The sequence below is a fragment of the Pseudomonas sp. GW821-FHT04D07 genome (assembly GCF_059420225.1).
This window is the reverse complement of record NZ_JBWKTH010000003.1, coordinates 287521-333657: the sequence shown is the minus strand read 5'-3', so window position 1 is coordinate 333657 and position 46137 is coordinate 287521. Positions and strand designations below refer to the sequence as shown.

Annotated in this window: 39 protein-coding genes and 3 pseudogenes (1 of these 42 only partly in view); 23 read left to right on the top strand and 19 right to left on the bottom strand. The window is 59.6% G+C overall.

Annotated features, from left to right (window positions below; genetic code table 11):
* The first annotated feature begins 65 nt into the window (after positions 1-65).
* A complete protein-coding gene (locus AC07T0_RS07460) occupies positions 66-2543 on the top strand; it encodes a TIM-barrel domain-containing protein (protein WP_495000546.1) in 2478 nt (825 codons plus the stop codon).
* Positions 2544-2719: 176 nt separating this feature from the next.
* Here the strand turns inward: AC07T0_RS07460 and AC07T0_RS07455 are convergent, their stop codons facing one another.
* Together AC07T0_RS07455 and AC07T0_RS07450 are read right to left on the bottom strand one after the other, a co-directional pair.
* Positions 2720-4924, bottom strand: coding sequence for an OsmC domain/YcaO domain-containing protein (locus AC07T0_RS07455; protein WP_495000545.1), 2205 nt, complete (start codon positions 4922-4924; stop codon positions 2720-2722).
* Positions 4925-4999: 75 nt separating this feature from the next.
* Positions 5000-5896: a LysR substrate-binding domain-containing protein gene (locus AC07T0_RS07450; protein WP_495000544.1), complete on the bottom strand. Its 897-nt coding sequence runs from the start codon at positions 5894-5896 to the stop codon at positions 5000-5002.
* 106 nt (positions 5897-6002) lie between these two features.
* Here AC07T0_RS07450 and AC07T0_RS07445 point away from each other — a divergent pair, with 106 nt between their 5' ends.
* Positions 6003-6791, top strand: a complete 789-nt coding sequence (locus tag AC07T0_RS07445) for a HalD/BesD family halogenase (protein WP_495000543.1) — start codon at positions 6003-6005, stop codon at positions 6789-6791.
* An 81-nt stretch (positions 6792-6872) separates the two neighbouring features.
* Positions 6873-7727, top strand: a complete 855-nt coding sequence (locus tag AC07T0_RS07440) for a transporter substrate-binding domain-containing protein (RefSeq protein WP_495000542.1) — start codon at positions 6873-6875, stop codon at positions 7725-7727.
* Here AC07T0_RS07440 and AC07T0_RS07435 read toward each other — a convergent pair.
* Entirely contained in the window at positions 7724-8617 is an 894-nt protein-coding gene (locus AC07T0_RS07435; RefSeq protein ID WP_495000541.1) for a LysR family transcriptional regulator, read from the bottom strand. The two genes, AC07T0_RS07440 and AC07T0_RS07435, sit on opposite strands and share 4 nt — an antisense overlap.
* A 100-nt stretch (positions 8618-8717) precedes the next feature.
* Between AC07T0_RS07435 and AC07T0_RS07430 the strand changes: the two genes are divergently transcribed.
* A complete protein-coding gene (locus tag AC07T0_RS07430) occupies positions 8718-9389 on the top strand; it encodes an NADPH-dependent F420 reductase (RefSeq protein ID WP_495000540.1) in 672 nt (223 codons plus the stop codon).
* Between the two features lie 39 nt (positions 9390-9428).
* Here AC07T0_RS07430 and AC07T0_RS07425 read toward each other — a convergent pair whose 3' ends face one another.
* Complete coding sequence (locus AC07T0_RS07425; RefSeq protein WP_495000539.1) at positions 9429-10469, bottom strand: SDR family oxidoreductase; 1041 nt, start codon at positions 10467-10469, stop codon at positions 9429-9431.
* A gap of 90 nt (positions 10470-10559) precedes the next feature.
* Here AC07T0_RS07425 and AC07T0_RS07420 point away from each other — a divergent pair, with 90 nt between their 5' ends.
* The 3 genes from AC07T0_RS07420 (at position 10560) to AC07T0_RS07410 (ending at position 12219) form a co-directional block, all read left to right on the top strand.
* Complete coding sequence (locus AC07T0_RS07420) at positions 10560-11201, top strand: TetR/AcrR family transcriptional regulator (RefSeq protein ID WP_495000538.1); 642 nt, start codon at positions 10560-10562, stop codon at positions 11199-11201.
* Positions 11202-11295: 94 nt separating this feature from the next.
* On the top strand, positions 11296-11775 hold the full coding sequence (locus AC07T0_RS07415; protein ID WP_495000537.1) for a VOC family protein: 480 nt from the start codon (positions 11296-11298) through the stop codon (positions 11773-11775).
* Between the two features lie 81 nt (positions 11776-11856).
* Complete coding sequence (locus AC07T0_RS07410) at positions 11857-12219, top strand: VOC family protein (protein WP_495000536.1); 363 nt, start codon at positions 11857-11859, stop codon at positions 12217-12219.
* Here AC07T0_RS07410 and AC07T0_RS07405 read toward each other — a convergent pair.
* Together AC07T0_RS07405 and AC07T0_RS07400 are read right to left on the bottom strand one after the other, a co-directional pair.
* On the bottom strand, positions 12214-12744 hold the full coding sequence (locus tag AC07T0_RS07405) for a cytochrome b (RefSeq protein WP_495000535.1): 531 nt from the start codon (positions 12742-12744) through the stop codon (positions 12214-12216). The genes AC07T0_RS07410 and AC07T0_RS07405 overlap by 6 nt on opposite strands.
* A gap of 438 nt (positions 12745-13182) precedes the next feature.
* Positions 13183-13524 carry a hypothetical protein gene (locus AC07T0_RS07400; RefSeq protein ID WP_495000534.1) on the bottom strand — a complete coding sequence of 114 codons (342 nt, stop codon included), beginning with the start codon at positions 13522-13524 and terminating at the stop codon, positions 13183-13185.
* Between the two features lie 174 nt (positions 13525-13698).
* Here AC07T0_RS07400 and AC07T0_RS07395 point away from each other — a divergent pair, with 174 nt between their 5' ends.
* Positions 13699-13935, top strand: a complete 237-nt coding sequence (locus AC07T0_RS07395; protein ID WP_495000533.1) for a hypothetical protein — start codon at positions 13699-13701, stop codon at positions 13933-13935.
* 85 nt (positions 13936-14020) lie between these two features.
* Here AC07T0_RS07395 and AC07T0_RS07390 read toward each other — a convergent pair whose 3' ends face one another.
* Entirely contained in the window at positions 14021-14953 is a 933-nt protein-coding gene (locus AC07T0_RS07390; protein ID WP_495000532.1) for a chemotaxis protein CheV, read from the bottom strand.
* Between the two features lie 356 nt (positions 14954-15309).
* Here AC07T0_RS07390 and AC07T0_RS07385 point away from each other — a divergent pair, with 356 nt between their 5' ends.
* A complete protein-coding gene (locus AC07T0_RS07385) occupies positions 15310-16983 on the top strand; it encodes a methyl-accepting chemotaxis protein (RefSeq protein WP_495000531.1) in 1674 nt (557 codons plus the stop codon).
* Positions 16984-17235: 252 nt separating this feature from the next.
* Here the strand turns inward: AC07T0_RS07385 and AC07T0_RS07380 are convergent, their stop codons facing one another.
* Together AC07T0_RS07380 and AC07T0_RS07375 are read right to left on the bottom strand one after the other, a co-directional pair.
* Complete coding sequence (locus AC07T0_RS07380; protein ID WP_495000530.1) at positions 17236-18159, bottom strand: alpha/beta fold hydrolase; 924 nt, start codon at positions 18157-18159, stop codon at positions 17236-17238.
* Between the two features lie 232 nt (positions 18160-18391).
* Complete coding sequence (locus tag AC07T0_RS07375; RefSeq protein ID WP_495000529.1) at positions 18392-19051, bottom strand: methyltransferase family protein; 660 nt, start codon at positions 19049-19051, stop codon at positions 18392-18394.
* A gap of 85 nt (positions 19052-19136) precedes the next feature.
* Between AC07T0_RS07375 and AC07T0_RS07370 the strand changes: the two genes are divergently transcribed.
* The 3 genes and pseudogenes from AC07T0_RS07370 to AC07T0_RS07360 all read left to right on the top strand — a co-directional run bounded on the left by AC07T0_RS07370 (position 19137) and on the right by AC07T0_RS07360 (position 21447).
* Positions 19137-19628 (top strand): ABC transporter permease subunit, encoded by a 492-nt coding sequence (locus AC07T0_RS07370; RefSeq protein WP_495000528.1) that lies wholly within the window; start codon positions 19137-19139, stop codon positions 19626-19628.
* A pseudogene (locus AC07T0_RS07365) lies at positions 19627-19716 on the top strand (AsnC family transcriptional regulator); the annotation flags it as partial. The gene AC07T0_RS07370 and the pseudogene AC07T0_RS07365, both read left to right, overlap by 2 nt.
* A 162-nt stretch (positions 19717-19878) precedes the next feature.
* Positions 19879-21447: a sensor domain-containing diguanylate cyclase gene (locus AC07T0_RS07360; protein ID WP_495000527.1), complete on the top strand. Its 1569-nt coding sequence runs from the start codon at positions 19879-19881 to the stop codon at positions 21445-21447.
* 61 nt (positions 21448-21508) lie between these two features.
* On the opposite strand, the gene AC07T0_RS07355 is transcribed toward AC07T0_RS07360, so the two are convergent.
* Positions 21509-22201, bottom strand: a complete 693-nt coding sequence (locus AC07T0_RS07355) for an ArsR/SmtB family transcription factor (RefSeq protein ID WP_495000526.1) — start codon at positions 22199-22201, stop codon at positions 21509-21511.
* 73 nt (positions 22202-22274) lie between these two features.
* Between AC07T0_RS07355 and AC07T0_RS07350 the strand changes: the two genes are divergently transcribed.
* Positions 22275-23531: an MFS transporter gene (locus tag AC07T0_RS07350; RefSeq protein WP_495000525.1), complete on the top strand. Its 1257-nt coding sequence runs from the start codon at positions 22275-22277 to the stop codon at positions 23529-23531.
* 91 nt (positions 23532-23622) lie between these two features.
* Here AC07T0_RS07350 and AC07T0_RS07345 read toward each other — a convergent pair.
* Positions 23623-23760 (bottom strand): annotated as a pseudogene (locus tag AC07T0_RS07345) (DUF1801 domain-containing protein); the annotation flags it as partial.
* Positions 23761-24071: 311 nt separating this feature from the next.
* On the opposite strand from AC07T0_RS07345, the gene AC07T0_RS07340 reads away from it, so the two are divergent.
* Positions 24072-25070, top strand: a complete 999-nt coding sequence (locus tag AC07T0_RS07340) for a bile acid:sodium symporter family protein (protein WP_495000524.1) — start codon at positions 24072-24074, stop codon at positions 25068-25070.
* Between the two features lie 133 nt (positions 25071-25203).
* On the opposite strand, the gene AC07T0_RS07335 is transcribed toward AC07T0_RS07340, so the two are convergent.
* Both AC07T0_RS07335 and AC07T0_RS07330 read right to left on the bottom strand, forming a co-directional pair.
* Complete coding sequence (locus tag AC07T0_RS07335; RefSeq protein WP_495000523.1) at positions 25204-25836, bottom strand: response regulator; 633 nt, start codon at positions 25834-25836, stop codon at positions 25204-25206.
* Positions 25837-25866: 30 nt separating this feature from the next.
* Positions 25867-27228, bottom strand: coding sequence for a cache domain-containing protein (locus AC07T0_RS07330; RefSeq protein ID WP_495000522.1), 1362 nt, complete (start codon positions 27226-27228; stop codon positions 25867-25869).
* A 288-nt stretch (positions 27229-27516) separates the two neighbouring features.
* Between AC07T0_RS07330 and AC07T0_RS07325 the strand changes: the two genes are divergently transcribed.
* The gene (locus AC07T0_RS07325; protein ID WP_495000521.1) at positions 27517-29574 is read left to right on the top strand and encodes a carbon starvation CstA family protein; all 2058 of its coding nucleotides are present in this window, start codon (positions 27517-27519) and stop codon (positions 29572-29574) included.
* Between the two features lie 157 nt (positions 29575-29731).
* Positions 29732-30541: a DeoR/GlpR family DNA-binding transcription regulator gene (locus AC07T0_RS07320; protein ID WP_495000520.1), complete on the top strand. Its 810-nt coding sequence runs from the start codon at positions 29732-29734 to the stop codon at positions 30539-30541.
* On the opposite strand, the gene otnI is transcribed toward AC07T0_RS07320, so the two are convergent.
* The 6 genes from otnI to AC07T0_RS07290 form a co-directional block, all read right to left on the bottom strand.
* On the bottom strand, positions 30538-31320 hold the full coding sequence (otnI, locus tag AC07T0_RS07315) for a 2-oxo-tetronate isomerase (protein WP_495000519.1): 783 nt from the start codon (positions 31318-31320) through the stop codon (positions 30538-30540). The genes AC07T0_RS07320 and otnI overlap by 4 nt on opposite strands.
* A gap of 21 nt (positions 31321-31341) precedes the next feature.
* Positions 31342-32802: a GntT/GntP/DsdX family permease gene (locus AC07T0_RS07310; protein WP_495000518.1), complete on the bottom strand. Its 1461-nt coding sequence runs from the start codon at positions 32800-32802 to the stop codon at positions 31342-31344.
* A gap of 195 nt (positions 32803-32997) precedes the next feature.
* Positions 32998-33636, bottom strand: coding sequence for a 3-oxo-tetronate 4-phosphate decarboxylase (gene otnC, locus AC07T0_RS07305; RefSeq protein WP_495000517.1), 639 nt, complete (start codon positions 33634-33636; stop codon positions 32998-33000).
* Positions 33633-34922, bottom strand: coding sequence for a 3-oxo-tetronate kinase (gene otnK, locus AC07T0_RS07300; protein ID WP_495000516.1), 1290 nt, complete (start codon positions 34920-34922; stop codon positions 33633-33635). Before otnK ends, otnC begins: the two co-directional genes overlap by 4 nt.
* A gap of 10 nt (positions 34923-34932) precedes the next feature.
* Entirely contained in the window at positions 34933-35838 is a 906-nt protein-coding gene (ltnD, locus tag AC07T0_RS07295) for an L-threonate dehydrogenase (RefSeq protein WP_495000515.1), read from the bottom strand.
* A gap of 137 nt (positions 35839-35975) precedes the next feature.
* On the bottom strand, positions 35976-37595 hold the full coding sequence (locus AC07T0_RS07290; RefSeq protein WP_495000514.1) for a methyl-accepting chemotaxis protein: 1620 nt from the start codon (positions 37593-37595) through the stop codon (positions 35976-35978).
* A 480-nt stretch (positions 37596-38075) separates the two neighbouring features.
* On the opposite strand from AC07T0_RS07290, the gene AC07T0_RS07285 reads away from it, so the two are divergent.
* The 7 genes and pseudogenes from AC07T0_RS07285 to AC07T0_RS07255 form a co-directional block, all read left to right on the top strand.
* On the top strand, positions 38076-39014 hold the full coding sequence (locus AC07T0_RS07285; RefSeq protein ID WP_495000513.1) for a LysR family transcriptional regulator: 939 nt from the start codon (positions 38076-38078) through the stop codon (positions 39012-39014).
* 302 nt (positions 39015-39316) lie between these two features.
* Positions 39317-40627 (top strand): MFS transporter, encoded by a 1311-nt coding sequence (locus AC07T0_RS07280; RefSeq protein ID WP_495000512.1) that lies wholly within the window; start codon positions 39317-39319, stop codon positions 40625-40627.
* Between the two features lie 95 nt (positions 40628-40722).
* Positions 40723-41739 carry a M14 family metallopeptidase gene (locus AC07T0_RS07275; RefSeq protein WP_495000511.1) on the top strand — a complete coding sequence of 339 codons (1017 nt, stop codon included), beginning with the start codon at positions 40723-40725 and terminating at the stop codon, positions 41737-41739.
* A 63-nt stretch (positions 41740-41802) separates the two neighbouring features.
* Positions 41803-43125 (top strand): OprD family porin, encoded by a 1323-nt coding sequence (locus AC07T0_RS07270; protein ID WP_495000557.1) that lies wholly within the window; start codon positions 41803-41805, stop codon positions 43123-43125.
* A gap of 99 nt (positions 43126-43224) precedes the next feature.
* Positions 43225-44241, top strand: a pseudogene (locus AC07T0_RS07265) (HAMP domain-containing protein); the annotation flags it as partial.
* A gap of 105 nt (positions 44242-44346) precedes the next feature.
* Complete coding sequence (locus AC07T0_RS07260; protein WP_495000556.1) at positions 44347-45111, top strand: methyl-accepting chemotaxis protein; 765 nt, start codon at positions 44347-44349, stop codon at positions 45109-45111.
* A gap of 210 nt (positions 45112-45321) precedes the next feature.
* On the top strand, positions 45322-46137 hold the 5' portion of the coding sequence (locus AC07T0_RS07255; protein WP_495000510.1) for a chromate resistance protein ChrB domain-containing protein. 129 nt of this gene lie beyond the right edge of the window; the window shows 816 of its 945 coding nt (coding positions 1-816); the start codon lies at positions 45322-45324; the stop codon falls past the right edge of the window.

Here is a 46137-nt window from a genome sequence, read left to right as displayed (position 1 = left end):
CTGCCACCGACCGTTTACGAGCGGGCGATGGTGTCAAAATTACCTATCGAGGTGTCCGGAATTAGTTGACCACTACACACAATCACTACTACAACCTGGTCTACCTGCCGGGCCATGAAGTCATTGCCAACTTCAAGCAAACGCCGGTGAATGCCTACTACTTCGGTTTTGGCGAAAAAGCCGGGGCCCAACTGGCCAAAAACGGCTTCAGCCTGACCCAGTTCAATTTCGATAACTTCGAATACTTGTCCGATACGCTGGCGCAGGGCGAGCAGTCCGGGCCGCTCAACCCCAGCGAGCCGCTTTACTGCTCCGTGCCCCTGTTGATCGAGAACAACCCCAGCCCGCAAGGCGTCAATGCCGGTCCGGCGTACAGCTACGGACTGTTCTTCGACAACCCGTCGCAGTCCTATTTCAACGTTGGCGCCAACGATTACTCCAACATGGACGGCATGTACTATTTCGGCGCCTTGTACGGTGAGCTCGACTACTACTTCATGCTCGGCGACCAGACGTCAGAGGTCGTTGACCAATACACCCAACTGACGGGGCGGCCGACGCTGGCGCCGAAATACGCGCTGGGCTACCACCAAGGCTGCTATGGCTATTACGATCAGGAAAAACTCAGCGCGGCGGCCGACGCCTACCGCAACACCAGTATCCCGATCGACGGGCTGCACATCGATATCGACTTGCAGAACAACTATCGGACGTTTACCAGCAGTAATATCAAGTTCCCTGAACTGGGCGTGCTGTTTTCCAACCTCAAGGCCAACGGTTTCAAGTGCAGCACCAACATCACGGCCATGATCAGCAATAACCCCCTCGACGAGACCGGCGAGGACGCGCCCTACCCCACGCGGGATGAGGGCGTGGCGCAAGGCTATTTCCTGAGCAATGTCCGCGCCGGCCTACCAACGGATGGTTCGTTGTTCGTCGGGGAAGAAAACTACGGCGTGAACTACGGCAGCAACCCCTACGCCTACCCACCCTTGCAGGCAAACAGCAACCACGAGACACAGCTCGGCTCCGGTGGCTACTACCCCGATCTTGGCCGGCCCGAAGTCCGTACCTGGTGGGGGCAGCAGTACCAGTACCTGTTGTCCGTGGGACTGGAGATGGTCTGGCAGGACATGACCGATCCGGCCATCTACGCCTACTACGACACACCGCAGATGCAGCAGAGTGCCAATGACACAGCCGACAGCAACCCGGCGTATGGCGAAGCGCCTCCGCCCAACGAAAACCGCGTGCTGTCGCCCTGGAAGACCGCACCACTGGACCTGATGGTGACCAGCTTCGGCGAGAGCGTGGCGCATGCCCAAGTGCACAATGCCTTCGCCCTGTTGCTCAGTGAAGCCACTTATAACGGGCTCAACCAATTGCGTCCGCAGCAGCGCAATTTCATCATCGCCCGTGGCGGTTATGCCGGGTTGCAGCGCTACGCAGCATTGTGGACCGGCGACTCGGCCTCCAGCTGGGATTTCCTCCAGATCAACCTGCCGCAGGTACTGAACCTCGGGCTCTCAGGCATCCCGCTTTCGGGCTGCGACATTGGCGGGTTTGGCCCGGGCGACGGTAGTGTCGGCGAAGGCTTGATTACCAATTACGAACTGTTCACCCGCTGGATGCAGCTCGGTTCCTTTTTGCCCTGGTACCGCAATCACTACGACGGCTACGTCAAGCAGTTCCAGGAACCCTTCAACTACGCCGAGCCGGTGCCGAGCAATTGCCGAAAATACGTCGAACTGCGCTATCGGATGTTGCAGATCTACTACGACGCCTTATACCAATCGACGCAGACCGGCATGCCGATCGCCCGTGCCCTGTTCCTCAACGAGACGCAGGACCCGCGGATCTATGACTACCTGAACGATCAGTTCTTCGTTGGCCGCGATATCCTCGTGGCCCCGATCATTACCCCACACGAGACCGCCTCTGCGCCCAGTCCACCCGTGCGCGATATCTACCTGCCCGCGGGGTCGCAGTGGTACGCGTTCATGGACGACGATTTCCCCCTCGATGCACCGATCGACGGTGGGACCCTGGTCATGGGCTATCATGCGGATCTTGACCAGGTGCCGATCTACATACGCGCCGGGGCGATCCTGCCGATGCGCCAGTTGGAACAGTGGGTGGGACAACTTGAGGTCAATCCACTGACCTTCAATATCTACCCGGGCCAGGACTCGACCTACACGCTCTACCTGGACGATGGCTCAAGCACTCAATATGCCACCGCACAAGCCTACCGCTTGAGCGAAATCAGCCATACCGGCATTGCGAATGGCCAGAACATCCGAATCCAGCGTACGTACGATAACTACCTGCCCGCCGAACCCTTTTATTTCGTCTCCCTGCTCGGCGCCGACGCGCCACAGTCGGTAACCCTCGACGGAGAATCACTCGACAACGTGGAGAGCCCGCAGGCCCTGGAACAGTCGAGCGTCAATGCGTACTACTACAACGACACGATCAAACAGGTCTATACCAAGGTTTTCGATACAAGTCCGGACATTACCCTACAGCTGTTGTTTCTCTGAGGGAGGCCCCCGATGCGCCTCGATCGCTGGAAGCTGCACCACGGAGCTACCCCGGCGAGGCCGGCGGCCGAAGGTGTGGCCCGCAGCCGGTAACGGCAAAACAACCACCTGGATTGAGCGGCCGCCCAAAACAAAAAAAGCACCTTAGGTGCTTTCTTTGTTGGCGCTGTCAGCGATTAACGAGATAAAGCCGTCATATTGGCCCGCGCCGCATGCAGTTTCTTGTAGCTGTCGATCAGCCGCAGGTGCCGATCGAGCCCCTCCAGCTTCATGCTGGTAGGCGTCAAGCCGAAGAAGCGCACGCTACCGTCCACTGAGCCGATCACGGCGTCCATCCGCGGATTGCCAAACATCCGGCGGAAATTGACCTCGTAATCGCCCAGCTCCAGCTCGTCGTCCAACTGCACCTCCAGCACCACATTCAAGGCCTGGTAAAACAACCCGCGCTCGACTGTGTTGTCATTGAACTGGAGGAAGGTCTCCACCAGCTCCTTCGCCTCGTCAAACTGCTGCAAGGCGAGATAGATCAGTAGCTTCAACTCCAGGATCGTCAACTGGCCCCAGGCCGTATTGTCGTCAAATTCGATGCCGATCAACGTGGTGATATCGGTGTAATCGTCCAGTTCGCTTTCTTCCAAACGCTTGACCAGGGCTTTAAGGTCGGCATCGTCGAGGCTGTGCAGGTTCAAAATATCGGCACGGAAGAACAGCGCCTTGTTGGTGTTATCCCAGATCAGATCGTCAACCGGATAAATTTCCGAGTAATCCGGTACCAGAATGCGGCAGGCCGTCGCGCCGATATGCTCATACACCGCCATGTACACTTCCTTGCCCAACGTTTCAAGAATGCCGAACAAGGTCTCGGCTTCCTCGGTATTGGAGTTTTCACCCTGGCCGGAGAAATCCCACTCAACAAACTCGAAATCCGACTTGGCACTGAAGAAGCGCCACGACACCACACCGCTGGAGTCGATAAAGTGTTCAACAAAGTTGTTCGGTTCAGTCACCGCGTGGCTTTCAAAGGTCGGTGCGGGCAGATCGTTCAGGCCTTCAAAACTGCGCCCCTGCAACAATTCGGTAAGACTGCGCTCCAGCGCTACCTCAAAGCTTGGGTGTGCCCCGAACGAGGCAAACACGCCCCCCGTACGAGGGTTCATCAAGGTGACGCACATCACCGGGAACTCCCCGCCCAGCGACGCATCCTTCACCAGCACCGGGAAGCCCTGCGCCTCCAGACCCTGAATACCCGCCAGGATACCGGGGTATTTCGCCAGTACTTCCTGTGGCACATCCGGCAGGGCGATTTCACCTTCCAGGATTTCGCGTTTTACCGCGCGTTCGAAGATTTCCGACAAGCATTGCACCTGCGCTTCGGCCAGCGTATTACCGGCACTCATGCCATTGCTGAGGAACAGGTTTTCGATCAGGTTGGAGGGGAAATACACCACCTCGCCGTCCGACTGGCGCACGTAAGGCAGCGAGCAGATACCGCGCTCTTCATTGCCGGAGTTGGTATCGATCAGATGAGAGCCGCGCAGCTCGCCATCGGGGTTGTAGATCTCCAGGCAGTATTCGTCGAGAATTTCAGCCGGCAGCGCATCTTTGCGCCCAGGCTTGAACCAGCGTTCGTCCGGGTAGTGCACAAACGCCGCGTTGGCGAGGTCTTCTCCCCAAAACTGATCGTTGTAGAAAAAGTTGCAATTGAGTCGTTCGATAAACTCGCCCAACGCCGACGCCAACGCGCCTTCCTTGGTCGAGCCCTTGCCATTGGTAAAACACATCGGCGAGTGCGCATCGCGGATATGCAGCGACCAGACATTGGGAACAATATTGCGCCACGAAGCGATTTCAATCTTCATGCCCAAGCCGGCCAAAATGCCCGACATATTGGCGATGGTCTGCTCCAGCGGCAGATCCTTACCGACGATATAGGTGGCCGCGTCCGCAACCGGGCTCAACATCAGCAACGCCTGGGCATCGGCATCCAGGTTTTCCACCTCCTCGATCACAAACTCAGGCCCGGTTTGCACCACCTTCTTGACCGTGCAACGGTCGATGGAACGCAAAATGCCCTGGCGGTCCTTGGCGCTGATATCCGCCGGCAACTCGACCTGAATCTTGAAAATCTGGTTGTAACGGTTTTCCGGATCAACAATATTGTTCTGCGACAGGCGGATATTATCGGTGGGAATATTGCGCGTTTCGCAGTACAACTTCACAAAGTAAGCCGCACACAACGCCGATGAAGCCAGAAAGTAATCGAACGGACCCGGTGCCGAACCATCGCCCTTATAGCGGATCGGTTGATCGGCGACCACCGTGAAGTCATCGAATTTGGCTTCAAGTCGAAGGTTGTCGAGAAAGTTGACCTTGATTTCCATGCGGGATTACCAGAATAACGAGCCAAATAATTTGAGCGTCATTATCCGTTTTTTCGGCCCGAAGTCTTGTGCTTTTCAGTTTTTCCCCAACAACGCCAGCAATCGTTCGACATCCCCCCGGCCCCGCTTGGCCCCCGGCACAAACGCACAATAGGCATGCCCGAGCTTCAACGAAATCGTGGAAAGCGCTATCAACCGCCCCGCCTCCAACTCCCGCTGGGCAATCGCCTTCTGCCCCAGGGCGATGCCCATGCCCAGCTTGGCCAGCGTCACCGACAAACTCGATAACCCCGAGCGCCGGCCATGGGCAGGGTCCGGCGGGTTATCCAAGTGTTCGGCGGCAAACCAGTCACTCCAGGTGGGGTGCGAGGCATAATTGGCCCCCCACTGCGTATGAATAAACAGACTCTGGTGAACAGGCGCGAGGTCGAAGTCCTTGTTCCCGTGTCGGTACCACAGCTCCGGCGCGCACACCGGCAACACCTCGTCATGGAACAGCGCAATGGCCTCACACGCGGGGTAGTGATAGTCCCCGTAGCTGACGCGCAAGTCCACGTCATGCCGGGCGAGGTCAACGGGGTCGTCCTCCACACGCACATCGACCGACAGTTGCGGGTAGAACGCCACAAGCTCCATGAGCTTGGGCGCCAACCAACATTCCGCCAGGGAAAACGGCACGCTGACAATCAGCCGGGTACGAATCTCACCTTCCAGGGTGCGCAGGGTCATCGCGGCAATCTCATTCAACGCCCGCGAGGTTTGCGGGTACATCGCCAAGCCCGCATCAGTCAGGGCCAGGCGATTACCGTTGCGCACGAAAAGCTTCTTGCCGAAGAAATCTTCCAGGTGACGGATCTGCTGGCTGATGGCCGCGGACGATACCCCCAGTTCAGCCCCCGCCAGCACGAAACTGCCCAGGCGCGCGGCGACCTCGAAGGTGCGTACGGCATTGAGCGGTGGTAAGCGTTGCATAAGCGCCCATCCCTTAAGTTTTACTAGGGGGAGCCTAACAATTTGTGCCGTTGTTGCGAAGTTTTTCGTGGGGTAAGTTGAGGCCATCTACAACGAGAGGGTCATCATGAACAACCTCATGGATCTTGAGCGCTTTCCACTCGACCGCGAAGGCAGCGATGCGTGGAATGAACTGGTCGATAAGTGTCGTACCGAGCTGAAGCGCAACGGCATGTTCAACCTGGAGGGTTTCCTCAGGGCCGACGCGGTGCGTCAGGCCGCCGAACGCATTCAGCCGAGCATGAATCGTGAATCCCATACCCACAGCCGCACCCACAATATCTACTTCAAACCGAAGATCGAGGGTTTGCCGGCGGATCACCCGGCACTGCGCCAGGTCGAGACAGTCAGCCATACCCTGTGCGCCGATCAGCTCAAGGGCAGCCTGGTCAACGAGGTGTACGAGTACCCAGCGCTGCTGGCTTTCCTGGCCGCGGTGATGGAGAAGCCACAACTGCACCTTATGGCCGACCCCTTGGCCCGCGTCAACGTGATGAGCTATCGCCACGGCGAGACCTTGAATTGGCACTTCGATCGCTCTGAATTCACCACCACGCTGATGCTCCAGGCCCCCGAGGAAGGCGGTGAGTTCCAATACCGCAGCGACTTGCGTAGCGCGGACGATCCCAACTATGCCGGCGTCGCCGAGTTGCTCGACGGGCGTGACCCGCAGGTGCAGACACTCACCCTGCGCGCGGGCACGTTGAATGTGTTTCGCGGTAAAAACACCGCCCATCGCGTCACCCCCGTGCGCGGTCCCCGGGAACGCATGGTGGCGGTGTTCTCCTACTACGAAAAACCCGATGTGCTGTTCAGCGCCGAGGAACAGTTGGGGTTCTATGGCCGAACGGCCTGATCCCTGCGTACCACTCAAACAAAAAGATCACCCGACACCGCTTGCCCCTGCCGAACCTTTTCGAACTCTTTGGGGAAACACATGCACGCCATCACTCGCTCCACCCGCACCCTTTTTACCTGCTGCGCATTGAGCGGCATGCTGTTCACTGGCATGGCCGCGGCCAAGGACTGGACCACCGTCAGGGTGGCCACCGAGGGAGCTTATGAACCCTGGAACAGCACCCTGCCGAACGGCGAAATTTCCGGTTTCGAACCTGAGCTGCTGAAGGATCTGTGCGCGAGAATCCAGCTTGAGTGCAAACTGCAGGCCCAGGACTGGGACGGCATGATCGCCGGGATGAATGCCGGCAAGTTCGACATGCTGATGGACGCTATCGTCATCACGCCAGAGCGCCAGGCCATCGTCGACTTCTCGCGGCCGTATGCGGCCACGCAAGGTGTGTTTGTCAGTGCCACGCCGGCGCTGATCGCGGCCGCGCCGAGCACACAGACGGTAAAACTCAGCGGCGAACAAGTCCAGGATCAGGCCGCCATCGAGAAACTCAAGGCACTGGTAAAGGGCAAGACCATCGGCATCCAGTCGGGCACGGCCTACACCGACTTTGTGGAGAAAAACTTCAAAAGCGTGGCGACCATCAGAACCTACAAAAAGTCCGGTGAGCACCTGATGGACCTGAATGCCGGGCGCATTGATTTTGCCTTTGACGACGTGACGTTCTTTTCTTCCGCGCTGCAAAACCCGGAAAATCAGGCGGTGCAGATGGTGGGCCCGAAGATTGGCGGGCCGATCTGGGGGCCGGGTGAGGCGCTGGCGTTCAGAAAGACCGATACGGACTTGAAAACCAGGTTCAACCAGGCCTTGAGCGCAGCCCTGGCGGATGGGACGGTCAAGAAACTCTCGGAAAAATGGTTCAAGGCCGATATCGCGCCTTAACATCCAAAGTGGCTGAGCGCCGCATCGATAAAGCGCCGAAGTTTGGCGGTGCGCTGACGATTTGCCGTATAAAGCAAATGCATGGGTCGGCTCGGCGCTTCGAAATCGGCCAACAGCCGCACCAGCTCGCCGTTTCGCAGCGCCGGCTCAAGAAAGTCTTCGGAGCCAAGGACAATGCCAAACCCGTCAAGCGCTGCTGACAGCAGCGCCTTGCTCTCGTTGACCTGCAAACGGCTGGCGATGGGGACCTTGTAAAGGGTGGAATCTTGGCGGAATTGCCATTCGCGATCGGCTGGGCGCGACCAATAGGCATACCCTAGGCATTCATGGTTCTCGAGATCACCGGGTGTGCGTGGCGTTCCGCGTTGAGCCAGATAGTTCGGTGCGGCGCAGGCCAGCAGTCGATACGGTGCCAACGGTCGGGCGGTCAAACTCGAGTTGGCCAAGGGACCGATCCGAAAAGCCACTTCATAGCCCTCCTCCACCAGATCGACGAAGCGGTCGGTCAAATGCAGATCGATTTCCACCTCAGGGTGGTGACGCAAAAAATTCGTCACAAATGGCATAAGGCTATAGGAGCCGAAGGTCACGGGCGCCGTGACTTTCAGTTTGCCACGAGGGGTATCGGTCATGATCTGCGCCAGGGAGTCGGCGGCCTGGGCCTCGCTCAAAATATGCTTGCAGCGCTCATAGTAGGCACTGCCCAGTTCAGTCAGGCTCTGCCGTCGGGTCGTGCGGTTCAGTAACCGCGCCCCCAGCCTGCGCTCAAGCGCGGCAACATGCTTGGCCACCATCTGCGGCGACATGTCCAAACGCTCCGCGGCACTGGCATAGGAGCCAGATTCCGCAGCCATCACAAAAGCGCTCATGCCCGTAAGGCGATCCAACATTCAATACTCCTGGTAACAAGATTAAGTCCTAAATGGCAATTTATCTCCCATTGATTGCTAATCATCATAGCGTCTTCCAACCAAGCAGCGGAGTAAGGACATGCGCATCGGCATTATTGGGGCAGGTTTTATCGGACGTGCAGTGGCGCAATTGGTGATAGCCGCGGGACACGAGGCGATGCTCAGTAACTCACGCGGCCCGCAGACAATGAGCAGTGTGCTCGGCGACATTCCCTCCAGTCGGGTCGGCACCGTGGAGCAAGCCGTACAATTTGGCGAGGTGGTGCTCGTGGCCATCCCCCTGGCACATTACCGCAGCCTGCCGGCCCAGTGGCTGGAGGGCAAAATCGTTCTGGATGCCAACAACTACTACCCGCAACGAGACGGCCGGATTCCCGCGCTGGACCGCTTCGAAACCACCACCAGTCGCCTGCTCGCCGAACATCTGCCGCAGGCCAAGGTGGTCAAGGTTTTCAACGCTATCCTCGCTCAAGACCTGGGGCAAGACTCGCGCCCGAAAGGCGCGCCCGACCGCCGTGCGCTACCGATCGCCGCGGACGATCCGACCGCCAAGGCGCTGGTGATCAATTTGTTGGACGAGATTGGATTCGATGCGGTTGATGCGGGTGGCCTTGATGAAAGCTGGCGATTCGAGCGGGCCAAACCCGCCTACTGCATACCCTTGGATAAAGCCGGACTGACGGTTGCCTTGGCGGCAGCCCAACGGCAGATCGAGTTGCCCGACGGATCGTGGCGCCGCCTTCAGCCCTGACGGCATGACAGCCAGATCGGGGAAATAACGCCCGGCGTTTCAAGGCCGTGTCCCTGGAGACGCCGATAGCCACTCATGCTCTCGGTACCAGGCCAGTGTGTCGCGCAGCGTAAGCTCCAGCGGCCGGAAAACCAGGCCCAATTCCCGCTGGCTCTTGATCGGACTGAAATGACTGCGGCCAGCCTCCTTGAGCATCAAGCGAACGGTGGCAAAGCTGAGTAACGCGGGTTTGTCACTCAAGCCCGCGATCAGCTCCTGCATGCCAGCAATCAGATAGAGCAGCGGCACCGGCAACTTGCGTCGAGGGGTCGGCACATCGGCAATCTGGCCGATCAAGGGAATCAATTCATTCATGGTCATGTGTCGGCCTGCGGCGAGATAGCGTTCGCCAGGTCGCCCCTGTTCGGCTGCCGCCAGCAAGGCCAAGGCAACGTCGCGGGCATCCACCAGCGAAAAACTCCCCGGCACCAGCCCTGGCAACTTGCCCCGCACCGTATCCAGCAACAGTTGCCCCGATGAAGTCGGTCCCCTGTCTCCGGGCCCCCACATCCAACCGGGGAGTACAAACGTTGCTTTCATCGCTGGGTGAGACGCGCAGAAAGCACGCACGGCCTGATCAGCCAGGATCTTGCTGCGGTAGTAATCATCGGCGGTGGCCGGATCGCGCTCGTCGGTCTCGTCGATAACGGCTCCCGGTTCGCCATTCAGTACGGCGATGGAAGACGTCTGCACGAACCGCCGGATGCCGGCCTGATAAGCCTGCTCGATCAACGCTGCCGTGCCGTCGATATTGATGCGCTGCAAGGTTTGCCAATGGCGCCCACCCTTGTAGTTGTCGCGAAAGAAGGCGGCGGTATGGAACACCACGGCACAGCCCTGCATCGCCGGGGCGAAGGCCGCCACGTTATCCAGGTCACCGACCACCAGCCTGATGCCGGACAGATCGGGGAACTGTTGCCTGGCCTTTTTCAGCGAGCGCACCAAGGCAACGACGCCATAGCCTCGCTCGATCAGCAGACGAACCAGGTTGCTGCCGAGAAGTCCGGTGGCGCCGGTCACAAACGCGGTGTTCTGGGACATGATTTAAAGCTCGATTGATTTCTAGATATCAAGTGATATCCATAAATCATATCGATTGAATTTAAAAGCTCAAGTGATATTTTGACGCCCATGAACGCACAGACCCGCAAACGGCTCAGCCGTGAAGAAAGCCAGGCCCAGACCCGCGAACGCCTTGTCGAGGCGGCACGGCGCTTGTTCGTGCAACGCGGCTTTGGTGGCACCTCGATTCGGGATATCGCCGACGAGGCCGGCTATTCGCAAGGTGGTTTCTATTCGAATTTCGCCAGCAAGGAAGCCCTGTTGCTGGAACTTCTACGCCAGCATATGCAAGCCGAAGCCTTGCAACTGAATGCCTTGATAGAAGCGGCGGAGCGCTCGGATGGCGATGTACTGGCGGGCTTGGAGGCATGGTCGACGACCCTGAACCAGGATGCCGACTGGGCGATGTTGGCGGTGGAATTGCAACTGCACGCCAATCGCAGCGTGGCCTTTGCCGAAGAGTACCGGCACGTGTGGGACGGCCATCGGCTAGCCCTGGGCGGACTGGTTGCCAGGGTGTTTGCCCGGTTGCGGAAGATCCCCCCGGTGGAGCCGGCGGAACTGGCGGCAGGCCTGATGGCACTGGCCCATGGCCAGGCTCTGCAGCAAGTGGTGTATTCGACCCAGGCTCCGGGGCGGATGATCATGGTCTTCTTGAGGGGGGTCTTGGCCAGTAGCGCAGACGCTAATGGCAAATTAGCGATCTCTTGAATGTCGGCGACCTGAAGGAAAACCCGCTGAAACGCCACTTCAATCTGTTGTCGTCTAGAATTCCATGGATCAGCCTCAACCGTGGAGAACCCACATGACCAGCAAAAACACGATTTGTCTCTGGTACGAAGGCACCGCGCTGGAGGCCGCGACGTTTTACGCCGAGACCTTCCCGGATAGCGCAGTGGTCGCCGTCCACCCTGCACCTGGCGACTACCCCGCAGGCAAACAGGGTGATGTGCTGACCGTCGAGTTCCGTGTGATGGGCATCCCTTGTCTCGGCCTGAACGGTGGGCCGATGTTCAAGCACAGCGAGGCGTTCTCGTTCCAGGTGGCAACCGATGACCAGGCCGAGACGGACCGCTTGTGGAACGCGATTGTCGGAAACGGCGGCGAGGAAAGCGCCTGCGGCTGGTGCAAGGACAAGTGGGGGCTGTCGTGGCAGATCACCCCACGGGCCTTGATGAGCGCGATCGCCAGTCCTGATCGCGCGGCGGCCAAGCGTGCGTTCGACGCCATGATGGGCATGAGAAAGATCGACATCGCGGTGATCGAAGCGGCGTTGAAGGGATAACCCGCCAAGCTTGGGTCGGGCGTTTGGATAGGGACACAATCCGACTTATGCTGAACGCTGCTGCCCCATCCGGAGCCTATCATGACCGTCCGCCGAATCGTCGCCAACCTGACCAGCCAGCGCCCCGCCGAGGTCGCGACCTTTTATAGCCAGCTGTTCGATATCGCACCGATGATGGACCACGGCTGGATCATCACCCTGGCCTCCGACAGCCATGCCCTTGCACAGCTGAGCATTTCCAGCGAAGGCGGCTCCGGCGCGCCGGTACCGGATCTGTCCATCGAAGTGGACAACCTCGACGAGGTCTTCGAGCGCGCGCAACGCGCCGGCTACGCGATCCCCTACCCACTGACCCTCGAACCCTGGGGTGTGCGGCGCTTCTTCGTGCGTGATCCGCTGGGCACGCTGATCAATGTGCTGCAGCACAGCGACTGGACTTCATAGCATCCGACGCAATACCGAACGACCTCGAAGCTGGTGTCGCAACACAGCGGCCAGGTGCAACGCCACCAGCGCGGCCAGCATGGCGCAGAGCAGATGATGCAGTTGTTGAACATCTGCCAGGGCTGGCACGGAGTGAAGCAGTTGCGGCAGCGGTATGATCCCAAGCAGCAGCACGGGATGGTTCATCATCACCACGCCGGTCAGCAATACGCCACTTACGCTGAGATAGATCAAGGTGTGGGTCAATTTGGCGATGCTTTTCTGCAGATCTCGAATACCCGCTGACTGTTCAGACGGGGCGCTCAGGTACAACCACAGGCGCCAGGCAAACAGCGGAATAAACAGCGAGGTTATTTGTGGATTGACGCTTTCCACCCACTGGCGAACTGGGTGATTGACAGGAAGCAAGGTCACCCCGAAACCGCTCAGCGTGGCCCAGAGGATAACCAGCGCGGAGATCCAATGCAGGTAGATCCGGGTGCTCGTATAGGGCTTGGGGGGTGATTGCAAGACGGGGTAGACCATAAAAATCGTGCGGCGCCAATTAGTAAGAAAGATTTACATTTAGATTTGCAGAAACACGGTACTACCTGATTATCCGCTCCGCAAGGGCTTGGCCGCCCTGCCCTGTGCGTTTGCACGGTTTGTTTGCGAAATGGGCAAAGCGATGGTTGATGACCTGACCCAGAGAATGTTGTCTGGCCAAAAGTCATAGGTTGGTACTGAGCAACCACAGGCCGATTACAATTGTCGGCCCACACAAAACCGCTGCCGTAGGAGCAAGCTTGCTCGCGATGGACTGCCTCCTCCTGCGTTTCGTCCACCGAGCGACACCACGAACCGCTCAGCCATTGCTCATTCCCAAACAAAAAAAGCCCCGCAACCGAATGACGGTGCAGGGCAAAAAATTGGTCGGTTGCGGCCAACCAAAGGAGCACGATAAAAAGCGTTTACAGCCTGGGGTCAGATGCAATCCTGTGCCGCGCGCTCAAAACTCGAAGGCAGGAGGTTCGAGGCCAGCAAGTGCCGCTCATAGACGAACACCTTGCCGCCCGTCCCGGCCTTGTGGGCTTCCAGCACGTTGTCCGCCGAGACTTTGCTCGTCACCACGATCCGGTAGCTGTGCTGGGTCTGCGAGACGGTCGGATTCAACTCACTGCGCTGCAGTTTCGGTATGACGCATTCGGCGTATTGGGCCGGGGTCTTGCGGGTCTGCAAGACCAGGGTCGGGTCGTTCGGCGCGGTGGCACAACCGACCAGCAACAAGGAGCCCAACGCCAGGGCAGACACAAATAAAGGGCGCATCCATCTCATCCTGAAAATAAACGGTATGTTCGATGCCGGCGATTCTCCAACTATTGTCGACAAAGTAGAACTTGCATTTCGTGATGGTCGGTATTACGTCTAGCAATAGTTGCGCGCCGTGCAGACAGCACCCGCCCCTGATCACAACCAGAAAAGACCGACGAGGCCACCTCCTTGAGAACGTTTGACTTGATCCGCGACGCTGTTTTGCCCGATTTTCGTGAGCGGGTGGCCGATTACCTGGTCCAGTACGAAAGCGTACTGCTGGACGAAAACGCCACCGACCCGGAGCTTGCCCGGGCCACTGCCAATCAACTGCGCGGTTATTTACGTGGGCTGAACACCACCCGGGTGTTGGGCATGGCGGACTGGGAAGAGTTGGATCGACGGGTGGTGAATACGTGGCTTTAGTCACCGCCCCCGAGTGATGCCTCACCGGTGCAAGGCCCACGCCCCCTCTCGTTGAAACCGTGGGTCATCGAGCACCAACCGGAAATCAAGCCTTCCCGACCGCCTGTATACGAGCCACCACACGACTGGCCAGGTCATCGGGGCGAAACTTGGCCAAAAAGTCATCGGCTCCGACTTTCTTGATCATCGCCTGATTGAATATGCCTGACAAAGACGTGTGCAAAACGATATGCAGCTTCTGCAGCCGAGGATCATTTCTAACCTCGGCCGTCAGGGTGTAACCGTCCATTTCCGGCATCTCTATATCGGAGATCATCATCAGCAGATCGTCTGCCGGCGACTTTCCTTCGTCGAGCATTCCACGCAGGTAGTCGAGGGCTTGGCGGCCATCGTTGAGTGCAATCACCTTCACGCCCACCGACTCCAGGCAACGACTGACCTGTTTACGCGCCACGACCGAGTCGTCCACCGTCAACACCAGGAATTCGGGGGCCTGGGCATTGGTCTGGGCATCAATCACCCCCAGGGAGATGACTTCACTGGTGGGCGCCACCTCGGACAAAACCTTCTCGACATCAATGATTTCCACCAGCCGGTTATCGACCCGTGTCACGGCGGTCAGGTAATGATCGGAACCACTGCCCTTGGGTGGCGGATGAATGTCCTCCCAGTTCAGGTTGACAATATGCTCGACCGCCGAGACCAGGAAACCCTGGGTCTTGGTGTTGTATTCGGTAATGATCACAAACGACGAGGCCATGTCCTGGACGCCTGGCAAGCCAGTGGCCCGCGCCAGATCGAGGATCGGAATCGAGGTACCCCGAATATTTGCCACACCACAGACCACGGGATGGGACCTGGGTATGATATGCAACGCAGGACAGGGCATGACCTCACGCACCTTGAACACGTTGATGCCATACAGTTGATGTTCGTCGAACCGAAACAACAACAATTCGAGGCGATTCTGCCCCACCAACTGAGTTCGACTGTTCACGGAATCCATCAGACCGGCCATCACCACCCCCTTGAGCACTCAATTGCCAATCCCCGCCAACAGTGCTCGGGAGTGGTTGAATATCGTTGGTCCGTCACCTGCAAAGTCGTCCGGAAAGACCTAAACGCGATGAATCGGATCGCGCAATACATGCCGTGAGAGCTGACTGGCGTTACAAAAATCATCGCCGTATGCGTGCAGCCCCACCATCGGAGCATCCCTATTTTTGGGTAGGGATGACAGGAGACAGAGTAGGAAAATCCCTAGAACGCCAGCAACGTCCGAACATGAAATTCCTGCCATCAACAAAAGTGTCATAAAGCCATCACGCAATATTGTTACAACCTCTGGCGTAGCCCTCATAAGAGCCCGCCGCTGTGAACCTTCGTTTCGCCTTTCTCCGCAAGCCTTCCCACCGACCCACCCTGCTGCGCCGCCTGAGTATCGGCAAGCGTCTGCTGGCCAGCTTCGGCCTCTGCGCCCTGCTGCTGGCTGCCTTGGGCGGTTTTTGTCTGACGGCAATGCAGCATATTCGCCACCAGGGCGAGTTGATCGAGCAAGGACCGCTCTCGAGTATCGCCCAGGCCGATGCCATCGCCATCGACCTGGCCAAGATGCGCACCGAGGCCGCGCTGTTGCTGGTGTATGCCAACGACCCGGCTGAACTGGTCAACCGCAAGATCAACCTGCAACAGCTCAGTGCCGAGGTGAACCAGGGCTTTACCGAATACCTGGCCAATGTCCCGGAAGGGACAGAGCGGGACTCGATCAAATTGCTGCAGGACGCCTCGCAGCAGTTTGTCACGCTGTTCAAGCAGGCCATCGAGCTGGTCGAGCAGAAGAAAATCAGCGAGGCCAGCAACCTCGCCAACAACGACCTGGCCAACCAGGGCTCGTTGATGGACATGCAGGTGCAATTGCTCCGTGAGCTGAACAAGCAAACCACTGCCCAAGCCCTGGAAAACACCGCCAGCACCTTCCACAAGGTTCAGTTGCTGCTGCCGATTGTCATCGCCGTGGCGCTGGTGCTGATGCTGTTACAGGCCTGGCGACTGAGCGTGAGCATCACTCGACCATTGCGCCAGGCCTTGCAAGTGGCCAAGACCGTGGCGGCCGGCGACCTCAGCCAACTGGTGGTCGCCCATGGCCAGGACGAAGTGGCGCAACTGCTGCAGATGCTCGGGCACATGCGCGATCAGTTGCACGCGGTGATCAATCAGATCGGTGGCGCCGTCGGCCGTCTGAACGCGGCCACCCAGGAAATGGGCGCGATCATGCATGACAGCGCCCAGGACCTGCATCAGCAATACGGCGAGATCGAACACGCCGCCACCGCCGTCACCGAGATGAGCCAGGTGGTCGAGGAAGTCGCCCGCAACGCGGTGGAGACCTCCAGCGAGTCACGCAGTTCCAGCACCGCCGTTCGCGAAGGCCAGCAACAATTGGACGAGACCATGGCCGATATCAGCGTCCTCGCCGATCAGGTCGAACAGGCCAGCCTGCGCGCCCAGGCCCTGGCAATCGAAACCCAGGGCATCAGCAAGGTGCTGGAGGTGATCCGTAGCGTGGCCGCCCAGACCAACCTGCTGGCGCTCAATGCGGCCATCGAGGCGGCCCGGGCCGGTGACGCCGGGCGCGGTTTTGCCGTGGTGGCCGATGAAGTGCGCGGCCTGGCGCAGCGTACCGATGCGTCGACGCGAGAAATCGAAAAGATGATGGACGGTATTCATCAGGGCACCGGCGACACCGTCCTGGCCCTGGCCGAAAGCGCCGCCCAGGCTGGTCGCACACGCCAGCGGGCACAGGTGGCCAAGGATGTGCTGGGGAGTATTTCCCGGTCGGTGGCCGGCATTGACGAGCGCAACCTGGTGATCGCCACCGCCGCCGAGCAACAGGCCCAGGTGGCCCGTGAAGTGGACCACAACCTGGTGCGCATCCGTGACCTGTCCATGCAGACCGCCAGCGGCGCCGCGCAAACCAGCACCGCCAGCCAGGAACTGGGGCGCCTGGCGGTTGAGCTGGACGGCATGCTGGCGCGTTTTTCGCTGTAATACCCAGTGTCGAACAGGTTCAACAACGGGTGAATGCCACCGTGCAGGCCTATGGCCGGTACGCTCAGCCCCGAGCTGGCTGAGCATTTGATGGATGGGAATTAACAACCTTCCAAGCGATGCGCAAGTGGTTGATGCTGGCAACCAACAGGCAGCACGCTGAAGGCCAGTAATCGCACGACAAGCCTCCACGCCCCCGATGACTTTGGCTATACCTTCGAGCTGCCCCTCGGTACGGCAGGCGTTCCCCCCTCATTGCGCCGCGAGGAACGCGCGATACTGCGCCGCCGTCTGTTCCGGTCGCTCGACCATCGGCAGATGGCCGACGCCGTCCCAGCACTCCAGACGCGCATGGGGAATCCCCGCGATCCAGGTTTGTGCACTGGCCACAGGCGCCATGCGGTCCTCACGCCCCCACAGCAGTAAGGTCGGCACACGGATAGCGTTCAGCCAGGGCTCCATGCGCGGGCTGTCATGGAAGTCATCGAAGATTTCCGCGAGCTCAGGGCGCCGGTCGATATAGGTTTGCGACTCCGCCGCCAGCAACACCCCCGGGATCCAGGGTGGCGAGGCCATGGTCATGGAGAAGAAGCGATCGAACTCCGCCCGCGAGTGGATCAGAAAAGGGTTGCGGCCTTGCTTGACCAACTCCTCCACTTCATTGGGCTGCGGCAGGTTGACCCCCACGGGGCCCATCAACGCCAATGACAACACCCGCTCCGGGTAATGCGCCGCCAGCCAGGTGCCGACGTAAGCGCCCATGGAGCTGCCGACCACATGCACCTTGTCGATCCCGCTGGCGTCCAACAGCTCGACCATACGCTGCGCCTGGGTCGCGATGCTGTAGTCGCCTCCCGCTTCGAAGCCACTTTTGCCGTGCCCGGCCAGGTCGGGAATGATCACCTGATGGTCGGCAACGAAGGATCGCGCAAAGCGTATCCAGAGGTTCTTGTCGGCACTGAAACCGTGGATCAGCAACAGCGGCGGCGTATTGCGACTGACGCCGCCCTGAAGAGTCGCCAGGGTCATCCGTTCAATCGCCACCGGGACTTCCTTCAAGCGCGAGAGGCGCGCCTCAAGCAGCGTAATCAGGTCGAACAACAGCCCGCCCACACGCGGATAGGTCCACCATCCCCAAACGACGGCGAGGGCTATCAGGGCAAGGATCAAGAACATCAAGATTTCTCCAGATCAAGATTCGCGGAACCAGACTCCGCCCGACCGTTCGAGTCATAAAAGCAGAATGGGCATCCCCCAGCAAGGCGCCTGGATGGATCGGCGCGCAACTCTTGAGTGGCATATTGGCAAAGCCAGGGTTGCCAGCTCAGGCAGGATATCGACCGGTATTCGTTTACCCGGTCTGACAATCAGAACGCATGACCGGGCGACTCGGCATCAGGTGCGCGACTCAATAAATTCCAGGCAGCAGGCGCCAGGTGCGTGAACGATACGCCTCGTACTCCTCGCCGAACTCGGCCTTGAGCAAGGCCTCTTCCGAGCGCATGCGGGCTATCAGCGGGATCAGCGTCAACGCCGTCAGCAATACCCCGACGCCGGAGCGAAAAGCCAGTGCCCAACCCAACGAATTGACCAGCAGCCCGAGGTAGCTCGGGTTGCGCAGAAATCGGTAGAGGCCGGTGGTCACCAGCCGGTGCCCCGGTTGGATCGCCACCAACCCGCTGAAGCGCTTGCCCAACACGAACACCGGCCACATCCGCAACACGCCGCCAAGGGTAAACAGCAGCACACCAAACCAACGCACCGCCTCACCGCCAAAGGTCCACCAGCCCAAGCGAGCCGTCCAGGGCACCAGCCCCACCAGCATCAAGCCGAGGACGGCAATGACCGGGATCACCCAGCGATTGCCACGATCCTCACGCACGCCGGGGCTGAGATTGCCTTCGGTAAATAGCGCCGAACCCGCCAACAGCAGGGTCACCACGGCGATCACCAGCAACGCCGGCTGGGCGACAAACGCCGCCCAGCCGCCGAATCCCCACACCGCCAGCCAGAGATAGCCCAGCGTCGCCGCCATGCTGAAAAACGCCAAGCGAAGTGAGAGTTTCATGCTGTCCTCGACTCGGTAAACCGGATGATTTCAGTGTAGAAGCATTCGTCTCAGCCGTTGATTGGTAACGCTCTAGCTCGCGGGTTTGGCTCATGCCGATCGCCTGGAAGACATCAAGAAATCCGGCGTCTTGCGCGTCGCCTCGTTCGACAGCAACCCGCCTTTCGGCTTTGTCGATGCCAAGAGCAAGCAGATCGAAGGCCTGGACGTGGATTACGCCAAGGCCATCGCCGACAAACTGGGGGTCAAGCTGCAGTTGCAACCGACCAACCCGGCCAACCCGGTACCGCTGGGCATGCGGCCCGTTCAAGTCATGCGACTGATCATCCTGCCGCAGGCCCTGCCAATCATGCTGCCGTCGTTCCTCAACCAGTGGATCTCGCTGATCAAGGACACCTCCCTAGCCTATGTGATCGGCGTCGGCGAACTGTCCTTCGTGGCGACCCAGGTCAGCAACCGGGTGATGGTCCATCCCACGGAAATTTTCCTGTTTGTGGCCCTGGTCTACTTCGTGTTCTGTTCCTGCCTCGATTTGCTGACCAATTTCGCGACCAGCAAGCAGGCGGTGAAACGCTGAAAGTGCGTCTACGCTGCCCAATGTACTGCGCCGCACCTCGCTCCCGGTGATGAAGCGCGTCATTCAGGACCGAGCCCTTGCGCTTTAATATCTAAATCTGCCCGCGCGCGGCTGAACGAGAAAACGCCATTTTTACAGGCACTCAAAAAGATAGGCAAATCAAACAAATAACACCCAAAAAAGCGATTTAAACTAAGTAAAAAAAACATAAGCTACACAAAGCCATTTCAATCACATGGATGTGTTGTTCATGCTCACCAAAACGACTTCGGCCTTCAGTGCCGCGTGGGCGGATACCAAGCTCAAGATCAGTCATGTGATTCTCTTTGTCGCGGCGGTCTGCATCTCATTGATCAGCATCAGCATCTGGGGGGTCTGCAACTCCCTGGCGTATCACTTGCATGACAAAGAGGTCGAGATGTCAAACCTCTCCAAGGCCTTGTCGTCCAGCATAGCGGCCACCCTCACCCAAGCCGACACCGTCATACTCGGGGCCCAGCGGCGGGTAAACATGGAAGGCACTGGCGCGGAGGAATTGAAAAAACTGGAGGCGGTATTAATGGCCCAACAAGAGCGCCTGCCACAAATCCATGGCTTTTCCATTTACGACGAACAAGGTGGTTGCTTATTAAACTCAAGCGACAGAAACAAGCCCAACACAAATAACTCGGACCGCGACTATTTCATCTACCATCGCGACCATACCAGCGCCGCTCCGTTCCTGGGCCCGCCCATACGTAGCCGTTCAACAGACGAATGGATTATTACCCTGTCGCGCCGGATCAATCATCCTGACGGTAGTTTTTCCGGTGTGGCGGTAGCCACCCTTTATCTTAAATACTTCCTCAGCCTCTATGACAACATCGATCTCGGCAAGAATGGCATCATCAATCTGGCCTCCTCGACAGGACACATCATCGTACGCAAGCCCTTCAAGGACGCTGAAATTGGTACGGATATTTCAACCGGGGAGGTGTTTGCCTTATTGCAACCCGGGGTCACCTCGGGCACCGCAACAATAAGATCATTTGTTGACAGCATCGTACGGGTCATCAGTTTTCGCCGCGTCGATGGTTATCCCATGGTGGTCATTGCGGCTTTTGGAAGAGATGAGATATTGGCGGACTGGCGCCGCGAGTCCATTGCGAGCTTTATCATATCCTCAGTATTGCTGCTCATTCTCAGCCTGCTGGGCTATCGCCTCATAAGAACCATGAGCCAACAGATCCAGGCACAAAAAGAGCTGCAACACTCTGAAAGAGCCTATATAGAGGCGAACAAGGCGCTCGGGCAACTGGCACTCGAAGATGGCTTGACGGGGCTCTCGAATCGCCGCAGGTTCGACCTGTTTATCAACTCGGAAATAAGCAAGGCCAGGCGCAAGCCCGATGATCTCGCCCTCATCCTGATTGATATCGACCTGTTCAAGAAATACAACGACCATTACGGCCACGTACAAGGCGATGAATGCCTGAAAGCCGTGAGCAGCATTATCAAAAAAAATATCACTCGGGAAAGCGATCTGGCGGCCAGGTACGGCGGAGAAGAGTTTGCCATTGTCCTCTCGAACACCGACTATGTGGGTGCCTTTATTATCGCCGAGAAGATTCGAACGGACGTAGAGCGCAGTGCCATTCAACACGGCGAATCACCCGCCAAAATCGTCACTATCAGCATTGGCATCAGTGCGTTATCCGGATCAAAAGCCGATACCCCCGAGCATCTGATCGATATCGCTGACAAAGCCCTGTACGTGGCAAAATCCAACGGCCGAAACCGGACGGTTATTTCCAATAACTTGTCCAGCGCCCTGGTCTGAGGACCTCTGCACGGGTCAATGAGCGCGACGCGGCTGGCGCGCAAGCGTCGCAGTGATGCCATTAACGATCCGCCAAGCCAAACGCGGTTGCCAGGCTCTTCGCGCCTTTCGGTGTCAGGTGCAAGGCCCTGGAGTCGAGATGGCGGTTCACCCAGCCGCGTTTGAGCAACAGCTCCAGCAGGGCCGCGCCCAGCGCGCCGCCGATATGGGGTGAGCGCTCGCTCCAGTCCATGCAGGGATAGGCCAGACGCCGGCGCTGGCGCGCTACGGCTTCGATATCGATGCCCAATCGCGCCAACGCCGCGGCGCCCTTTTCCGTGAGGACATAGTCCTTGCCCTGTTCTTCAATCCAGCTTGCCTGCAACAAGGTGTCATGCAGCTTGACCGCGATTTCCCCGGCGCAATGGTCATAACAGGTTCTGGCCCGCTTCAAGGCAGAAGGTGTGCGGGACTGAAACGGCGCCGCACTGCGATCAGTGATCGATAACAACGCCTCCAGGGCCTGCGCCACCCGGGCGTTGGCCAGTCGGTAATAGCGATGCCGACCCTGAACCAGCATGTCCACCAACCCTTGTTCACGCAAACGCAAAAAATGGCCACTGGCGGTGGACGCGCCGATGTCGGCTACGGCCGCCAACTCCGTGGCCGTGCGCGCGTGGCCGTCCAGCAGACTGCAGAGCATTTGAGCACGGGCCGGATCGGCAATCGCACCGGCGACCGCCGCCAAAGAAAGATCAGCCGCTTCGACATCCATAGTTCACGCTCTCCCGAAGTATCCCTGTTTTTCATCATCATACTGATGCCAAACCACTTGAAGGGATTCACCGATGAAGCACTCGATTTTTTTTGGCCGAAAGGTCGTGGCGGCGACCTTTGTGATGGCGGTATTTGGCTGGGGGATCGGCTTCTACGGTCCACCGATATTCCTCTATGCGGTGCTTCAACGAACGGGCTGGTCGCTGCCCTTGTGTTCGGCCGCCGTCACCCTGCACTTTCTCGCGGGCACCCTGGTGGTGGTGAACCTCCCCGCCTTGTACAAGCGCCTGGGCCTTCCCCGCACCACCGTGCTGGGTTCGATCCTGCTCGGCGTCGGTGTCTATGGCTGGTCCATCGCCGAGCAACCCTACCAGTTGTTCCTGGCGGCCCTGTTGAGTGGACTGGGCTGGGTGACCATGGGCGCGGCCGCGGTCAATGCACTCATCTCCCCATGGTTTGTGACCAAGCGCCCGGCCGCCCTGGCGATGGCCTATAACGGTGCGAGCATCGGCGGTGTGATTTTCTCGTCCGCCTGGGTGTACCTGATCGACCGGATCGGCTTCACCCAGGCCGCACTTGGCGTAGGCCTGGTTTCGATAGCGACGATTGCCGTGCTGTCGTTCAAGGTCTTCAAGGTTCGGCCGGCAGACCTCGGGCAATACGCCGATGGGGCTGATCAGCCCCCAGCGCAGCCGACTGTCTCCTCGGGTAGCGCTACAACCGCGTTGTGGCGCGATCGTCGCTTCGTGACCCTGGCCGCCGCGATGTCCCTGGGATTGTTCGCCCAGATCGGACTGATTACCCACTTGTTCCTGCTGCTGGTCAGTCACGTCACGCCAGCAAAGGCTGGATTGGCGATGGGCCTGGCAACGGCGAGCGCCATCGCCGGCAGGTTCCTGGTCGGTTGGCTGATGCCGCCGAACGCCAACCGGCGCACCGTTGCCTGCATGAGCTATGGTTGCCAGTTGCTCGGCTGCCTGGTCATGAGCGGATTAGGCCGCTTCCCGGATCTGCTGTGGTTGGGGGTGATTCTCTTTGGCGCGGGAATCGGCAACGCCACCTCCTTGCCGCCACTTATTGCTCAAGCCGAATTCCCGCGCCAGCAAACACAGCGCGTGGTGACCCTGATCGTCGCCACCGCCCAAGGCTGCTACGCATTGGCTCCAGCATGCTTCGGTGCGCTGAAATCCTTGTCCGTAGGGACTCATGGCGAACTCTTGCTATTGGGCCTGGCGGCCGCGACCCAGGGCCTGGCGATAGTCGCGCTGGTGCTGGGTAACGGCCGCTCGGCGCAACGCTTGCCAGGACTCAGCCTGCCCGCGGACTGATCACGGTTTCGGCACCGAGGTATTGAGTGCCACGGCGGCGCGAACCAGCGCCGTCAACGCCTGCTCATCGATCCGCTCGCCCTCGCGCAAATTCCACCACTTCGGGGTCAGCCTGCACGATCAGCGCCCGGATCCGGGCGAGGGTCTCACCGCGCCAATCCCCCAGTTCCGCGATTCTTGCGTCGATCATTTGCGAGGCGCTCCCGCCTGCTTCGGTTTCCTTGCTCATGGCAGTTGTCGTCCTGTTCATGGCGGTTACCACTCGCCGGTTTCATCAAGAAAGCAGCAACGCTGTGCTAGTTTTTCTACCTCTGGCCCGGCAACTGGCACCGAACCCACGGGACTGGATCGGCGCCGGCTACTTGAAATAGGCATGGCACTTTCGGCTAAAGCGTCAAACGATTCAGACATCGCTAAAGAAAAATGCCTGGCGCAGCGTTATGTCCTTTAGGCGACATTCATGGACTTATTGGCGTTAGTCGGCAAACGATAGACAGGCTAAAGTCCCTCTACTGTTCTTGCTCCTGGATGACGTGCCTGATGACCCGCCCTCGTTTCTTGCCCGACAACTTCACCCTGACCCTGGTCAGCGTGGTGCTTCTCGCCAGTTTCCTGCCCGCCAGCGGCCAGGTCGCCGTCGGTTTCAGCTGGCTGACCAATATCGCCATTGCCCTGCTGTTCTTCCTGCACGGCGCCAAACTGTCGCGCGAGTCGATCATCGCCGGCGCCGGCCACTGGCGCCTGCACCTGCTGGTGTTCGGCCTGACCTTTGTGCTGTTCCCACTGCTGGGCGTCGCGCTCAAGCCGCTGCTGTCACCGCTGATTGGCGACAAACTGTATCTGGGCATGCTCTACCTCTGCGCCCTGCCCGCCACGGTGCAATCGGCGATTGCCTTCACCTCCCTGGCGCGGGGCAATGTGCCGGCGGCGATTTGCAGCGCGGCGGCGTCGAGCCTGTTCGGCATCTTCCTCACGCCCTTGCTGGTGACCTTGCTGCTGGGAGTACATGGCAGCGGCGGCTCAACCCTCGATGCCATCCTGAAGATCAGCGTACAACTGCTGCTGCCGTTCATAGCCGGGCAGATCGCCCGGCGCTGGATCGGCGCCTGGGTGGGGCGCAACAAGACCTGGCTGAAGTTCGTTGACCAGGGTTCGATCCTGCTGGTGGTCTACAGCGCCTTCAGCGAGGCGGTGAACGAAGGCATCTGGCATCAGATCCCGCTCTGGGACCTGGCTGGCCTGGTGGTAGTCTGCGGCGTGATACTCACGCTGGTGCTGCTGGCGTCCAGCGTGCTGGGCAAGGCCTTTGGCTTCGACCAGGAAGACCGCATCACCATCCTCTTCTGCGGCTCGAAGAAAAGCCTGGCGACGGGCGTGCCAATGGCCCAGGTACTGTTCGCCGGCAGCACCATCGGCGTGCTGATCCTGCCGCTGATGCTGTTCCACCAGATTCAGCTGATGGTCTGTGCGGTGCTGGCGCAGCGTTATGCAAAACGCCAGGAGTCGGTGGCTGAATTGATGGCCCAGGTTGATCCTTGATGGCTTCCAATCCACGGATAAGCATTTGGAGCGCATCCGGGTGGACCCGGGAGTTCAGCAGCTGCGTTCCGTAGAAGTGGGGGATGTCCAAGCATTGATTGAAATGATCCTGAAAGAACGACAGACATCAAATTCAGTGTGAAATGATTCCATGGTCAATCGCGTATTTGACCAGCGCCGCGGGCTTGTCGATATTGAGTTTGCGCCGGATGCTCAACCGATGGGTCTCCACCGTGCGCACGCTGATATCCAGTTCGCGGGCCATTTCCTTGTTGTTCATACCCTCGACCATCTTGCGCAGCACCTGGCTCTCGCGCGGCGTCAGCTCGTTATCGCTCTGCTTGTCGCTGATCAGCCGCTGCGCGATCGCGGCACTGTAGAAGGTCCCGCCGCTGGCGATGGCCTCAATGGCCGCAATGATTTCCCGTGAAGGCGAATTCTTCAGCACATAGCCGCTGGCGCCTGAACGCACGGACTCACTCACATACTCGGTGTTGTCGTACATGCTCAGGACCAGAATCTTCAGCAGCGGGTACGTCTTGCTCAGCACCCGGGTCAGCTCAAGTCCGTTCATGTCCTTCAGGCCGATATCCACCAGCAGCAGGTCCGGCTGACAGCGCTTGACCATCTCGAGCGCTTCGGTGCCACTCTCGGCCTCGCCCACTACTTCCAGGGCGGGCATGATCGCCAGCAAGGCCTTGATGCCATCCCGGACCAGGGAGTGATCGTCGACCAGGGCAACGCGGATTGGATAAACCAGGCTCATCAGGGACGTTCGCTCTTGTTGTGGGCTGAGTCAGTACTTTGTAGCGGGCATTTTAAGCGGCAGCAGCACATCCAGCACACTTCTTCCCGGCGTCGACGACAACTCGAAGCGTCCACCAAAGTGTTCGACCCGTTCACGGATATTACGCAGACCGATGCCAGAGTGACGCCGTTCGACCTGAGCGACGTTGAAACCGATACCGTCATCGACCACCGTCAAGCGTACCGACTCCGCGGACCCGCGCAGGGTAATCGAGACGTTGTGCGCCTGTGCGTGGCGCTCGATATTGGTCAGACCTTCCTGCACGATGCGAAACAACGAGACCGGTAGCCCATCGACCAGCTGGCAATCGAATTCATTGTTATCGTAGGTCACCATCAGCCCGCTACGCTGCTCGAACTCGGTGGCGAGCTGACCGATCGCCGCCGGCAGGCCCAGGGTGTCGAGCAACGACGAACGTAGGTCGTGCGAAAGGCTGCGCACTTCGCCAATGGCTTCCCCCAGGCGCTCGACAGCCTCTCGCAAAATGCCCAGGCCCCGGTCCTGCCCCTTCTCCAGCACATGACTGGCCAGCTCAAACTGAAACTTGATGGACACGAGGACCTGGCTGATACCGTCGTGCAGCTCACGGGATACCCGTGTGCGCTCCTCCTCCTGCAAACTGACGATGCGCTGGTTCAAGCGCTGAAGTTTCTTGTCGGCCAGACGGTGCTCACTGACGTTCAGCGTCATACCACTGGCGAACACCAGCAGCACCGCCACCAGGGCGACCACGGCAATCGCCAGCATCGTCTTGCGGATACCGTTGGCCACTTCGTCACGGGCCTGCTGGGTGGCGCGCTCGACATCCTCAAGGTAGATGCCGGTACCCAGCATCCAGCCCCAACGATCCAGCATCACCACATAGGCAAGCTTGTCGGTCACCTGCCCGGTAGAGGGCTTGTTCCAGGCATAGCGTTGAAAGCCTTCGCCTGATTCGGCACTTTTGAGCAGCGCCTGGATCACCGGTAAACCATGCGGGTCCTTCATGTCCCACAGGTCCTTGCCCACCAGCTCCGACTGCCGCGAGTGCATCAGGCTACGGCCTTGACGGTCATAGACGAAGAAATAACCATTGATCCCGAAGCTGAGTTTGCGCAGTTCTTCGAGGACTTGTTGCTGGGCGTGCTCGCCACCCTTGCCGTCATCGTAAAGCGGCGCGATCAGGCTTTGCGCCATTTCGACGTAGTTTTTCAGCTCCGCGCGCTTGCTGGCCAGAATGCTGTCTTCGATCAGTTGCGCCTGTTGATCGCCCAATTGGCGGTTCAGGGAAATCACCAGCGCGCAGATGACGGCGATGGCCAATACCAGAGGCAAAATCCCCAGGGCGACGATTTTGTGCTTGAGCTGCATTGCTATTCCTGTCCTGACCGAACGGGCGCCAAGTGGTCATTGGCGAATACCGGACCAAGGGGGCGAAGGCCGGCATCATATGCCAAAGATACGCCGCTCCAGTAGCGCTGTTGGCGACTATGACGACCGCATGTCGGTCACCCTCGGTAGAACTACGTAGACCCTGCGTACGTAGTCGTGCTGATTCATTTGTTGACGCCATACGTGGATATTGGCCTTGCTCCGCACAGCGGACACAATTATAAAAATTACCGCCGCAGTCCACTGGCTGTCGGCAGGAGACACGCAATGACCCGTCTGGCTAAACACCTCGCCTGGTTTGCCGTGGCCGTCCTGGGAGCTTTTGCGCTGAGTGTCGTGGCCCTGCGCCGCGGCGAAGCCATCAATGCCCTCTGGATCGTCGTCGCCGCAGTCGCTATCTACCTTGTCGCATACCGCTACTACAGCCTGTTTATCGCCAATAAGGTGATGCAGCTCGACCCCAATCGCGCCACTCCCGCCGTCGTCAACAGCGATGGCCTGGACTACGTGCCGACCAACAAACACGTGCTTTTCGGTCACCACTTCGCCGCCATCGCGGGCGCCGGTCCACTGGTCGGGCCGATACTGGCGGCGCAAATGGGCTACCTGCCCGGTACGCTGTGGCTGATCGCCGGCGTGGTGCTGGCCGGTGCCGTTCAAGACTTCATGGTCCTGTTCATGTCCACCCGGCGCAACGGTCGCTCCCTGGGCGACATGATCCGTGAGGAAATGGGTCGCATCCCGGGGACCATCGCCCTGTTCGGCTGCTTCCTGATCATGATCATCATCCTCGCGGTGCTGGCGCTGGTCGTGGTCAAGGCCCTGGCGGAGAGTCCATGGGGCATCTTCACCGTGATGGCGACCATCCCGATCGCGGTGCTCATGGGCGTCTACATGCGCTACATCCGCCCGGGCCGCATCGGTGAAATCTCCGTGGTCGGCGTGCTCCTGCTGCTTGGCTCGATCTGGCTGGGCGGGCAAATTGCCGCCGATCCGGTGTGGGCAAAAGTCTTCAGCTTCACCGGCCTGCAGATCACCTGGATGTTGATCGGCTACGGTTTCGTCGCCGCGGTATTGCCGGTGTGGCTGATCCTGGCACCGCGCGACTACCTGTCGACCTTCCTCAAGATCGGTACCATCATCGCCTTGGCGGTCGGTATCCTGATCACCATGCCCATGCTGAAAATGCCGGCGCTGACCCAATTCGTCGACGGTACCGGTCCGGTCTGGAAAGGCAGCCTGTTTCCGTTCATGTTCATCACCATTACCTGCGGCGCGGTGTCCGGTTTCCACGCGCTGATCGCGTCCGGGACCACACCCAAGCTGCTGGCCAGTGAAGGGCATGCCCGTTACATCGGTTATGGCGGCATGCTGATGGAGTCCTTCGTCGGGATTATGGCGATGGTCGCCGCTTCGGTGATCGAGCCGGGCGTGTACTTCGCCATGAACAGCCCGGCAGCCGCGGTCGGCGCTGATGTCGTGGCAGTGGCGCAGACCGTCACCAGCTGGGGCTTCGCGATCACCCCAGACGCCCTGCTGGCCGTGGCCAAGGACATCGGTGAAACCACCGTGCTGGGCCGTGCCGGCGGTGCGCCGACCCTGGCGGTCGGTATTGCGCAGATCCTCCACCATCTGCTGCCGGGTAAAGACAGCATGGCGTTCTGGTACCACTTCGCGATCCTGTTCGAAGCGCTGTTTATCCTGACGGCGGTGGATGCCGGCACCCGTGCCGGGCGTTTCATGCTGCAGGACCTGCTCGGGGCCTTCGTTCCGGCGCTCAAGCGCACCGATTCCTGGACCGCCAACCTGATCGCCACCGGCGGTTGCGTGGCCATGTGGGGTTACCTGCTGTACCAGGGCGTAATCGACCCGCTGGGCGGCATCAACACCTTGTGGCCGCTGTTCGGTATCGGCAACCAGATGTTGGCCGGTATCGCACTGATGCTCGGCACTGTCGTACTGATCAAAATGAAGCGCCAGCAATATGTCTGGGTGACCTTGCTACCGGCAGCCTGGTTGCTGGTCTGCACGATCACCGCCGGTTTCATCAAACTGTTCGACGCCAATCCGGCTATCGGTTTCCTCTCCCTGGCGAAGAAGTACAGCGTAGCGTTGGAGGCAGGGCAAGTGATTGCACCGGCCAAGGACCTCACCCAGATGCAGCACGTGATCTTCAATGCCTACACCAACACGACGCTGATGGGGCTGTTTCTGTTCGTGGTGCTCAGCCTCTTGTTCTATGCCATCAAGGTCGGCGTTGCGGCCTGGAGTCTCAAGGAGCGCACGGATAAGGAATCGCCGTTCCAGGCCATTCCAGAGGTCTGATCGAGGATTGCCCAGCTCGATGAAAAAAATGCCCCGTCTCGAAAAAGACGGGGCATTTTTCATGGGGTATCCGCAACAACTCGTTCCTTTAACGCAGATTCGCTACTATGTTTGCTCCGCCCTCCTTGTCGGCGGATTTCTTCATTGTGGAGCCCGAATGCCTAGTCAAAAGGACATCGCCGCCGAAAGCGGCGCACCGATGATTCCTGAACAGCGCCGTGAGTTGATGCTGCGCCAGCTGCGCAAGCATCAGGTGCTGAGCGTTCATCAGTTGATGGAAATGTTCGAGTGCTCGCACATGACGGTGCGCCGTGACATTGCCTTGCTGGAACAGGAAGGCCGGGCCTATTCGGTCACCGGCGGCGTGCGCATCGCCAGCCAGCTGCACAGTGAACCCAGCCACCAGCTCAAGGCCGTGGTCGAGCTGCCGCAGAAGCAGGCGATGGCGAAACTTGCCGCGCGGTTGCTGCATGCCGATATGACGATTTACCTGGATGCGGGCACCAGTACCCTGGAGATCGTCCCGTACATCAAGGCGCTTTCCGGCATGACCGTGGTGACCAATGACTTCGGTATTGTCCAGGCCTTGATGGACGCACCCCAGGTCACGGTCATCCATACCGGCGGCCAGCTGGATCACTCCAACCATTCCTGCGTCGGTGGGCTGGCGGTCGCCACCTTGCGCCAGGTGGTCACCGATATCGCCTTCATCTCCACCAGCTCCTGGGATTTGCGCCGCGGTCTGACCACGCCTTCGGCGCTGAAGGTCGAGGTCAAGCAGGTAGCGATGCAATCGGCCGCGCAAACCGTGCTGGTGGCCAGCAGTTCGAAGTACGGCACCTTCAGCATGTACCGGATCGCCGGGCTCGAGCAGTTCGACCTGATCCTCAGCGACGACGCACTGACCGCCGCGGCGGCCGATGGTATCCGCAAGCAAGGGGTGGAACTGCTACTACCCTCCGCCTAGCGCGCCTTCCAGTCGCGCAGCCATTGCAAGCCCGCCGAAGTATCACCGCGCGGACGGTATTCGCAACCGACCCAGCCGTCGTAACCCAGTTGGTCGATCAGCTCGAACAGATAGGGGTAGTTGATCTCCCCCTGATCAGGCTCGTGCCGGTCCGGCACCCCGGCAATCTGAATATGGCCGATTCCGGCGAAGTCGCGGCGCAATTTGCTGGCCAGGTCACCCTCGACGATCTGGCAGTGATAGCAGTCAAACTGCACCTTCAGATTGCTCGCAGCGACTTCCTTGCAGATTGCCTGGGCCTGATCCTGGCGATTGAGGAAAAAGCCCGGCATGTCCCGTGTATTGATCGGTTCCAGCAACACCGTGACGCCGACCTTGGCCGCCTGGGCCGTGGCATAGGCGAGGTTTTCCAGGTAGACGCCGTGATGCCGGGCCCGCTCGTTCTCCGAGGGCAGCAGACCGGCCATGACGTGGATGCGTGAATTGCCCAGCACCGCGGCATACTCCAGGGCGCGTTGGAAACCGCTGCGAAACTCACTTTCCCGGCCAGGCAACGACACGATACCGCGCTCCCCCGCCGCCCAATCGCCAGGCGGTGCATTGAACAGCGCCTGCACCAGGCCGTTGTCACTCAGCCGCTGCTTGAGTTCTTGTGCGCTGTAGTCATAGGGAAACAGGTACTCCACCGCCTCGAAGCCGTCGGCAGCCGCCGCGGCGAAGCGCTCCAGAAACCCCTGTTCCGGGTAAAGCATGCTGAGGTTTGCAGCAAAACGAGGCATGGTAGCTCCCAGGATAAAAACTCAGACAAACGGCCAGATCAACAAGGTAATACAGAAACCCAGCGTACCGAGCAAGGTGGTCAGCAGCGTCCAGGTGCGCAGGCCGTCGGCCACATTCAACCCGGCCAGTTTGGTGAAGATCCAGTAGCCGGCATCATTGATATGCGACATGGCCAAACCGCCACCGCCCATGGCCAGGCACAGCAGGGCCATATGGTTCGGGGTGAGGTTGAGGGTCGCGATCAACGGGCTGATGATACCGGCCGTGGTCACCAGTGCCACCGTGGTCGAGCCCTGTACCGCGCGCAACAGCAGGGTCAACAAAAAGCCCAGGGCGAGCACTGGCAGACCGGTACTGCGCAACATATCGGAGACCACCGCGCCGATCCCGGTGTCCACCAGAACCTTGCCGAAGACTCCGCCGGCCCCGGCAATCAGGATCACCATCGCCACGCCGGGCAAGGCCGAACCGATCACATCGGACACTTGGGTCCGGCTCCAGCCGCGCCGCGAACCGAGCAACCAGGCACACAGCAAGGTGTCGAGCAGCAGCGCCACCAGCGGCGCGCCGAGCACGGTCATGATGCCGCGCAGGGTCGAATCGGCGGGCAACAACGAGGTGGCCAGGGTGCCCAGCAAAATCAGCATGATCGGCAACAGGATCAGACCGACAATCAAGCCAAAACCTGGCGCCGGCGCTGGCGGTAACTTGGCGACGAGGTTGCTGGTGGACTCTTCCAGCCCCATGTGCGACACCGCCACAGCGGCTTGCGCAGTGCTGCTGTCGTTGCCATTGGCCCAGGCGGCCAGGTCGTCGTTGGTGACATGCGGGCCGTAGACCTCGGCACGGATATCATCGGTCATCGGGTATACCCGACGGGTCATGCGCCCGGCTACGCGGTAGCCGACATAACACAGCAGCGCGGTGATCGGCAGACCGAACATCAGCACCCGACCGAGGTCGGCGCCCAGCTGGCTGGCCGCGGCCACCGCACCCGGGTGTGGCGGCAGGAAGGCGTGGACGGTCAACAAGGCCGCGCACATCGGCAGCGCGAACACCAGCAGCGGCTTGCGCGCGCTGCGAGCAACGCCATAGGCCAGCGGCATCAGGATGATCACCCCGACCTCGAAGAACACCGGGACCCCGACCATAAAGCCGGCAATCGTCAGCGCCAGGGGGGTACGCCGATTGCCGAAACGGGCGATCAGCGTCTTGGCCAGCGCCTCGGCACCGCCGGAGAGTTCGATGATCCGTCCGATCATCGCGCCCAGGGCAATGATGATCGCGATATGGCCGAGGGTTTTGCCCATCCCGCCTTCAATGGTCGCGACCAGCTCGGCCGGTTTCACCCCGGCCACCAACGCCACCAGGATGCTGACCAGCATCAAGGCAACGAAGGGTTGAAATTTATACTTGAGTACCAGGAACAGCAGCAGCGCAATGCCCAGCCCGGCGGTCACCATCAGAATTAACGGGCTCATTTGCGCAACCCTCCGCGTTGGGTGAACGCAGCGCTTGCGCCACGGGATCTGAAAATGCCGCAGTGAAGGTCAATCATGCTTGGATTTCCTGTTGTTATTGTTTTTTTGGCAAGCCTTGGCCATCGGGAGTCGCTGCGCGTCTCCCGGACAGGGCCTGCGTTATCGATCTGTGCTGTGGTGCTAAAAAACCGTGCTCTACCAATGCGCGCCGAAGGTCTCGCGCAGCTCGTCCAGTGCCGCCTGATCGAGCGGCTCGGGCCTGGGGTTGCTCATCAGCCACAGCCGCGCGGTTTCCTCGAGTTCTTCCAGGGCATAGCTGGCCTTGGACACCGAACTCTCCCAGACCACCGGGCCCAGTCGTTCAAGCATCACGCCGCGCACATGGTTGGCCAGTTGCGCGACCTGTTCGGCCACCTTGGGCGAGCCGGGTCGCTGATAACCGATCAACGGGATATGCCCGACCTTCATGACCTGATACGGCGTCAGCGGCGGGAGGATATCGTCCGCTTGCCAAACGCCCGCCAGGGTCAATGCGACCAGATGGGTGGAGTGGGTATGAACCACGCCGCCCACACCCGGGTTGCGGTCATAGACCTGACGATGCAGCGCCAGGGTCTTCGAGGGCTTGTCCCCGGACACCCATTCACCGGCCCGGTTGACCTTGGCAATCGTCGCCGGGTCGAGGCGACCGAGGCAGACGTCAGTCGGCGTGATCAACCAGCCATCTTCCAGGCGGGCACTGATATTGCCGGCACTGCCAACGGTATAACCGCGTGCGTAAAGGCTGCGCCCGACCTCGCAGATTTCATCGCGCAAGGCGTTTTCATGAGTCATTGCGCAGCTCCCGTCTGGGCCAGTTGCTGCAAGGCCTTGTCGAAGAAGTCGCGGCCACCGAAGTTGCCCGATTTGAGGGCCAATGCCAGCGGTTCAGCAGTGCTGCTGACTGTCGCTGGCACCCCCGGATCGATCTGTGCGCCAATGCGCAGCAGTTGCACGCCCAAGGCCTGCACCACCGCCCCCGAAGTTTCCCCACCCGCAATCACGAAGCGCCGCACGCCGCTCTGGCGCAGCCCCTCGGCAATTTCGCCGAAGGCGTTTTCCACCAGGCTACCGGCCCGCTCGACACCCAATTGCTGCTGCACCCGCTTGACCTCCTCCGGTGAACAGGTGGCATAGATCAAGACGGTTTCCTTGTGCCCACGGGCGAAGGCCAAGGCCTGCGCAACCACCGGCTCGCCGGCGGCCAAGGCCAGTGGATCGATACGCAGGGCCGGCCGCGCCGCTTCGAGCCAGGCCGCCACCTGGCCGTTGGTCGCCAGCGAGGCGCTACCGGCCAGCACCACTTCGCCCCCCGAAACCGGCACCCATTGCGCCGCATCGAGGTCGCGCAGTTTTCCTGCGCGACGGAAGTTTTCCGGCAAACCCAAGGCCAGTCCCGAACCGCCGGTCAGCAACGGCAGGTCGGCGCAAGCCGTGCCCAAGGTATATAAATCTTCGTTCGACAAGGCATCGGCGATGGCGATGCCAACACCTTCAGCCCGCAACTCGGCAATGCGCGCGCGAACCTGCTCGGGCCCTTGGGCAATGCTGTCGTAGCGCAACAAGCCGACATTCAGGCTGGTCTGCGCTTGCAGCACCCGAACCAGGTTGGCATCGGTCATCGGCGTCAGCGGGTGATGCCGCATGCCCGACTCGCTGAGCAACTGATCCTGGACAAACAAGTGGCCGCGAAAGATCGTCCGGCCATTTTCCGGGAACGCCGGGCAGGCCAGGGTGAAGTCACTGCCCAGCGCCACCAGCAGTGCTTCGCTGACCTGGCCGATATTGCCGGCCGCGGTGGAGTCGAATGTCGAACAGTACTTGAAAAAGATCTGCTCGCAGCCCTGCTCACGCAGCCAGGCCAGCGCCGCGAGGGATTCCCCGACCGCCTCGGCGACGGCAGTGGTGCGCGACTTCAGGGCAATCACGATCGCATCGGCGTCGATTCCGGCGGCGACTTCGCGGCTCGGGATACCAATGCTTTGTACCGTGCGCATACCGCCACGCACCAGCATATTGGCAAGGTCGGTGGCCCCGGTGAAATCGTCGGCGATGCAGCCCAGCAATGGACGCTTGCTCATTGTGCGCTCCTCAAACCGACTCGGTCTTGGCCGTCGGCAACTCGATGCCCGGGAAAATCTTGATCACCGCCGAATCATCCTCGCGACCGAAACCGGCGCTGGAAGCCTGCATGAACATCTGGTGGGCGGTGGCCGACAGCGGCAGCGGGAATTTGCTGGCCCGCGCGGTATCCAGCACCAGGCCCAGGTCCTTGACAAAAATATCCACCGCCGACAACGGCGTGTAGTCGGCCTTGAGAATGTGCGGCACGCGGTTTTCGAACATCCAGGAATTGCCGGCGCTATGGGTGATCACTTCGTAAAGCGCGTCGGCGTCGACCCCTTCACGCAAGCCCAGGGCCATGGCTTCGGCAGAGGCCGCAATATGCACCCCAGCGAGCAACTGGTTGATGATCTTGACCTTCGAGCCCAGACCGTGGACGTCACCCAGGCGATAGACCTTGCCAGCCATGCCCGTCAGGATCGCCTCGGCCTTGGCGTAAGCCGCCTGCGGGCCCGAGGTCATCATGGTCATCTCGCCAGCAGCGGCCTTGGCCGCGCCACCGGAGATCGGCGCATCCAGGTACAGCAGGCCCTGCGCGGCCAGGCGCTGGCCAAGATCGACCGCATAGGTCGGGGCCACGGTGGCGCAGCCGATCACCAGGCTGCCAGGGCGCAACGCCGCTACGGCGCCGCCTTCGCCAAACAGGACGGTCTCGGTCTGCTCGGCATTCACCACCACCGTGATGATCACCTCGCACTCGCCAGCCATGTGTGCGGGCGAAGCACAAGCCACCCCACCCTCGCCGGCAAACTGTTCCGTGGCCACCGCCCGCACATCACAGGCATGCACATTGAAACCGCTGCGCAACAACGAGCGGGCAATGCCCAGGCCCATCGCGCCCAAACCGACAACACCGACATTCTTGTTATTCATGAGAGGACTCCATCAAGTTAAGCGGATGATCCTCCAATGATCTGATCATGTGAAGTATTTTTTCAAAATAACATTTTTTAACATCGAATCGACAAGCCCCTCCAACGGCGTAGATCCTTCAATTGCCCCCTCCCCGTTCAGGTTCTGAAACGCGCCACGGTCTGGTGCAGGGCTCCCGCCATCTGCGCCAACTCCGAACCGGCCGCGTGAGTCTGTTCGGCACCCCGCGAAACCTGCTCGGACAGGTTGCGAATACCCACCAGATTGCGATCCACCTCACGCGCCACCATGGCCTGCTCCTCCGTGGCACTGGCGATCATCAGGTTGCGTTGGTTGATCTGCGAGATCGACCGGGTGATCTCTTCCAGCGCCTCGCCGGAGCGCTGCGCGACTTCCAGGGTGGCTTGCACCCGCTGACTGCTGCTATGCATGGCGCTCACCGCCTGCCCGGTGTCCTGCCGCACGTTGCCAATCATCTGCTCGATTTCCTGGGTCGAGACCTGGGTGCGATGGGCCAGCGCCCGCACCTCATCGGCGACCACCGCGAAACCACGTCCGGCATCACCGGCCCGAGCCGCTTCAATTGCCGCGTTGAGGGCCAGCAGATTGGTTTGCTCGGCAATGCTGCGAATCACGTCCAGCACGGTGCTGATGTCTTGCACACGCCCGGCCAGTTGCTGGATACGCTGCGAGGTATCCGTCATGCCATCCGCCAGCGAACCTATCGAGACCACCGTTTCCTGCACCTGCTCACGGCCACGCTGGGCGGTTTGCGCGGACACCCGGGACGCCTCGCTGGTGCTGAGGGCATTGCGGGCAACCTCCTCGACAGCGATGGTCATCTGATTGACCGCCGCGGCCGCCTGTTCGATCTCCAGGCCCTGCAAGTGCAAGCTGCTACTGGTCTGGCTGCTGACCGCGCTCAACTCTTCGGACGAACTAGCCACCTGATCCACCGACGCCGCGATGTGCCTGACCATGGCGTTCAGGTTTTGCTGCATCTGGTGCATATTGATCATCACGCTACCGTCGGTATTGGCATGCACCGGCACCTGAATCGTCAGGTCACCCTGCGCGATCTGACTCAATAGCCGCGCCGCCACATCGGGTTCGCCACCCAAGGGCCGGGTGACACTGCGGGTGACGATAATCGCAGCGGCGATAACCGAGACCAGGCACAGCACAAACAACCCCAACATGTTCAGGCATGCATCGCTGTACAGTAACTGCGCCGACCGTTCACGCTCGACGAAGATCTGTCCCTGTAGCGCCATCAGGGCATCCAGGCTTTGATAAACCTGCTGCTCGGCGGGAATGACTTGCTGTTTCAGCTGCGTCATCGCCGCCTCAAAAGCGCCTTGCCTGATCAACACCTGCACCTGTGTGAACGCGGCGACGTAGGCCTCACGATTCCTTTTCAAGGCGGCATAGGCGGCCTTGCCTTCCGGCCGATCGAACAACGGTCCAAGTGTTTCAAGCGCCTGACTGATGCGCTTCTTGGTGCTGTCGATGGACTGTTGCGCTTGCTGATTGTCTTTGTCGATCAGCAAATCCCGGGTGTTCCTGGCGTTGTCCCGTACACCGGTGGCGATGACCATGATCGGATCGATCTTTGGCCAGTCCTGCTTGACGATCACCATGGCCTGCTCCTTGAGCGTTGCCAGATCGTGCAACGCATATAACACCAGACCTGTCAGTACCAACGGTGCAATTGCAAAGCCGATGACAATACGTTGTGCCGTGCTTAGCTTGGCCATATCAAATGCTCTCCGATTAATACCTACCCACCGGGCAGCACATTTGAAAACGTCATACCGCAAAAAAATCCGAACTATTCACGGTTAAAAAGACAAAAAAAAACGCCTGAAACCTTACGGTTCCAGGCGCCTTTGCCTGTTCTTTTACGATGTTGAATGCTGCCCCGGCCTGTCCGGCCAATCGATCGTCGTTGACCGAGGGGGGGTGTCCACGGGAATACGTACCCGCTGAACCTGGAACAAGCCATGCAGCCTTTGTGCCAGTCGGCAGCACAAAACACCAAGCCCAATTGACGGGAAAACCACTCGGAATGCCACGACTGACCGCCTCCCACTGGTGCAAATGTCGGCCGGTAGCGCTTTATAAACGTGCATGGATCGAGATTGAGCGGATGACTGCCAGCGCGTTGAAGTCGTTGCCCGACAAATCCGCTAATATTTCTTCGCGTTCGTCCCATCGCTTCCCAGCAGGAAATCACCATGCAACTCGAATGGCTCGAAGACTTTATCGAACTGGCTCGCACTCGTAGCCTGTCTCGGGCAGCGGAAATCCGTTGCGTGACCCATCCGGCATTTGGCCGGCGTATTCGGGCGTTGGAGGACTGGGTCGGCACTTCACTGATCGAGCGCAAGCAACCCTTGTCCTTGACGCCCGGCGGCCTGCTGTTCCTTGAAGCTGCAACGCAATCGGTGGAGTTGCTGGCAGCGGTGCGGGCACAGCTTCAGGGAGGAGGATCAAACCGCGATGAGCCGGTGCGCATTGCTACGGGACGAACCCTGGCCAGCGATTTTTTCCCCGACTGGTACGAGTCTCTGAACCAACAGTTCGGCTGCTTTCCGGTGTCACTGGTGACCAGTGGCGCGCAGGAGGCAATCATGAAGTTGTCCGCCGGCGACGTTGACTTGCTGTTGAACTTTTCCAGCCCGCTGACCCAGGTTCTGATTGATCCAGAGCGTTTCGATTCGTTGGTGCTTGCCAATGAAGAGCTGCTGCCGGTCAGTGCACCGGACGATCATGGCCAGCCCTTGTTCCATATTTCCATCAACAGCAGCGCGTCGACCATCCCCTGGCTGGCGTTCTCGCCGACACTCGCTCTGCGCGGAGTACTCGCCCAACACTTGGCGCGACGGCCTCAGCGGCTGGCTTTACGCATGATCTATCAAGCCGACTCCTACGAAGCCATTCTGGAAATGGCCAAGCGCGGCAGCGGTCTCGCCTGGCTGCCACGCATGGTCGCCAAAAGCGCCCTGGCCTCGGGCGAGTTGTTGATCGCGGGCAGTCCGGAGTTTCAGATCAGCTTCGACGTGTCCTTGCATCGCCTGCGCTCCAACCAGAGCGAACTGGTGATGAAGATATGGCAGGGTCTGCTCTTGCGTCATGCGGAGCACGGATCGAATCGCGGCAAAAACCTGGCCTGAACACGGGTTCAAACGTGCACTGATTACGGGCATACGAAAAAAAAACGGCGGGTCGACCGTGCGGAAAAGACCGTGCTGACAGGCGTGTGCGCAATCAGCCCAAGGATGTGCTGAAACAGCAATTGCCATCATCCAGCACTTGATTCAATTTCGACTCCGGGCCGGATAGCCATGGAGACGCAGATCTTCACCCGCTATCCGGTTGTTTTCACCCATAACAATGACTGCCATCGATGTCGTCGAACCGTGTTGCGGCTCGGCGAATACGATCGACAACTGTGAAACAGACCCGGGACCCTCTCATGACCACTCAAGCATCCATCGTGCCTTCGGCACAGGCGTCTACTCAGCGAGGCCCTTGGAAGGAAATCGTCGCCGCCAGTATCGGCAATGCCCTGGAATTCTATGACCTGCTGATCTACGGCTATTTCGCGGTAGTGATCGGCAAACTGTTTTTCCCGTCAGACAACGAAACCACGTCACTGCTACTCAGCGTCGGCTCCTTCGGTATTTCCTTTTTGATGCGTCCGCTGGGTGCCATCGTGCTGGGTACATACGCCGACCGAGTGGGGCGCAAGGCCTCGCTGACGATGTCGATCCTGATCATGATGCTCGGCACCGCGCTGATCACCTTTGTCCCATCTTATGAGCAGATCGGCCTGACCGCACCGCTGCTGGTTATTGTTGCGCGCATGCTGCAGGGCTTTTCCACCGGCGGGGAATTCGGTGCCGCGACCGCATTCATGGTCGAACACGCTGATGCCAAGCGACGTGGCTTCTTCGCCAGTTGGCAGCTGTCGACCCAGGGTCTGGCGACGGTATTGGCCGCTGGGGTCAGTGCATTGCTCAGCTACCTGCTGTCGGATGTGCAACTCAATAGCTGGGGCTGGCGTGTCGCTTTCGGCGTGGGTCTGCTGATTGGGCCGGTGGGCTTTTACATCCGCAGCCAGATCGATGAAACCCCGGACTTCCAGAAGATCGCGGCGAATGTGCAGAATAAAACCCCACTGCGCGATGTGTTGATCAAAGGCCGTGTCAGCCTGCTGCTGGCCATCGGGGTGGTCGCGGGTGCAACGGCGTTCAACTATGTGCACAAGCTTTACATGCCGACCTATGCCTTGAGGCAATTGCACATCGCGGCCACGTCCTCATACCTTGGGGCGCTGGTGACCGGAGCGACCCTGATGGTCATGGCACCGGTGTTCGGCGGACTCTCGGATCGCTATGGACGGTTTCGGGTACTGACCATCGCCTTGCTGATTACCGGTTTGTCGTCCTACCCGATGTTTCTGCTGCTCAACACCTTTCCCAACGTATCGGTGTTGCTGTTGGTCCAAGCCATCGTGGGCATCTTGATCGCTGCGTGCCTGGGGCCGATCCCTGCGATGCTGGCCGACATATTTCCTACCAGTATTCGTGGTACCGGCCTGGCACTGAGTTACAACTTCTCGATCACCCTGTTTGGCGGTTTTGCCCCGCTGATCGTGACCTGGATGATCGATGCTACCGGCAACAAGCTGGCACCCAGCTTCTATGTCATGACGACAGCATTGATCAGTGTCGTCGCCGTGGTCTGCCTTGGCCGTCGTATGCGTCACCACACCTCGAGCTGACCTTAAGTCAGCCCATCGCTATCCCGTCCCCCCCTCGATATGTCGCGCCTACAGGTTGCGCGGCAAGTGGAAGCTATTGTCTGTCGGAGACCGAAATGAAGACTCTTGAACAAGTTCGTGCGTCCCTGAAACCGTACCCGGTGGAGGTGGAATTTCCCGATATCCGCCCCTGGAAAAGCGGTAACTGCGGGGTCGACTACATCCACAGCTTCGACAGTGGCGTGCCAGGGCCACACGTGATGATCATGGCGCTGACCCACGGCAACGAAGTCAGCGGCGCTATTGCGGTGGATGCGTTCCTGCGCAGTGGCGTGCGCCCTCGCCAGGGCCGACTGAGCCTGGGCTTCGGCAACGTCGAGGCCTACCACCGCTTCGATCCACGGAACATTGATGCCACCCGGTACCTGGACGAAGACATGAACCGGGTCTGGCTACCCGCGAAGCTCGACAGTGAGCAGCACTCCATCGAGCTGCGCCGGGCTCGCGAGTTGCGCCCCGTCATTGACAGCGTCGACCTGCTGCTTGATATCCACTCGATGCATGAAGAATCCGCGCCGCTGATGATGTGTGGCGCACGCACCAAGGGCCTGGAGTTCGCCGCCACTGTCGGGGTGCCGGCAACGGTCATCGTCGACGCCGGCCACGCCAATGGTCGTCGCTTGCGTGATTACGGTGATTTCAACGACGCCGCCAGCAAGAAGAACGCCTTACTGATTGAGACCGGTCAGCATTTTTCGCAACACAGCCGGCAGGTCGCCCTGGACGTGGCGGCGCGTTTTCTGATCGCCACCCAAGCGGTGCGCGAAGAAGACCTCGCACAGTTTCTCAGCACCCGCAAACCCGGGGCTCAGCGCGTGCTCCAAGTCACCGAGCCGATTATCGCCAGCAGCATGGACTTCAACTTTGTCGAAGACTTCCGCGGACTGGAGCTGATCACGCGGTCCGGAACGGTGATCGCTCGGGATGGCAATCGGGAAATCGTCACGCCTTATGACAACTGTGTATTGGTCCAGCCGTCGCTCAGACACCTCGGTCCAGGTGTCACCGTCGTAAGACTGGCCAAGGTGCTCCACATCCCGCACTACCAGCCGTCCTCGCACACCTCGCGCTAACCCCCCCCCTTGCCCTTGTTACGATTGGAGTCGCATTGAATGAAAAAAATGCCATGGATCATCATGATGGGTGCAGGCACCGTCAGTCCGCTCATGAGTGGATCGGTGCAGGCCGCCGGGTTCATCGAGGACAGTCACGCCGACCTGACCTTGCGTAACTTTTACATCAGTAACGATACCCGCAACAGTACGACGCCGAACATCAAGGAGTGGGCACAGGGTTTCATGCTCAATTATCAGTCCGGTTTCACTCCAGGCACCCTCGGCTTTGGCGTCGATGCACTGGGTTTACTGGGCATGAAACTGGATTCGGGTGGCACTGCAACCAAGGCCGGCCGCGATCGTACCCCAGGTGTATTGGAGCCTCTGGACAACGGCAGCCCGGTAGATGAATACGCCAGCCTCGGGTTGACGGCCAAGATGAAACTGTCCAAAACCGAATTTCGCTATGGAACGCTACAACCGAAACTGCCCGTAATGTATGCCAACGACGGTCGTTTGCTGCCACAAACCTTTGAGGGCGGCCAGGTCACCAGCAAGGAAATCGACCATCTCACGTTGGTCGGCGGGCGTCTGGAACACGCCAAGGCCCGGGCGTCCACCGATAATCAGGCGCTGTCCATCGGTGGCGCGGGTAATGTGCCTGGCACCAGCAACCTGCGACGCAGCAACGCCTTCTACTACGCAGGTGGCGATTACCAGGTCAGCAAAGACCTGCTCGCCCAGTACTACTACGGCGAACTGGAAAATTTTTACCAACAACACTTTTTTGGCCTCACTCACACGCTACCGCTGCCGGTGGGCTCGTTCAAATCGGACCTGCGCTATTTCGTCAGTGATTCAGACGGCAAGAATGGCAGTGCTGCTGGCCGTGCTGAGGGTTACACCAGTACCGGCTACTTCGGTAAGGGCGTCACTCACGGCGAGGTCGATAACGACCTGTTCAGCTCGTTGTTCACCTACAGCCTGGCCGGCCACGCGCTCAGCCTCGGTTACCAGAAATCCTCGGGGGATAGCGCTATGCCGTTTGTCAACCAGGGTGATGGTGCCAGCGTTTATCTCAACACCGATCGTCTGGTAGGCAACTTCACCCGGGCCGGCGAGCGAACCTGGATCGGCCAGTACGCCTATGACTTTGCCGCCCTCGGCGTGCCAGGGCTGACCAGTACGGTGTCCTACTACAAGGGCGACCAGATCGCTTCGGCAACCGGTGGACTCAAGGAGTGGGAGCGTGACCTGATCGTCGCCTACGTACTGCAAAACGGTCCGCTCAAGGGATTGGGCGTGACCTGGCGCAACGCCACTTATCGCAGCCAGGCGGCAACCGGTACCGCCGATGCCGACCATAACCGCCTGATGCTCAGCTATAGCTTGCCATTGTTCTGATTCCCCCCTTTTCAAGATACCCAATGCCTGCGGGAGGCTTTCGGCTGCCCGCAGGTTTCATCGGCTCGCTCGTAGCCGACTTATCGAGGAGGTGTGCCAATGAAAGGCCTGGGTTTCAGTCGCAAAATATTGATCGCCGCCGCCCTGATCGTCATTTTGGTCTTCAGCGCGTTCATCTACGTCAGCGACTATCGGCAGCGGCAAACCTTGCGCGGCGAAGTTGACGCGAAGTTACAGCAGTTGGGCATGCTCTCGGCCCACGATATTCAGACCTGGCTGGAAAGTCGCATGCAGTTGATCCAGACGCTGGGGCAACGGCTCAACGTCGAGGGGACTGACCAGATCACCCTGCTCAAGGCCATCGACTTGCCGGTCTATGCAGAAAACTTTCAGCTGATTTCATACGGTGGTAGCGACGGCTCGATGTTCTCATTGCCGCAAAGCGTGCGTGCCGCAGACTATGACCCCCGGGTGCGTAGTTGGTACAAAGCGGCGCAAGACAGTCAACGGACCGTGTTTACCGAACCTTACGTCGCGGCCTCGTCGGGCAAACTGGTGATGACGGTGGCGACGCCCGTGAAGTATCAAGAGCGTACCGGCGTGGCCTGTGCCAACCTGTCCCTCGACGCCTTGAGCAAGATGATCAACACCCTGGATTTCGGCGGGCATGGGTATGCTTTCATCGTCAGCGCCGATGGCAAGGTACTGGTCCATCCAAACAGCCAGTTCATCCTCAAAGACCTCAAGGACGTCTTCTCACAAAGTACACTGGCGCCCACTCCAGGTGTCCGTGAAATCCGGACCGGTGGCAGCTCGCAGTTCATCTCCTTCACCCATGTCGATGGAGTGCCTTCGGCCGATTGGTACGTGGTGATGGTCATCGACCAACAGGCGGCGTTCTCGATGCTGGGCGAATTGCGCACCCTGGCGATCACCGCCACGTTGATAGCGGTCGCGATCATCATCCTGTTGCTCGGCATGTTGATCCGTTGGTTGATGCGGCCGCTGCACACAATGGGGCGAGCATTGGAAGACATCGCCAATGGTGAGGGTGACCTGACTCAGCGCCTGCCGATCAACTCCCGTGATGAATTCGGGGCACTGGCACAGTCGTTCAATCGTTTTTTGGCATTTATCCAAGGATCCATTCGCGAGGTGGCGAGCACCAGCGCCAGCCTCAATCACGTCGCGACGTTGGTGACCCGGGTGTCGAGCACTTCGATGAGTCATTCGGATGAGCAGTCGGCACGCACCGAGAGCGTGGTCTCAGCCATCCATCAGCTGGGGGCGGCGTCTTCTGAAATTGCCCGCAACGCCGCACTGGGTTCACAAAGCTCCAGCGACGCCCGGCAGCTGGCCGATGACGGTCAAAACGTTGTCACAATGACCATCGAAGCGATCAATCGGCTGTCGAGAAATATCGACAAGTCACGGCTTACCATCGAGAATCTCGCCACCCAGACAGCCGACATCGGGCAGATCCTTGACGTCATCACCAGCATATCGCGGCAAACCAATCTGCTGGCGTTGAACGCGGCCATTGAGGCTGCACGCGCGGGGGAAGCCGGCAGAGGCTTTGCCGTGGTGGCCGATGAAGTGCGCAACCTGGCGCATCGCACCCAGGACTCGGCGCAACAAGTGCAAAGCCTGATTGAGCAGTTGCAAGTCGGCGCCCAAGCCGCCGTGCTGACCATGACCGAGAGCCAGCGCGAGAGCGAAACCAGCGTTACGGTCGCCAACCAGGCGGGGGAACGTTTGGCTCGGGTTGCCCAGCGCATCGGTGAAATAGACGCGATGAACCAGTCTGTGGCGGCCGCCACGGAGGAGCAAACGGCGGTGGTGCTCTCGATCAACGATGACATCGCGCAGATAGACGTCTTGAACCATCATGGCGTGGCGAACTTGCATTCGACGCTCAATGCCTGTGTTGATCTTGAGCGTGAAGCCGCCAGGCTGCAGCACTTGGTGACGCATTTCAAAATATGACTGTTTGCCGTGGTGCGGCCAAGCAAGAGTTGATGGCCGGCGTAACCGTAACGCGCCTCGGCGAGTCAGGGAGGCGGCCAAGTGGTTTGAGTATCTGAGCTGCGTTCGCACCTGAGCGAGAAAGCCCACCTTGGCCTATCGAAACAGCTTTCCAATTTATTCGAACAAGAATAATGTAGCTTTATCTACATTATTTTGATCTGTCCCTACATGAAAAATTGGTTAGCTCTGATCCTGGGATTGCCGACCGCCAATGCGACCGAGCGTATGCGAGCCTGGCGCGCCCTAAAAGCTTCCGGGGCCGCGGTTTTGCGCGATGGCGCCTACCTGTTGCCAGATACCGGTGCTTGTCGAGAGACGCTGGCCTCGGTTGAGCGCGATATCTTGGCCATCAATGGCACCGCCTATGTTCTGCCTGTGGTGGATCCAGACGGTGAACGCTTTATCGGGTTATTCGACCGTAACGAGGACTACAGCAAACTACGCACTGAAATCGAGGCGTGTCGGGGACAGCTCACGGCCGAAAATGCGCTGTCCAGCACGAAGCAGATTCGCAAGCTGCGCAAAAGCTACGAACAACTGACCAGCATCGACTATTTTCCAGGCAAGCCGAAGCAGCAAGTCGATGCCGCCTTGCAGGCGCTTGAGACGGCGGTCAGCAGGGCCTTGTCGACTGATGAACCCCATAGCCGGGACCTGCCCATAACGGCACTCAGCCTTGGCGACTATCAGGGCCGTGTCTGGGCCACCCGTAGGCGGCCCTGGATTGACCGCCTGGCTTGTGCCTGGTTGATCCGCCGGTTCATCGACCCGACCGCTCAGATTCTCTGGCTGAACAGCCCACACGACTGCCCAGCCGATGCACTGGGGTTTGATTTCGATGAGGCGACCTTCAGTCATGTCGGCAACCGCGTGACCTTCGAAACCCTGCAAGCCAGCTTTGCAATCCAGGAACCCGGCCTGAACCGCATCGCGGCCCTGGTGCATTACCTCGATATCGGCGGTATTCAGCCAGTCGAGGCAGCG

Coding starts and splice junctions, on each gene's coding strand:
- AC07T0_RS07405 (WP_495000535.1), bottom strand. CDS start 12,744: ATGGTCTACCCCGTCTTGCAATCACCCCCCAAGCCCTATACGAGCACC.
- AC07T0_RS07455 (WP_495000545.1), bottom strand. CDS start 4,924: ATGGAAATCAAGGTCAACTTTCTCGACAACCTTCGACTTGAAGCCAAA.
- otnC (WP_495000517.1), bottom strand. CDS start 33,636: ATGACTCATGAAAACGCCTTGCGCGATGAAATCTGCGAGGTCGGGCGC.
- AC07T0_RS07400 (WP_495000534.1), bottom strand. CDS start 13,524: ATGCGCCCTTTATTTGTGTCTGCCCTGGCGTTGGGCTCCTTGTTGCTG.
- AC07T0_RS07450 (WP_495000544.1), bottom strand. CDS start 5,896: ATGCAACGCTTACCACCGCTCAATGCCGTACGCACCTTCGAGGTCGCC.
- AC07T0_RS07270 (WP_495000557.1), top strand. CDS start 41,803: ATGATGGGTGCAGGCACCGTCAGTCCGCTCATGAGTGGATCGGTGCAG.
- AC07T0_RS07440 (WP_495000542.1), top strand. CDS start 6,873: ATGCACGCCATCACTCGCTCCACCCGCACCCTTTTTACCTGCTGCGCA.
- AC07T0_RS07310 (WP_495000518.1), bottom strand. CDS start 32,802: ATGAGCCCGTTAATTCTGATGGTGACCGCCGGGCTGGGCATTGCGCTG.
- AC07T0_RS07290 (WP_495000514.1), bottom strand. CDS start 37,595: ATGGCCAAGCTAAGCACGGCACAACGTATTGTCATCGGCTTTGCAATT.
- AC07T0_RS07415 (WP_495000537.1), top strand. CDS start 11,296: ATGACCAGCAAAAACACGATTTGTCTCTGGTACGAAGGCACCGCGCTG.
- AC07T0_RS07285 (WP_495000513.1), top strand. CDS start 38,076: ATGCAACTCGAATGGCTCGAAGACTTTATCGAACTGGCTCGCACTCGT.
- AC07T0_RS07435 (WP_495000541.1), bottom strand. CDS start 8,617: ATGTTGGATCGCCTTACGGGCATGAGCGCTTTTGTGATGGCTGCGGAA.
- ltnD (WP_495000515.1), bottom strand. CDS start 35,838: ATGAATAACAAGAATGTCGGTGTTGTCGGTTTGGGCGCGATGGGCCTG.
- AC07T0_RS07390 (WP_495000532.1), bottom strand. CDS start 14,953: ATGGCCGGTCTGATGGATTCCGTGAACAGTCGAACTCAGTTGGTGGGG.
- AC07T0_RS07375 (WP_495000529.1), bottom strand. CDS start 19,051: ATGAAACTCTCACTTCGCTTGGCGTTTTTCAGCATGGCGGCGACGCTG.
- AC07T0_RS07380 (WP_495000530.1), bottom strand. CDS start 18,159: ATGTTCTTGATCCTTGCCCTGATAGCCCTCGCCGTCGTTTGGGGATGG.
- otnK (WP_495000516.1), bottom strand. CDS start 34,922: ATGAGCAAGCGTCCATTGCTGGGCTGCATCGCCGACGATTTCACCGGG.
- otnI (WP_495000519.1), bottom strand. CDS start 31,320: ATGCCTCGTTTTGCTGCAAACCTCAGCATGCTTTACCCGGAACAGGGG.
- AC07T0_RS07350 (WP_495000525.1), top strand. CDS start 22,275: ATGAAGCACTCGATTTTTTTTGGCCGAAAGGTCGTGGCGGCGACCTTT.
- AC07T0_RS07325 (WP_495000521.1), top strand. CDS start 27,517: ATGACCCGTCTGGCTAAACACCTCGCCTGGTTTGCCGTGGCCGTCCTG.
- AC07T0_RS07410 (WP_495000536.1), top strand. CDS start 11,857: ATGACCGTCCGCCGAATCGTCGCCAACCTGACCAGCCAGCGCCCCGCC.
- AC07T0_RS07445 (WP_495000543.1), top strand. CDS start 6,003: ATGAACAACCTCATGGATCTTGAGCGCTTTCCACTCGACCGCGAAGGC.
- AC07T0_RS07355 (WP_495000526.1), bottom strand. CDS start 22,201: ATGGATGTCGAAGCGGCTGATCTTTCTTTGGCGGCGGTCGCCGGTGCG.
- AC07T0_RS07420 (WP_495000538.1), top strand. CDS start 10,560: ATGAACGCACAGACCCGCAAACGGCTCAGCCGTGAAGAAAGCCAGGCC.
- AC07T0_RS07425 (WP_495000539.1), bottom strand. CDS start 10,469: ATGTCCCAGAACACCGCGTTTGTGACCGGCGCCACCGGACTTCTCGGC.
- AC07T0_RS07430 (WP_495000540.1), top strand. CDS start 8,718: ATGCGCATCGGCATTATTGGGGCAGGTTTTATCGGACGTGCAGTGGCG.
- AC07T0_RS07275 (WP_495000511.1), top strand. CDS start 40,723: ATGAAGACTCTTGAACAAGTTCGTGCGTCCCTGAAACCGTACCCGGTG.
- AC07T0_RS07280 (WP_495000512.1), top strand. CDS start 39,317: ATGACCACTCAAGCATCCATCGTGCCTTCGGCACAGGCGTCTACTCAG.
- AC07T0_RS07340 (WP_495000524.1), top strand. CDS start 24,072: ATGACCCGCCCTCGTTTCTTGCCCGACAACTTCACCCTGACCCTGGTC.
- AC07T0_RS07260 (WP_495000556.1), top strand. CDS start 44,347: ATGAGTCATTCGGATGAGCAGTCGGCACGCACCGAGAGCGTGGTCTCA.
- AC07T0_RS07320 (WP_495000520.1), top strand. CDS start 29,732: ATGCCTAGTCAAAAGGACATCGCCGCCGAAAGCGGCGCACCGATGATT.
- AC07T0_RS07330 (WP_495000522.1), bottom strand. CDS start 27,228: ATGCAGCTCAAGCACAAAATCGTCGCCCTGGGGATTTTGCCTCTGGTA.
- AC07T0_RS07360 (WP_495000527.1), top strand. CDS start 19,879: ATGCTCACCAAAACGACTTCGGCCTTCAGTGCCGCGTGGGCGGATACC.
- AC07T0_RS07335 (WP_495000523.1), bottom strand. CDS start 25,836: ATGAGCCTGGTTTATCCAATCCGCGTTGCCCTGGTCGACGATCACTCC.